Genomic DNA, 56,942 nt, shown 5'->3' with positions numbered 1-56,942 from the left:
GGCCGCCCGGCAGCGCGGTGCTGCGCGGGAACGACGGCCAGGACAGGGCGCGGGCGGCCAGCTCGGCGCGGGCCCCCTCGCCCAGGTCGGGCCCTGCCGAGGCGACCTCGCGGCCGGTGCTGGAGAGCACCCAGGCACCCAGGCGCGCCTGCTCGGCGGCCGTGGCGAACACGGCGGGGAAGTCGCCCCCGGCGGCGACCTCGGCCATCATCCGGCGGTGCCGGTCCCGGTTTTCGGCGATGGTGGTGAAGCGGCGCCGGTTGATCAGCCGCAGCACCTCCTCGGTGACCGCGCCGAAGGACGTCTCGGCGGGCACCTCCAGCAGCGGCATGCCGTGCCGGACGCAGGCCTCGACCAGGTCGTGCGGGACCTCGCCCAGGGCGGTACCGGCGCCCACGGCCGCCGCCCCGGCCTGGGCGGCCGAGGCCACGAACACCTCCGAGTCCTCCGGCCCGGTCCGCCACATCATGCCGGTGAGCACCAGCTCGCCGCCGGTCAGGTAGCGGGCGGGCCGCAGCAGGTCGGTGGTGTAGGCCCAGCGGATGGAGCGGTGGGCCTGGTCGGCTCCGCTGAGGAAGCGCAGCTTCAGCCGGGGGATGGAGAGCAGTTCGCCGAGCCGCATGGGGTCCCTTCGTCTCACGTCGCGGCGGGGCCGCGCAGCGGCCACGTTAACCCACGACGGGTTGTTGGAGGAAACAACAAAGCACCGCCCGCGACCAGCGCTCCGGTTCATGGGTTCACCGGGTGGTCGCGCGCCGTTTCCCAGTGTTGTACTTCACATACACACCCGGCGGAGACCACACGGCGAACGGCCCGACCGTCCGCCCGCGCAACGACGAGGACGAGTATGGACTTCCTGCGCCCTTCCACGTTGGAGGAAGCGCTTGCCGCCAAGAGCGCGCACCCCGACGCGGTCCCGATCATGGGCGGCACCGACGTCATGGTCGAGCTGAACTTCGACAAGCACCGGCCCGGGGCCCTGATCGACCTGACCCGCGTGCCCGAGCTGGCCCGGTGGGGGCCCGACGGCGACGGGGTCCGCCTCGGCGCGGGCGTGCCCTACACCCGGATCATCGCCGAGCTGGGCGAGCACGCCCCGGCGCTGGCGCAGGCCTCCCGGTCGGTGGCCTCGCCGCAGATCCGCAACCGCGGCACGGTCGGCGGCAACCTGGGCGGGGCCTCCCCGGCCGGGGAGTCGCACCCGGTGCTGCTGGCCACCGACGCGGAGGTCGAGCTGGCCTCGGTGCGCGGCACCCGGCGGGTCCCGGCGCGCGAGTTCTACCTGGGGCTGCGCCGCACCGCGCGGCAGGACGACGAGCTGATCACCGCGGTGCTGCTGCCCCGCCCGGCCGGCCCGCAGCACTTCTCCAAGATCGGCACCCGCAACGCCATGGTGATCGCGGTGGCCAACTTCAGCCTGGCCCTGGACGCCGACAAGCGCACCGTGGGCACCGGCCTGGGATCGGTGGCGCCCACCCCGATCCGCGCCGAGGAGGCCGAGGAGTTCCTGGCCGGGGAGTTCGACTGGGACGGCGGCGCGGTGCTGGACGAGGCCGTGGTGCGCCGCTTCGGCGAGCTGGTGTCCTCGGTCGCCCGCCCCATCGACGACCAGCGCGGGTCGGCCGACTACCGCCGCCACGCCGTGGGCGTGATGGCGCGCCGCGCCCTTTCCTGGTCGGTCACCGACTACCGCAAGAGCCTGCAGGACCCGAGGGGAGACGCCCGATGCGCGTGACGTTCACCGTGAACGGAGAGCAGGTCAGCGCCGACGACGTGTGGGCCGGAGAGAGCCTGCTGTACGTACTGCGCGAGCGCCTGGGCCTGCCGGGCAGCAAGAACGCCTGTGAGCAGGGCGAGTGCGGTTCGTGCACGGTCTACCTGGACGGGGTGACCGCCTGCTCGTGCATGGTCGCCGCCGGGCAGGCCGAGGGGTGCGAGGTGCGCACCGTCGAGGGCCTGGCCGACAACCGCGGCGAGGGCGACGAGAAGCGCCTGGGCACGGTCCAGGAGGCGTTCGTGGAGATGGGCGCGGTGCAGTGCGGCTTCTGCACCCCGGGCCTGCTGGTGCAGACCGACGACCTCATCTCGCGCACCGTGGGCGCGGGCAGGGGCGTGCCCGAGGACGCCGAGATCCGCGAGGCGCTGGCCGGGAACCTGTGCCGGTGCACCGGCTACGAGAAGATCATCGACGCGGTGCGCGTGGCCGCCGAGCGCGAGTCCGCCAAGGCGGGCGGTGCCGCATGACCGGGACGACCGACGGGGCCGCCGGCGGCGCCGGGACCGTCGTCATCGACGGCGCCTACATCGCCACGGTCGGCGGCGCCGAGTACGCCGCCGGGCACATCGTGGCCGAGAACGGGCGCATCACCCGCGTGGGGTCGGGCGCGGCGCCCGCGATCCCCGGTGCGCAGCGCATCGACGGCCGCGGCTGCGTGGCCACGCCCGGCCTGGTGAACACGCACAACCACCTGTACCAGTGGGCCACCCAGGGCCTGTTCGCCGACGGCACCCTGTTCGAGTGGCTGGTGGGCTCCTACGAGATCTGGCACCGGCTGGACGCCGAGGTGGTCTCCGGCACCACCACCGCCGGGACGGCCTGGCTGGCGCTGTCGGGCTGCACCACCGCCTCGGACCACCACTACATCTACCCGGCCGGGCGCGGCGACATCGCCGCCGCCGAGGTGGAGGCGGCCCGCCGGGTCGGCGTCCGCCTGGACCTGGCCCGCGGATCGATGGACCGGGGGCACACCCAGGGCGGGCTGCCGCCGGACGCGGTCGTCGAGACCCTCCAGGGGGCCCTGGAGGGCACCGCCGCGGCCATCGACGCCCACCACGACCCCTCGCCGGAGTCGATGACCCGGGTGGCGGTGGCGCCCTGCTCGCCGTTCTCGGTGAGCAGCGAGCTGATGCGCGGCGCCGCCGAGCTGGCCCGCGCCAAGGGAGTGCGGCTGCACACCCACCTCGCCGAGACCCTCGACGAGGAGGAGAAGTGCGCCGCCGAGTTCGGCTGCACCCCGGTGGAGTACGCCGAGAAGCTGGGCTGGCTGGGCGAGGACGTGTGGTTCGCCCACGCGGTGCACCTGTCGGACGCGGCCATCGCGCGCATCGCCGAGACCGGCACCGGTGTGGCCCACTGCCCCACCTCCAACGCCCGCCTGGGTGCGGGCATCTGCCGCACCACGGAGCTGCTGGCCGCCGGGGCTCCGGTGGGCCTGGGCGTGGACGGGCCCGCCTCCAGCGAGCTGACCCCGCTGGCCGGTGAGATGCACCAGGCGCTGCTGATGGCGCGCGCCCGCAAGGGGCCCCAGGCGCTCACCGCCCGGCAGGCCCTGCACATGGCCACCCTGGGCGGCGCCCGGGTGCTCGGCCGCCAGGACGAGCTGGGCTCGCTGGAGGAGGGCAAGCTCGCCGACATCGCGCTGTGGCGCATCGACGGCTTCGGCTACGACGTGATCGACGACCCGGTGGTGGCCCTGACCTTCNGCGCCCGGCCCCCGCCGCTGGAGCGGCTGCTGGTCGGCGGCCGCACCGTGGTCGAGCGCGGGGAACTGCGCACCGTCTCCCACGGCGAGGCCGCCGAGGCCGGCCGCGCCGCCCACCGACGACTGACCCAGGAGGTGAGCCGGTGATGTCCGGCACGACGACCCGGGCCCCGGGCGACCTGTCCAGCACCACCCGGGACGGTGTGGGGGCCAGCCCCCGCCGCCCCGACGGCACGCTCAAGGTCACCGGCGAGTTCGCCTACTCCTCCGACATGTGGATGGAGGACATGCTCTGGGGGATGACGCTGCGCAGCCCCCACCCGCACGCCCGCATCCTGGGCATCGACATCACCGAGGCGCTCAAGGTGCCGGGGGTGCACGCGGTCCTCACCCACGAGGACGTTCCCGGGCAGAAGCGCTACGGGCTGGAGTACGAGGACCAGCCGGTGCTCGCCTACGACAAGGTGCGCTACAAGGGCGAGGCGGTGGCGATCGTGGCCGCCGACCACCCCGAGACCGCGCGCCGCGCCCTGGAGCGCGTCAAGGTCGACTACGAGGTGCTGGACCCGGTCAGCGACTCGCGGCGGGCCGCCTTCGACCCCGAGTGCCCCCTGGTGCACGAGGAGGGGTCGCTGCCGGTGCACGAGGAGTACAACCAGCACGGCAACGTGGTGCGCCACCAGCCCATCCGCACCGGCGCCTTCACCGGCGGCGACGCCCTGGAGGAGCTGCGCTCCCGGGCGGCCGCGGTGGTGTCCACCGAGTACGAGGTGGGCATGCAGGACCAGGCCTTCCTGGGCCCCGAGTCGGGCATGGCCGTGCCCGCCGAGGACGGGGGCGTGGACCTGTACATCGCCACCCAGTGGCTGCACGTCGACCAGCGCCAGATCGCCCCGGCCCTGGGCCTGCCCCAGGACAAGGTGCGGCTGACCCTGGCCGGGGTGGGCGGGGCGTTCGGCGCCCGCGAGGACCTGTCCATGCAGATCCACGCGTGCATGCTGGCGCTGCACACCGGCCGCCCGGTGAAGATCGTGTACAACCGCGAGGAGTCGTTCTACGGCCACGTGCACCGGCACCCGGCCAAGATGCGCTTCGAGCACGGCGCCGAGGCGGACGGCACGCTGCTGTACGCCACCCTGGAGATCGTCGTGGACGGCGGCGCCTACGCCTCGGCGACCCCGGCGGTGGTGGGCGTGGCCTCCTCGCTGGGCATCGGCCCCTACGAGGTGCCCAACGTCAAGGTGGACGCCTACGGGGTGTACACCACCAACCCGCCGTGCGGGGCGATGCGCGGCTTCGGCGCGGTGCAGGCGTGCTTCGGCTACGAGTCGCAGATGGACAAGCTCGCCGCCGAGCTGGGCATGCACCCGGTGGACCTGCGCATCAAGAACGCCATGAGCCAGGGCTCGCGGATCATCACCGGCCAGCTCATGGACACGCCGCTGCCGATGGCCGAGATGCTGCAGCGCTCCAAGGACATGCCGCTGCCGCCCGCCCGCGAGCAGCTTCCCGACCCGTCCGACCTGCGCACCCTGCCGGGCGGGGTGGCCAACACCACCCACGGCGAGGGCGTGGTGCGCGGCGTCGGCTACGGGGTGGGGCTGAAGAACCTCTGCTTCTCGGAGGGCTTCGACGACTACTCCACCGCCCGGGTTCGCCTGGAGCTGATCGGCGGCGAGCCGGTCGCGCTGGTGCACACCGCCGCCGCCGAGGTCGGGCAGGGCCTGGTCACCGTCAAGGGCCAGATCGCCCGCACCGAGCTGGGGGTGGAGCGGGTGACCATCCACCCCTCCGACACCCAGGTCGGCTCGGCCGGGTCGTCGTCGGNGTCGCCGGCCCCCCGCCAGTCCTACATGACCGGCGGCGCCGTCAAGACGGCGTGCGAGGCGGTGCGGGCCCGCGTCTTCGAGATCGCCCGCGAGCGCGGCCTGGTCTCCCCCGGCCACCCGGACGCGGTGCTGTCGCTGCAGGGCGGCAAGCTGGTCTCGGAGACCGACGGGGTGCTGGCGCCGCTGGCCGACGTGCTGGAGGGCGGCGCGGTCGAGGAGACCCGCGAGTTCCACCACCGGCCCACGCACATGCTCGACCCCACCTTCGGCCAGGGCGACTCGCACACCCAGTTCGGGATGTGCGTGCACCGCGCGGTGGTCGACGTGGACGTGGAGCTGGGCCTGGTCAAGGTGGTGGCGCTGGACGCGGTGCAGGACGTCGGCAAGGTCATGCACCCCCAGCAGCTGGCCGGGCAGATCCAGGGCGGCTCCACCCAGGGGCTGGGCCTGGCGCTCATGGAGGAGATCCAGGTCAAGGACAGCCAGATCCGCAACCCGTCCTTCACCGACTACCTGATCCCCACCATTCTGGACACCCCGCCGATGCGGATCGACGTGCTGGAGCACGCCGACCCCAACGCGCCCTACGGGCTGCGCGGCGCGGGCGAGCCGCCGACGCTGTCGTCGACCCCGGCGATCGTGGCGGCGGTGCGGGACGCCACCGGGCGCGCGCTCACGCACGCCCCGGTGCGCCCTGAGGACATCGTGGGCATCGAGCTGTAGCGCCTTCGATCCTGCCCGTCCCGGTCCGCCGGCGCCCTCGGTGCCGGGACGGGCAGCCTCCGGACCCAGGAGGCTCGCGAGAAGAGGACCGGGGTCTGGGCCCACGCGGCGGTAACGTGGCCGCCCGCGGGCCGCGGGCCCCGCCCGACCCCCTGTGGACGCGCCTCGTCCGGGCGCACCCACAGGCGATCACACACAGTAATCAACCCCCCGCACGCGGTACCGGGCAGGGCAGGCCCGGACCCGACTCCCTCCAGGAGGGGACATGACTCGACTCGAAGCGAAGGGGCCCACGCCCGACCCGGCGGCGGCCCCCAAGACCGATCGATCCTGGCTCGACCGGTTCTTCTTCGTGACCGAACGCGGCTCCACCTACGGGCGCGAGATCCGCGGCGGCCTGACCACCTTCATGGCCATGGCCTACATCATCGTCCTGAACCCGATCGTGCTCAGCGGGGCCCAGGACATCAACGGGTACGCTCCCACCTTCGCGCAGCTCACCACGATGACCGCGCTGTCGGCGGGCATCGTGACCATCCTGATGGGCGTGCTGGGCCGGGCGCCCATCGCGCTGGCAGCCGCCTTGGGCGTGATGGCGGTGGTGGCCTACCAGGCGGTCCCCCAGATGACCTGGCCGCAGGCGATGGGCCTGGTGGTCTGGCAGGGAATCGCCATCATCCTGATGGTGGTCACCGGGGTGCGCACCGCGGTGATGAACGCGCTGCCGCACAACCTCAAGCTCGCCATCGGCGTGGGCATCGGCATGTTCGTCGCGCTGATCGGGCTGGCCAACGCCGGGTTCGTCAGCGCGGGCGAGGGCAGCCTGCTGCAGCTGGGCACCACCGGCCACCTGGCCGGGTGGCCGGTGGCGGTGTTCATCATCGGGCTGCTGGTCTCGGCGGTCCTGCTGGCCCGCAACGTGCCCGGGGCGATCTTCTACGGGATCGTCACCGCCACCGCCATCGCCGTGGTCGTCACCTACGTCTTCCAGCTCGGCGACGACACCTGGGGCGGCTCGGCGCCGCGGCTTCCCGAGACGCTGTTCACCGCCCCCGACTTCAGCCTGTTCTTCCAGGTCGACCTGTTCGGGGCGTGGACCCAGGCGGGCCCGGCCAGCGCGGCGGTCATCCTGTTCACGCTGATCCTGGCCGGGTTCTTCGACGCGCTGGGCACCGTGCTGGCGGTGGGCAACAAGGCGGGGCTGACCGACGAGAACGGGCAGATGCCGCGCACCAACCAGATCCTGGGCACCGACGGCGCCGGGGCCGTGGTCGGCGGCGTGACCAGCTCCTCGGCCACGCTGGTGTTCGTGGAGTCCACGGCAGGCGTCAGCGAGGGCGCCCGCACCGGCCTGGCGAGCCTGGTCACCGGCGGGCTGTTCCTGCTGGCGATCCTGTTCTCCCCGGTGTTCGGGATGGTCCCCGGCCAGGCGGCCTCGTGCGCCCTGGTGCTGGTGGGGGCCATGATGATGATGGGCGTGGGCGCCATCGACTGGAGCGACATCTCCGTCGCGATCCCGGCGTTCCTGACCATCGCCCTGATGCCGTTCACCTACGACATCGCCACCGGCATCGGGGCGGGCATCGTGGCCTACACGGTGATCAAGACCGCCGTCGGCAAGTACCGCGAGGTGGGCTGGCTGATGTGGATCCTGACCGCGGTGTTCGCCGCCGACTTCGGCATGGCGGGCATCGAGCACCTGCTGGGCCTGTAGCCCCCGGCCCCGGCTCCCCCCTCACGCGGCGCCCGTGCCCGGAGTCCCCTCCGGGCGCGGGCGCCGTCGCCGTCCGGGGCCGGAGGACGGTCCCGACACCGTCCGCACCCGATCCGGCCTCGGAACTTAATCGAGGATCGAAAGAGTTTGCCGTTGGGCGTGTGACGTCACTACCGTGCCGTTCGCCCTCTGCCCGAGGGCACACGATCCGACGACGAAGAACCCCCGCCACGCACGATCCCCACACGACTGCGAACCCGGCCCCCGTTCGCCCCTCCCCCCGCCGGGTCCCGCCTCGACGGCTGCCACGGACCGTCTCCGCCGTTGATCGGGGCCCATCACCGCAAGGACGCTCCTGCATGCCCCCGCCCTCTGCATGGGAACGCTCCCACTCGTGTCCTCGTCCCCACGGCGCGGTCTCCCCGCTCGGCCCGCCCCGAGGCGCGACCGACGCGGACGTTCGCGTCCGCGACGGACGGACCAGGGCGTGCGGACCGCCGCACAACAGAAACGGACAGGGACACACGAGTGCAGACCCACCCCTGGTCGCCCTACGCAGGCCCGCCGCTCTGCCCCGAAGCGGTCGAGGACCTGACCGAGCGCGAGCTCCAAGTCCTGCTGCTGGTCGCCTCCGGGTACTCCAACCGGGAGATCAGCAGGCGGATGACCGTGACCGAGCGGACGGTCAAGGCCCATATCACCCGGATCTTCGAGAAGCTCGGCGTGGAATCGCGCGTCCAGGCCGCCCTCACCTTCGTCGTGAGCCGGTGCCCGGCCTGCTCCGCCCTCGTCGCCCACGACAGGGCCGCGGCCGACACGGCGCGGGAGGCCTGATCCCCGATGCGCGTCTCCCTCCTGTTCCCCCACACCCCGCTGGACGCCGACGAGATCCGCCCCTTCGCCGACCTGGTCCGCCTCCGCGACGCCCACCGGCTCTGGATGGGGACCTCGCCGCAGGGCGGTCCCCTTCCGGCGCTGGCCTACCTCGCCGGGGCCGGGTACCGGATCCCCGTGGGGACATCGGTACAGCTCACACCGTTGTGCCACCCGTTCCAGGCGGCGGCGGACGCCCGGGCACTGTCCCTGCTGACCGGACGCCCGGTGGTGGCGGGGTTCGGCGCGGGCACGCCCGAGGTCGTCGCCCACCTTCTCGGCCACCGCTACGACCGCCCGGCGTCGGCGGTGCGCGACTACATCGCCGAGGTGCGTCGCCACCTGGAAGGCGCCGATGATCTCTTCCCGAAGGTCGACCACCCGCGCGTCGAGCTGGCCGCGGGGGTCCTGCGGCCCGGTATGGCGCGGGCCGCGGCCGGGGTCGCCGACGCGGCCGTGACCTGGATGACCCCGCCGGACTACCTTCGCGAGGCCATCGTCCCGGCCCTGGACGGTGGCGCGGTGCGGCCGCCCAGGCTCGTGGCCGTCGTCCACGCGGCCGTCCGGAGGCCGGGCCGCGACGCCCGTGCGCTTGCTTTCGAAGCGGCGCAGGGGCACCTGTCCGCCGGGCAGTACGTCGACATGCTGAACCGGGCGGGCCTGCGCGTCAGTGCCGCCGACCCGTGGGAGGGGGCCGGGCGGCTCGTCGACGCCGGCGTCTTCCTCTACGGCTCCGCTTCGGAGGTGGCCGAGGGGCTGAAGTCCTACGCCGCCGCCGGCGTCGACGACGTCGTCGTCAATCCCGCCGGTGTCACGGTCACCGAGAACGTCCGCTCAGGAGCCGAGGACGCGGCCGAGATTCTCGCCGAATTCAAAGACGAGCGGTGACAATCCGCGGACACCCTGTCACCTGCATCGGCTCCACCTCTCCCTGAAGTACACCTCCCGAAAGTACAGTTCCCCAAGGTCCACTGGAACACGCATTCCGGTTCCGACAGGATCATTCCCGTCGGAGCCGGGAGCAAAAGGCCCGGTCCGCACCGGAGCCGTCATCCCGATGGCACCGGAGTTCCGAATGGCGGCCGACCCTCCTTTCGGAACCCCGAACGGCCGTCGGCCCCTGCCCTCCGGAGCGGCACCGCGGTCCTCACGCTCCGCTATTCGACGTGAACATTTCTAGCGACCGGAGGGCCGTACCATGTCGAACCCGAACGCGGGAATCCTTGAGGAGATCGGTGAGCAGGGCCTGGCGCGGATCGCCTTCGGCGCCGACGCCCACCCCAACACCATCAGCAACGGCTGCACCATCGTCATCAGCGCGGTCATCGGCAACGAAGGACGCGTCTGCACGCTCACCGTGGAATGCCAGGACGGCTGCTGAGGGCCCCTGACTTCAGCTGAAAACGAAAAGGAGAAATCCATGGCGAACCCCAACGCCGGAATTCTGGCAGAGATCGACGACCAGAACCTCCAGAAGATCGCATTCGGGGCCGACACCTCCCCGAACACGATCACCGGCATGCCGTGCATCGGCATCAGCCAGGCCCTCGGAAACCCGGGGCAGGTCTGCACGCTCACCGTCGAGTGCCAGGACGGCTGCTGAAGCCCCGGAAAACGGCAAGGAGCAATCCATGGCGAACCCCAACGCCGGGATCCTCACGGAGATCGACGACCAGAACCTGAAGGGCATCACCTTCGGCGCCGACGCCGCACCGAACACCCTCAGCTTCACCTGCCAGAACCCGCTCACCATCCTCTGTACCCACACCACCGACATCTGTCGGCCCGTCGAGCCCTAGAACGACCGCTGAGGCCCCGACGGGACGTTCCATCCCGAAGGGCCCACCGCGGACCGTCCCGGGCGGCGCGTGCGAGGCGACCGGCCCCGCACTGGCCTCCCGGGCGGTCCGCGGCCACGATGCCCGGTTCCCGCCGGTCGGGACGATGCGAATCTGGAGTTGCCACGGTGGACGGTCACGGGGCGGAAGCCGCCCGCGTCGTCATCGACAAGTACCTGCCCGAACTCGACTCCGACGAGCTGCGCGAGGCCCTGGTGGAGCAGCTCTCCGCGGTGTCGGCCGATGCACCCGCCGGTGAGGGCGAGTTCCCTCCTCCGCCCGCCTACGATCCCGAGGCCGACGCCGAGGGCGGGATGCAGGATTACTTCGCCTACTGGACCCGGGCCTGGTCCGACGGGCTCGCGGCGCGGATCGCCGCCTCCCCGCAGGTCGCCCCCGACAGCGACATCGCCACCGGATTCATCGCCGACCAGACCGAGCGGACGGGCGCCGCCATGGTCCGCGTCCTGCTCGAAGAGCTGTACCGGCTGCGCAGCAGCGGCGGCTTGGAGGGCGCGACCGCCGAGGAGCGCTACCGGAGCTTCCGCCGCTGGACGAACAGCCCGGACGGCCACCGTCACCTGCTCGGCCGCTACCCCCACCTGTTCCACTCGTGCCGTGCCCAGGTGCGGGCGGCCGCGGACCACCTCCTCTCCATCATCGGCGAGGTCGGGCGCAACCGTGCGGCCCTCGACCGCGACATGCCCGGTGTGCGGGTGGGCAGCAGGATCACCTCGGTCCGGCTCGGGAGGGGCGACACCCACAACGGCGGCCTGTCGGTGGCCGAGGTCGCGTTCGACGACGGCGGCCGGATCCTCTACAAGCCGCGGCCGGTCCAGGCCGAACGCGGCTACAACGCCTTCGTGGACTGGGTGAACCGGCGCATGGGGAGCACCCTGCCGACCGTGCGCTACCTGCCCGCCGGAGCCGGAGGCTTCAGCGCGTTCGTCACCGCGGGGCCGTTCTCGGGCACCACCGAGGAGTACGACGCGGCCCTCGGACGGCTCGCGGGCGTTCTCTACCTGGTCAAAGGCGTCGACATCCACTTCGAGAACGTCCTCGCCTCCCCCGCGGGGCCGACCGTCATCGACGCCGAGACCCTCTTCGCCCCGCGCTGGCGGATGCCCGAGGCCGCCGACTCCGCTTGGACGGCCGCCCGGCGCCGCCTCATCGAATCGGTGGCCTGCATGGGCCTGCTGCCGATGGTGATGCGGCAGCCGGGCGCCGACAGCGGCATGCACGTCGGTGTCGTCGGCTACGAGGCCGGACAGCAGTCCCCCTACCGCGCCCTGCGGGTGCGCAACCACGGGCGCGACGACATGCACACCGAGCTCGTCACCGCCACCGCGCCCGGTTCCGACGGGGAGACCGCCGTGGGCGCCGACCGCGGTGCCGACAGGGCGACCCCGGAGGCCCAGCGCGACACCATCAAGCGCGAGCTGCGGCGTGTGCTGGAGTTCGCGGCCCGCCACCGCTCCGAGACGGCGGCCGCCGTCGAGGAGTACCTGGCCGACGCCCGGTTCCGCTACGTCGCCGAACCCACGGCCTTCTACGCGCAGCTGCTGCGCATGGCGCGCCACCCCGAGGCCGTGGCCGACCCCCTCGTCCGCGCGGCCCTGCTGCACCGGGTGGCGCTGACCAAGGGGGCCGTCGACGACCTGACCCGCGCCGAGGCCGCCCAGCTCGCCGCGGGCGACGTGCCCTACTTCTCCTACACCGGGCGTTCGACCGCTGTGGAGGCGGACGGGGCCGTCGTACGCGCCGACGCCTTCGAGGAGCCCCCGGCCGATACGGTCCGCGGCCGGATCCTCGCGTTGGACGAGGAGGAGATCGAGCGCCAGCTGCACATGGTCGACCTGGCGTTCGTCGCGCGGTTGCCCTTGGACAAGGAGACCACCGGGTTCGCACCGGCGGCGGCCGACGGCGGCCGCGCGCCCACCGCGCCCGTGGGCCGCTCCCGGCTGCTGGCCGAGGCCGTGCGCATCGGGGACGATCTGGTGTCCTCGGTCATCGGCGGCGACGACGCGGACTCGCCCGCCACGTGGCTCGCACCGCAGATCGCGACCCTCGACGACCTGCAGTGGAGCCCTGGCGTGCTCGGGGCCGACCTGTACAGCGGGACGAGCGGGGCGGCGCTGGTGCTGGCCGGGCTGGCGCGGGCGACCGGCCGCCAGGACTTCCGGGACACCGCACTGGCCGTGCTGGACCCTCTGGAGCGGGGGTTCGCCGACGACGGCCCCGGCGGCCTTCCCTCCCCGCCCGGCGCCTACGGCGGGATCGCCGGAGTGGCCTACGCACTGGCCACGGCCAAACGCCTGCTGGGCCACGACTCCGGCGCGGGCTCCGGTGACCTGGCCGAGGCCATCGCGCGAACGCTCGACGGGTGCACCGAGTCCGACCTCGTCGGCGGCGCCGCCGGGGCACTGGCCGTCCTCCTGTCGCTGCACCGGAACTGCGCGGACGCCCGCGAGCGGGAACGCATCGCCCGCGCCGCCCGCCTGGCCGCCGACACAGAGCTGCACCTGCTCGCCGACACCGGCCCGGACGGACGCGCCACCGGGCACACCGGATACGCCCACGGCACCATCGGGATCGCTCCTCACCTGCTGGAGTACGCGGCGGTCTTCGGCGATGAGCGCGCCCGCGGGATGGGCCTCCTCCTCGCGCACGGCATCGCCGGCGCCCAGGACCCCCGCGACCGCGACTGGCCCCGCGAATGGGACGGCGAGGAGCGTTCCTTCGCCTGGTGCCATGGGGCACCCGGACTGCTGCTGGGAGCGCTGCAGGTGAACGGCCACGCACCGGAGGCCGTCCCCGAACGCCAGATCGCCCGAATGGCGGAGCTGACGCTCGCCCACGGGTTCGGCAACAACCCCAGCTACTGCCACGGGGACCTCGGTACCGCCGAGGTCGTGCTCCTCGCCGCCCGGGAGCGGCCGGACCTGTTCCCGGCGGGAACCGTCGACGGGCTCTATGAGCGCCTGTTCGACGCGGTGCTGGAGCGCTATCCGGCCCGGTGGGACACGCGCTACGCCTACAGCCGCAGCCTGATGCTCGGCCGCCCGGGGACTGCCTGGTCCATCCTGCGCCACCTCGAACCGGAGGCCTTCCCCTCCCTCCTGCGGCTGGACTGACCGCCGCACCGGCGCACCGGCCCCTCCCGACAGCCCATGGGCCGCCTCGGTGCGCCGCCCACGATCGGGCCCCGGCACCCCGTCGGCGGCCTCTGCAGAGAACGACAAGAAGGGATACGGCCATGAGCAACCTGCCCATGGACAGGTCCACCGGGTACATCTCCGTGGACGAGCTGGTCGAGCTCGCCGAACCCCCGGCGGGCTTCGCCGGCGGCGACGCCCAGGCCCAAAGCACGCCCGCCATCAGCGCCACGGTGGCCTCGGCGACCGCCATCAGCGCCGCGATGGGCGACAACTGCCCCAGCACTGCCTGCACCAGCCGCTGCGCGGGCACCTGACCCGACCGGCACACCACTCGCGCCCCGGTGCGTCCGCGCCGGGGCGCCCTCCTCCGCCCGCCGGGGCGCCCACCGTGCCTCCGTCCGCCCCGGCGGGCGCCCCGGCCGCGCCGCGCCTCCACCGGCGCGGCCGCGCACCACGTCCCCTGGAGGTCTCCATGTCCGATGCCGCCGCCCGGCGCGCGCCCGCCGGGACCGCGCCCGCCGAGACGGAGCGCGTCATCGATGAGCTCATCGCCGCCAAGAGCGGCGTGTTCGGCCGTTTCCACCGGCCCGTCCTCGACGCGTGCGCGGAGCGGCTCGTGCTGTGCCGGGCGGCCGCCGACGGCCGCGTCGCACTCGTCCGTTCCGTCCTGGGCAGCGTGCTGGACGGCCTGCACTGGATCGGGATCCGCTCGCTGGTCACCGCCTTCCACGCGGCCCGCGCCGAGGAGGAACCGGCACCCGGCTACGTCGCGTTCCACGACCGGGTCGGCAGCGATGAGGGGCGCCGCCGCATCCTGGACGCCTTCCCCGAGCTGGAGCGGCTCCTGGAGCTGTTCGCCCGCAGGCGCATGGACCTGGCGGAGGCCGTGCTCGCGGCCGCCGACGAGGACGGCGGCCTGCTGCGCGAACGCTTCGGCACCGCCGGTCCGGTCGTCGCGGTGGAGCCGGGCGCGGGCGACAGCCACCGCCGAGGCGCCACCGTGTGCTTCGTGACGTGGGAGAACGGCACCACCCTGGTGTACAAGCCGCAGGCGCGCACCGCGCTGCGCATCCTGCAGGCCGTGCGCGGGGCCGCCGATCCCGGCGGGGACTTCTTCGGGCCGCTGTGCCCGGACACCCTGGAACGGGACGACCATCTGTGGCAGGCGCGGGCCGTCTACTCCGAACCGGCCGACGAGCGGCAGGCGGCCCTGTACTTCCGCAGGTTCGGCCGCTGCGCCGCGCTGCTGAGCATGTTCGGGACCGGGGACCTGCACCACGAGAACGTCATCGCCACCGCCGACGGCCCGGTCCTCATCGACCTGGAGACCCTGGTCGGCCTGCCGAACCCGTCCTCGGCCGCCGCGGACACCGAGGGTGCCCCGCAGGCCGCCGACGTCGAGGCCTCCGTCCTCAACACACTGATGTTCCCGGTGCGCTACACCGGCGAGATCCTCGACATCGACTTCTCCGCCCTCGGCAGCGTGCGCACCGACCATTCGAAGCGACTGGAGTCGTTCGCGATCGTCGACGCGGGCACCGACGACATCAGGTTCGACACGGCCCCGGTCGTCGCGGTGCGCGGCGACAACGTGGCCCGCATCGGCGGAGAACAGCTCGACCCCCGCCTCTGGGAGGACGAGCTGGTCACCGGTTTCGAGGAGGGGCGCGCCCGGCTGCGCACGGTCCGGGAGACGGCCGTGGAGGCGGTGCGCACCACGGACGGCTGGTCGGTACGCCAGCTCGTCCGGCCGACCTTCGTGTACTACCGCTTCCTGGAGGCCTCGACCCACCCCGCCCACCTGGCCGGGCGCGCCGACCGGCTGGACCTGCTCGACCGGCTGCCCAGGCGCCACCGCGGCCTGCGCCGCAGCGTCGCCGAGGAGGTCTGCTCCGAGGAGGCCCACGCCATGCTCGGCCTGGACACCCCCTTCTTCGAGGTGGAGTGCGACTCCACGGCGCTGCTGTGCAACGGCGGCGAGGAAGTGCCCGGCGCCGTGGTGCGCACGCCGCGGGAGGCCGCCCTCGACAACATCGAGGCGTTCTTCGCCCGCCCGGAGCGGCGGGACCCGAGCTACATCCGCTTCGGTTTGGCCACCTCCACCGATGATCCCTGGACCGACCGCCCTGCCCAGGCGCCCGCGGCCGGACCTGCCGCCGCACGGACGTCTCCGCTGACCGACCCCGGCGAGCTGGTCCGCACCATCGACGACCTCGCCCTCGGCGCCCCGGAGCGCCCGACCTGGCTGATGCCGCGCCTGCAGGGCAACGACCTGCGCCTCGACGTCCTCTACCCGTCCCTCTACGAGAGCGGCGGGCTCCTGCTCACCCTGGCCCGGCTGCGCGCCGCCGATGGCACCGAGAGGCCCGGCGGTGTCGACTCCGCGGCCGCCCTGCGCACGGCCCTGCCCCGAGAACTCCCCTCCGCCGCCGCGCCTCTGGGCCTGTCCCCGTTCACGGGGGCCCTGTCCATGCGGGCGGTGGCCCTGGACCTGGGCGGGACCGAGGACGCCGCGCCGGCGGTCACCCTGGAGGCGGAGACCTCCGCCGACCCCGAGGCGCTCACCGCCGACGACCTCGACTACCTCAACGGGCTCGGCGGCTACCTCGTCCACCTCGCCGAGTACGACGACCCTGGCGCTCCGCGCCTGCCCGGGTACGGCCCCGAGGACCTCGTCCGGCGCCTGGTCGAGGTCGACGGCCCACCCGGTGAGCACAGCGGCGAGCACCAAGGGGAGCTGGGCCTGGCGCACGGCCGGTTCGGCCGGGTGGCGGCGCTGAGCGCGGGCATCACCGCGGGCGCCGACCCCGACGGGCGCGCGCGGGAGCACCTGGAGGCGCTCACCGGCGCCTACCTGCGGTACCGCTGGCGCGACGACGTGCTGGACACCCCCGACGACGCGGCGGGGTGGTGCAAGGGCTACGCCGGTATCGCCTTCGCCCTGGCCAAGGCCCTGGCGGTGCTCGGCCGCACGCCGCGGGAGATCCACGACGCGATCGGCGAGGAGGCCGAGCGCGCGGCCCACGGGCCCATCACCGGTGACATCAGCATGTGCCACGGTGCGGCCGGACGGATCGCCGTGCTGGCCTGGCTCGCCGACCGCCTGGACTGGCCCGAGGCCCGCACCTGGGCCAAGGAGCTGGAATCGCGGTTCCTCGACCGCCACGCCGACGGCGGATGGCGCTGCGGCGTCGGGGCCACCACGGCCCTGCCCTCCTTCATGGTGGGCCTTTCCGGCTGGCACTACGCCCGGCTCATGCTGCAGGACCCGGCCGTCCGGCTGCCGCGCTGCCTGGGAGGGCGCTGATGGGGCGCGCTCGCCGGGTCCGGGAGGTCCAGCAATTCGCCCAGACCGAGTGCGGCCTGTGCTGTATCGCGATGGTGCTCTCGGCGCACGGCTCGCACGGCACGGTGGCGGCCCTGCGGCGCGCCTACGAGACCGGCCGCGACGGGTTGTCCATGCACGACGTCGTGGACATCCTGCGCGGGTACAGGATGCGGGTGCGCACGTTCCGGGCGGGGCGGGACCGGATGCCCGAGCTGGCCCTGCCGCTGATCGCCTACTGGGACGACAGCCACCTCGTCGTGGTCGAGCGCATCGGACGCCACGGCATCACCGTGGTCGACCCCGCTGGAGGCAGGCGCCGCTACTCCTTCGAGGAGTTCGACGAGCACTACAGCGGCGTCGTGCTGGAGGCCGTGCCCGCAGAGGGCTACGTCCCGGTCCGCCACCGCGAACCGAGCATGTGGTGGACGTTCCTGCGCACCGCCGCGGGCGCCAAGTGGCTGCTGTCCGGCGCGTTCGCGGTCTCGCTGGTGCTGTACGCGTTCACCCTCGCCGTGCCCCTCGCGGTGCAGTTCGCCATCAACAGCCGCGGCGCCTTCATCGAGCAGACCCCGGCGGCCCTGCTCGCGGTGGCGTTCCTGGTACCGATGGCGCTGCACTTCGCGTTCTCGGCGCTGCGGGCGCTGTGCCTGGCCTCGGTCATCCGCCGCCTGGGCGAGGCCATGATGGGGCAGACCTTCCGCAAGCTGCTGAGCCTGCCCTACAAGTACTTCTCCAGCCGCTCCCAGGGCGAGCTGGTGTACCGGCTGTCGAGCATCGCCGCGGTACGGGACATGATCTCCAACCAGGTGGCGGCGACGCTCCTGGACATCGGCAGCCTCGCCGTCGCCCTGACCTACATCTTCCTGCGGTCGCCGCTGCTGGGCGCGGTGGTGGTGGCGGTGATGGCACTGATGGCCGCCATCGCCGTGGCCTCCTACCGTCCGGTCCGCTCCACGACCGACCGCGAGATCGGCGCGACGGCCGAGTCCAGCGCGATCCAGATGGAGGCGATGGCGGCCATCGAGACGCTGAAGGTCTCCGGTATGTCCGACTCCTTCTTCGCCGACTGGCGCAAGGTGTACGCCGGGGCGATGCGCCACACCTGGCGCAGGATCGTGCTGCAGGGGATGGCGACCAGCGGCTACGCGGCCCTGCAGACCTTCGGGCCGCTGTTGGTGCTGGGGCTCGGGCTGTGGCTGGTGGCGGGCGGGCGCCTGGACATCGGCTCGGCCGTGGCCGTGCAGAGCCTGACCGCCACCGGGCTGGCGACGGTGATGTCGCTGACCTCGGTGTTCAACCAGCTCATCACGGCCAATGCCCAGGTGTCGCGGATCGGCGACATCGTGCACCAGCCCGACGGCGAGGCGGTGTTCGGGGACCGGCCGCACGAGGTTCGCGGGGACGTGTCGGTCCGGGACCTGCGGTTCACCTACCCGGGCGGGCGCACGCCGGTGCTGGAGGGCGTGTCGTTCGAGGCTCCCGCGGGCTCGTGCGTGGCCGTCGTCGGCGGGACCGGGTCGGGCAAGAGCACCCTCGGCAAGCTCCTGATGGGGCTCTACCCGGCCCAGAGCGGCGAGATCGCGTTCGACGGGGTGCCCATCGGCGCGATCTCCGCGGAGTCGTTCTACCGGGCCGTGGCCTACGTGCCCCAGGAGATCGTGCTGAGCAACCGCAGCATCGCCGACAACATCCGCTTCGGGCTGCCCGACCTGACCCTGGACGGGGTCCGGGCGGCGGCCGTCCGCGCCGACCTCGACGAGGACGTCCAGGCGATGTCTTTGGGCTACCACACCCAGGTCCGTGAGATGGGGAACACGCTCTCGGGCGGGCAGCGCCAGCGGATCGCGATCGCCCGGGCGCTGGCCCGCGACCCGCGGGTGCTGGTGCTGGACGAGGCCACCAACGCGCTGGACACGGTGACCGAGTCGCGGATCGCGTCCACCCTCGACGCCCTTCGGTGCACCCGGATCATCATCGCGCACCGCCTGTCGACCATCGCCGCCGCCGACCTCGTCGTGGTCCTGGACAAGGGGCGGGTCGTCCAGATCGGCGCCCACGAGGAGCTGATGGCCTCCTCCGGCAAGTACGCCGACCTGGTCCGCTCCCAGGAGGTGCTGGGCAGGGTGTGAGGTGCACCGGTCCGGCCGCCCCCCTGCCTCGGGGAGGCGGCCGGACCGGCCACCACCGCCTACCGTCCGACTCCGGTCGCGTGGTCGAGGCGCCAGAGGAGGTCGCCCTCCACGCGGGACAGGCGCCAGCCCTCAGGGGTGCGGACCGCCTCCATCCGGTACTCCTCGCCTACGGTGAATTCGGGGGCCTCCCCCTCCCGGCAGAACACCGCGATCTGCTGGGCGCCGAGCACGGCGCGGTCGCCTTCGACCTCCACCAGCGGGTTGGTCGTCAGGTGGTGCGTGCGCGCGAACGGGCCGTGGCTGCGCGCGGCCAGCCCGGCGACGCGGTCCGCGCCCTGCACCTCGCCGGAGCCGACGACGACCACGGCGTCCTCGGTGAAGACGCTCCGCACGTCGTCGAAGCGCTTGTCGTCCAGCCACCGGCCGTGCCGGGAGAGCAGGTCGGTGATCTCGGCGCGGTCCGCGAGGCGGGCCACGGTGTCCTCCGCGGCGTCCCCGCCGCCCTTTTCATTGGTCACACCAACGTTCATGGCGGCGACCGTACACGAATTCGTTGGTGCTGCCAACAGTCGGCTAGGATTCCCGCATGACCGCCCGACCCGCCGCACAGCCCCCCGAACGGCTGCGCCGCCTGCCCAGCCGCCTGCTCACCCGCACGGCCGCCCAGGTCCAGCGCCTGGTGGCCGAAGGGCTCGGGGAGTACCGCACCCACCACTACGCGCTGATGGCCGCCGCGGCCGAGCTCGGTCCGGCCAGCCAGGCCGCGCTGGGGCAGGCCTGCGGGATGGACCGCAGCGACGTCGTGGCGGCCCTGGACGACCTGACCGCGCGAGGGCTGGTGCGCCGCGCCCCCGACCCCGCCGACCGGCGCCGCAACACGGTCGTCCTCACCGGCGACGGCGAACGGGCCCTGCACGAGCTGGACGCGCGTGTGCAGGAGGTCCAACAGCGGGCGTTCTCGCCGCTCACCCCGGACGAGCGGGCCGTGCTGGCCGACCTCCTGGCCCGGGTGAACCGGCACCACGCCGAAGCGGAATGACGCCCTCTCGGGTCCCGTTCCGGAGCGCGCACCCCGGCCCACCAGGGGCCGGGACGCGCGGGGCCTCACTCCTCGGCGGTGCACCAGTACTGCAGGGTGGCCTCACCGCTGTGGACGTACGACAGGCCGGTGAACCCGTGGCCGCCGCTGAACGCGATGTCCTGCACGGCCGGGGTGCCGAGCTGGTACAGGTCGCGCGCGATGCGGTCCCCGGTGGCATCGGTGACGTCTACGGAGATCATGCGGCCTTCGGGCGCCTCGCCGATGTACCTCAGCGCGATGCTCATCTCCTCGAACTCGGCGGTGTCCTCGGCACCGGCCATATCGTCGGTGCGTTCGGCCTCCAGGGTGGCGTCCTCCTGCCCGGCGCCGGTGTCGCCGGCCCGGTAGTTCGCTTCGCACACCACCCGTGAGGGCAGGTCGGCGCCGTCCCCTTGGGCTCCCTGGTTCCCCGAGGCGCCTTGCGCCCCTTGTGCGGCGCCGCACCCCGCGGCGGCCGCCGCCAGGGCCCCGGCTCCCGCGAGGACGGCCGCCCCATGACCCTTCATCTCGATCTCCTCCCGACGCACGTGCGGTCACTGCGGTGGGATGGGGGCGTTACAGGCTACGCGGTACGCGCAGGGTGGCGATCTCGAAGGGGCGCAGCGACAGGTGCCACCCGTCGCCGTCGGGGACCGGTTCGGCGGCGCCCTCCAGCGGGCGTTCGAGCAGGTCGACCCGGGCGGGCCTGCCCGCGTCGAAGCCGAACCCCACCCGGGTGGACGCCCGCGCGCCCCGGGCTTCGTACAGGCGCACCACCACGTCGCCGGAGCGGTCGTCGGCGAGTTTGACCGCCTCCACGACCACGCCTTCATCCTCCACGCGCACCAGCGGCGCGACCGACCCGCCCCGCGCGGCGGTGCGCTCGGGGAGGTTGATGCGGTACCCCTCGCGGACCGCGTCGGCCACGGCCGCGCCGGGCACCAGCGCGTAGCCGAACCGGTGGACGCCGTGGTCGGTGCGCGGGTCGGGGAAGCGCGGCGCCCGCAGCAGCGACAGCCGCACCGCCGTGGTCGTGCCGCCGTCGCCGCGCACGTCCCGCGTCACGTCGTGGCCGTAGGTGGAGTCGTTGACCAGCGCGTGCCCGTAGTCGGGTTCGGCCACCCGGATCCACCGGTGCGCGCAGGTCTCGAACCGGGCCGCGTCCCAGGAGGTGTTGGTGTGCGCGGGGCGGCGCACGTGCCCGAACTGGATCTCCGAGGCCGCCTCGTCGGCGCGCACGTCCAGCGGGAAGGCCGCCTTGAGGAACTTCTCGGCCTCGCGCCAGTCCACCTCCGTCTCCATGTCCACCCGCGCCGCCCCCGGGCGCAGCACGGTGCGCTGGACGGCCGTGGACGAGCCGAAGCTCCGCCGGGCGGTCACCGCCCACGCCCCGCCGTCCAGCGGCTCGGCGGAAACGTCGTCGGCACCGTCCAGGTCGGTGACGGTGTTGCGGTAGAAGGAGTCCACGTCCCAGGCGTCCCACATGTTCGGGAAGTCGGGGTGGATCTGCAGCAGGTTGCCGCGCCCGCCCGGCGCCAGCGCCTCGCGCCCCCGCCCGCCGTCCGCGCCCAGGTCGACGACCGACCGCAGCAGCCCGTCCGGGCCGACGACGGCCCGCACCAGGCCGTTGTCGAGCACGTGCGCGTCCCCGTCGAGGGTGTGGCGCACGGCCCCGCCGGTGTCCTGGGCCCGGGTCGCCGGGCCCGCGCCCAAGGCGGGGACGCCGTCGCGCTCGTGCGGGCAGGCGTTGAAGACCGCGGGCGCCCCGGCCTCGGGGCCCCCGGGGCCGGGGGCGGCGTCGAGCAGGGCCGCCTGGGCGCCGCCGACGACCTCCTCCAGCTCGCGGGCGATCCCCTCGTAGGTCTCGGCCGCCTCCCGGTGCACCCAGGCGATGGAGGTGCCGGGCAGGATGTCGTGGAACTGGTGCAGCAGCACCCGCTTCCAGATCCCCTCCAGCCGCTCGTAGGGGTAGGCCGCCCCCGCGCGCACCGCCGCCGTGGCCGCCCACAGCTCGGCCTCGCGCAGCAGGTGCTCGCTGCGCCGGTTGCCCTGCTTGGTGCGGGCCTGGCTGGTGTAGGTGGCCCGGTGCAGCTCCAGGTNCGCCCCCCCAGCCACACCGGCGGGTCCGGGTAGTCCTCGCGGGCGGCGGCGAAGAAGGCGTCGGGCCGCTCCAGGCGCACCCGCGGCGAGCCCTCCAGGTCGGCCAGCCGGTCGGCGCGCCCCAGCATCTCCCGGGTGGGCCCGCCCCCGCCGTCGCCCCAGCCGAACGGCACCAGCGACCGGCTCGCCCCGCCCTTGTCGCGGAAGTTGCGCACCGCGTGCGCCAGCTCCCGGCCCGACAGGTCGGAGTTGTAGGTGTCCACCGGCGGGAAGTGGGTGAACACCCGGGTCCCGTCGATGCCCTCCCACTGGAAGGTGTGGTGCGGGAAGGGGTTGGTGCGGTTCCAGGAGATCTTCTGGGTCAGGAACCACTCGGCCCCGGCCAGGCGCACGATCTGCGGCAGCGCCGCCGAGTAGCCGAAGGAGTCGGGCAGCCACACCTCCTTGGTGTCCACCCCGAACTCCTCGGCGAAGAACCGCTTGCCGAACACGAACTGGCGGGCCATGGCCTCCCCTCCGGGCATGTTGGTGTCGGCCTCCACCCACATGCCGCCCACCGGGACGAACCTGCCCTCGGCCGCCTTCTCCTTGACCCTGGAGTACACCTCGGGCCGGTGCTCCTTGATCCAGGCGAGCTGCTGGGCCTGCGACATGGCGAACACCAGGCCCGGGTGGTCGTCCATGAGCGCGGTGACGTTGGCGGCGGTGCGCGCCACCTTGCGCACGGTCTCGCGCAGCGGCCACAGCCACGCCGAGTCGATGTGGGCGTGCCCGACCGCCGAGACGCGGTGCGCCCCCTCCCCGGCCGGGGAGGCCAGCACCGGGGCGAGCACCCGGCGGGCGCCCTGCGCGGTGCCCGGCACGTCCTGCAGGTCGACGGCGTCGAGCGCGCGCTCCAGGGCGCGCAGCACCTCCCAGCGGCGCGGGGCCCCCTCGGGCAGTTCGCGCATCATCTGGTCGAGCACCTCGATGTCGTGCACCAGGTGCCACACCTCGTGGTCCAGGACGGCCAGGTCGACCGATTCGACGCGGTACAGCGGGCGGCCGTGGGCGGTGAGCCGGTCGCCCAGCTCGGTGGGCCGGAACGGGGGCACCCCCAGCACGACGGGGTTGGCGGCGGCCTCCACGAAGTACTCCACCGGCTGCCCCGCCCGCGCCGAATCGGCCACGCGCAGCCACCGGTTGCGCGGGCTGAGCCCTTTCACCACCGCGCCGTCGGCGGTGTAGGCCAGGCCCTCGCACTGGAAGCCGGGCATGCGCTCGTCGAAGCCCAGGTCGACGACGGCCTCCACGGTGCGCCCGGCCCACTCCCCGGGCACCCGGCCGCGCAGCCGGAACCAGGTGGTCGCCCAGGGCGGGCCCCACGGCTCGCCCGTCTCGGCGGGGCGGTAGGGGGCGGCCAGGCCCTCGGCCACGGGGACGGGCTCGCCGGGGGCGTCCCAGCGGGCGACCTCCATGGGTGCCCGCTCCGGGTACACGGCGGGGCGGATGCGCTCTTCGAGGACGCGCGCGACGCGGTCCTCCACCAGTTGCCGGTCGTCGTGCATTCTGCCTCTCTCTCGGGCCGGGGCCGGTCAGGGGGCGCGGCGGGTGCGCCGGTCACCACCGGTGGCGGAGCACCGCGGCGGCCGACCGCCCGTAGTCATGCCCGACGGCGGTGATCTCCAGCCGTGCGTACCTCTCGCCGCCGCGCCGCCGCAGCTCACGGACGTGGAAGGCGGGGGTGGCGGTGGCGCCGAGCAGCACGGGGCCCTCCGGGGCGGCGTGGAGGAGCTCGTAGTGGCGGGCGCCGCGCGCCGGGTTCCAGCGCAGCCGCAGTTCGGCCGCGTCCTCGCCGGTGGCCCGGGCGTCCTCCACGCGCGCGTCCGTGGGCGGAGGCGGCGGGGCGGCGCCGTCGCCGGTGATGCACAGCAGGCCCAGCCGCCACACCGCGCCGTCGTCCGGGGTGTCCGCGTTCCCGGGGTCCTCGGCGCGCAGGCGGAGGGTGAGCGTGCCCGGCCCAGTGCCCTCGGGGATGCGGACCCGGGTGCGCCGCCACGGGCCTCCGGCGCCCTCGCCCCCTCGGGCGTCGGGCCACCGCCCGCCGATGCCCGCGTCGACGGCCACGCCCGCGCCCCGGTAGACCAGCTCCACCGTTACCGGTCCGGTGTCGGGCAGCGCCAGCGGGTACAGCTCGACGTCGGTCGGCTCGGTGCCGATGCCGCTCACTTTCAGACACGATCCGCCGTGGTAGGGCTCGGCGAAGTCGAACTCCACCCGGGCCGTGTCTCCGCCTGTCGGCCAGCGCCGGGGCGGAAGCACGTCCTGCACGCCCAAGTGGCTCCACTCCCCTTCGGACAGCACGCTCCCCTCGACGGCGTAGCGCAGCCCGTGGCCGGTGTTGAAGGCCGTGGCGAACGGCGGCGCGATCTCGGGCGCCCGCGTGTCCACGTGGGCGGACACGCCCGGCCAGACCCCCTCGCCCGTGTGCCACATCCGCTGCTCGCGGCGGTGGAACTCCTCCGGCCCGGCGTCCTCGGGCAGGGAGGTGTGCGTCCATTCGGGCCGGTAGAAGCCGATGGACACCTTCCCGTCCGGGTCGGCCCCGAACAGCGCGTCCCAGTCGACGCGGGTGCCGGTGCCGTTCGCCTCCAGGTCCACTCCGGCCCACAGCTCATAGGGGTCGCGCCCCAGACCCCGCGCGCGCTCGGCGGAATCGGCGAGCCCCCGGGCAGTCCAGTCGAAGTTGAGGAACATCGTGTGGGCGACGGGCCCGTCGGCGTCGTGGAAGAACGGTTCGTTGGCGTCGTCCAGGCGGTTGCGCCAGTCGATGCCGCCGTCGACCGTCATGGAGTCGTACCAGGTGATGCGCAGCGGCGCGGCCGCCCTCAGGTGCTTGAGGAACCCCCGCATGTCCTCGGCCAGCGCGCGGTCGCCGCCTCCGGTCTCGGCGTTAATGAACCAGCCGTCGAATCCGTAGGCGGTGGCGACCTCGGCGAGCTTGTCGGCGACGGGATATCCGCCCATGGCGTCGCGCTGGACCAGCTCCCTGGTCCAGCGCAGGTCGCCGCCGTAGGCGGCGGGCGGGAGGAACACCGTGCCCAGCACGGGCACGCCGTTGCGGTGCGCCGCATCGACGACGGGGGCGTTGGGCGCCAGGATCAGCCCCTCGAACGAGGAGCCGCCCCAGAACACCAGCTCCTCCACCAGGGCCCAGTCGGTGAAGGCGTAGTAGCGCGCGTCGGGCGCGCCCTGGCTGGGGTTGCCGGAGGTGGGGGTGAAGGAGACGAGCGACTGCACGCGCGCGCCGGTGGACGGCGGCCGGTCGGCCAGGGGGACAGTGGAGGTGTTATAGGGCAGGTCGGGGTCGTCCTCGGGCACATAGTCCAGCAGGCTCCGCCAGACCACGCCCGGGTCGGGCTCGCCGTCGGGGACCGACTCGGGGAACCAGTAGGCCGCCTGCGGGCCGAAGGCGTCGGTCCGCTCGGCCCTCTCGGTCGGCGCGGTCGGTATGGGCGCCGCCGAAGCGGCGCGGCCGGGGACGGCGGTCGCCAGGGCGGCCGCCGGTACGCCCGCCAGCACCGCGCGGCGGGATGGAGGGATCGGAGGGATGGGGCGGGGGATCATCGGGTTCCTCCACGGACCTCGTCGGGGTCGACGACCTCGGTGATGCCGCGTTCGCTCAGGTAGGCCGCGTCGTCGGCGCGGTCCTCGCGCACCAGCGCCGCCCGCACCCCCTCCCCCGCCAGACGGGCCCAGGCCTCGAACACGCTCCCCCCGGGCGCGAACTGGGCCCGGCGCGGCGCATCCTGCGGGTCGGGTCCGGGGTCGAAGCGCACCGCGGTACGGCGTACGGGCGGCTCGGGCGGGTGCTCCCGCAGCTCGCCGACCACCCGGGCCAGGCGGCGGCCGAGCGGCTTGGCCTCGCGGTCGGCGGTCATCAGCCCCAGGCCGTACTCGTGCTTGGGGAAGTCGGCCAGGGACCGGTCCACGTCGTGCGAGCACCACCAGGTGACGCCCCACGTCGCGGCGGAGGAGACGGCGTTGCGCACGGTGGCCTCGGCGAAGTCGGGCGCGCGGTCGGCGGGCACGTACGGGGCGGGCGCGCCGACCTCCTGCACCCACACCGGGCGGCGCGGGTCGGCGGCCCAGGCGGTGGCCAACTCCACCATGTACTCGGCGTGGTGTCCGGAGGCCGCCCCGTCCGGGCCGTGCCGCTGGGCGGTGCCGTTGAACACCCACGAGTGCACGGTGGTGGCCGGGCCCAGGCCGACCGCGTGGGCGGGGGTGAAGGGGTGGTGGTCGCGGTACCAGGCGGCGTCGTACTCGGAGTGCAGGTGCATGCGCCCGGGGGCGGCGTCCTCGCAGGCCTTGAGCAGGCGCTCGATCCAGGCGCCCGCGCCCGCCGGGTCGACCCGGTCGGGGTCGGGGTGCGGGTCGCCGGAGAACTGGTCGAACTCGTTGCCCAGGGTCATGCCCAGGAAGTTGGGGCACTGGTGCAGGGCGGCGGCCAGGGTGCGCAGGTAGGCCTCGGTGCCCTCGGCCACCTCGGGATCGGTGAACAGGTTGCGGCGGTGCCAGGTGCGCGTCCAGGCGGGCAGGAAGTCGAAGCTGGACAGGTGGCCCTGCAGCGCGTCGGCGGCCACGTCCAGACCGCACTCCCCGGCGATCTCGGCCAGGCGCACGAGCTGTTCGACGGCGCGCGGGCGGATGAGCGCCCGGTTGGGCTGGAAGAGCGGCCACAGGGCGAACACGCGTACGTGGTCCAGGCCCAGGGCGGCGACGGACTCCAGGTCGGCGCGGACCTGGTCCTCGTCGAAGTCGAGCCAGTGGTGGAACCAGCCGCGGGTGGGGGTGTAGTTGGCTCCGAACCTGAGTCGGGTCATCCTTTGACGGCCCCTTCGTTGACGCCTCGGAAGAAGTAGCGCTGCAGGGAGAAGAAGAGGGCGATCAGCGGTGCGACGGCGATGATCGTCCCGGCGGCGATGAGCCGCTGGTCCCCCACGAAGGTCCCGCGCAGGTACTCCAGCCCCACGTTGAAGGCTCCCCCGTCTGAAAGCAGGAAACTCCCGCCTCCATGGCGTTCACGGGGATTCACGGCTCAGGCAGCCGCCCGGGCCGGCGGCCCGGACGGTCTTAGGCCCTCGACACCGTCCGGGGTCCAACCCGCCCGGACCAGCATCACACGCGCGGAGTTCTTGCCCCTGGGGGACACCGCCCCGCACGCGGTGCAGGCATAAGTTCGCTCGGAAAGGGGGAGTGCGTGCTTGGTTCTCGCTCCGCACGAGGCACACTCCATCGTGGTGTGCCCGGGGTGCACCAGGCGCACCTCGCGCCCGTGCTTGCGGCCCATCTCCACCAGCGCCGCCCTGGTCGCGCCGATCGCGGCGTCGGCCGCCTTGCGGGCCACGGTCGACCTCGCCAGGAACTTCGGCTTGAAGTCCTCCACCGCGATCCGGTCGTGGTCGGCCGCGACGCGCTTGGCCCACTTGCGGCCGGTGTCCTGGCGCTGGCGCGCGACCTTCTTGTGCAGTTTCGCGGCCAGGCGGGCGGCCTTGCGGTAGCCCCTGGACTGGGCTCTGCCTTTGGGTCGGCGGCGTCGGGCCATCATCCGCTGGTACTTGCCGAGTCTGGCCGCCGATCTCCTGCCGTGCTGGGGGTGGGGCAGGTCGTGGGCGTCGCTGGTGGTGGTCGCGACCTCTTTGACACCCCAGTCGACGCCGATCGTCCGGCCGGTGTCCGGGAGCGGCTCCACGGCCGCGGGCACGACGAACGAGGCGTACCAGTGCCCCAATGCATCGCGGTAGATCCGAACCGACGACGAGTCGCCGGGCAGGTCGCGCGACCACACCACCCGGACCGTAATACCCCCGGCCAGGTGCAACCTGCCGCCCTTGAGCCGGAAGCCTTGGCGCGTGTAGTTCAGCGTCGGATCGGCATGGTCACGCTTTTTGAACCGGGGCATGCCCGCACGCCGGTGCACGGGCAGCCGGGCCCTGATGTCCTTGAGGGCCTTGGCCCGCGACTTGGCGAAGTCACGGACGGTCTGCTGCTGCGGCACCGAGGCGCCCTTGCGCAGCCACTGCTTCGCCCGGCGCCAGCCGGTCAGCATCCTGTCCAGCCGCGCCGGGCCGCACTCCTCACGGGCCCTGTGCGCGGCCTTGGAGGCGGCCACGCACTGGTTCCACACCCAACGGCACCGCCCCCACTCTTCGAGAAGGGAGCGCCGCGCGGTGTTCGACACGCGCAGACGGTAGGTGTACCGGACGTGACCGGCACCTTCGGCAGCCTTCGCCGTCGCCTGCTCTTCCATGGCCGCCAACCTAACGGGCAGGTACGACATTCGCGGGAGCAGCACCAGCGGCGGCACCACGCCCAGCACGTACAGGCCGCCGTTGCGCAGGGCGAGCCAGAAGCGGTGGTCCTCGACCATGCGGGCGAAGTTGTCGGTGCCGGTGAAGGTGCCCGGGGTCAGGGTGCGGGCGTCGGTGAAGGCCAGCAGGACGGTGTTGGCGAAGGGGTAGAGGGAGAAGGCGACGGCGGCGGCGAGCGCGGGCGCCAGGAACAGCCACGGGGTGGCCGCCCCCTGCATGCGCGGCGCCCGCCGCCGGGCGGCGGGCGCCAGGGTGCTCACCCCTCCTCCAGCAGGGCGTTGCAGCGTTCGACCGCGTCGTCCAGGGCCTATTGCGGGCTCTTGTCCCCGCGCATGGCCAGGGCGATCTCGTCGCGCAGCAGGTTCTGCATCTGGTCGCCGAAGACGACCGGGGTGTAGCTGGTGGCCGACTCCAGCTGCGCGGCGGCGGCCACCCGCACCCGGCCCTCGTCGGTGCCGTCCTCCTCGGTGAAGTAGGGGTCGTCCAGGGAGCCCTGGGTGCTGGGGAAGATCTGCACCTCGTGGGCGAAGGCCTCCTGGTTGGGGGCGTTGGTGACGAACTCGGCGAAGGCGGCGGCGGTGGCGGGCTCCTCGCTCTTCGCCGAGACCGCGAGCCCTTGCAGGTACATGTGGGCGCGGCCGGTGTTGGTGATGACCTCGGTGATGCCGACGTTCTCGTACAGGTCGGGGGCGTTGGTGCGGAAGTTCTCCAGGTCGTAGGCGCTGCCGGGGGCCCAGGCGATGGCGCCGCTCATGAACTGCTCCCCGGCCCCGGTGTAGTCCTGCGTGAGGGACTCTGGCACCAGCGCGCCGGCGTCGTAGAGCTCTTTGTACCGCTCGACCATCACCACGCCGGCGACGTCGTTGAAAGTGAAGCGGGTGCCGTCCTCGTTCATGGCCTGCGAGCCGTACAGGCCCAGGTCGATGATGCCGGGGGTCTGGCCGAGCATGGCGGTCTCGCCGCCGGTGGCCTCGGCCATCTCCAATGCCTGGTCGAACAGCTCGTCGTAGGTGGTGGGCGGGGAGTCGGGGTCGAGCCCGGCCTCCTCGAAGAGGGCGCGGTTGTAGAACACCGGGCCGGTATTGAGGTACCAGGGGTAGGCGTAGGTGCCGTCGCGGCCGGGGATGGTGAAGCCCTCCCAGGCGTCGGCGGTGTAGGCGTCGGCCGCGCCGGGGCGGGCCTCGTCCAGGTCGAGCACCATGTCGGCCTCGGCCAGGGGGTGGACCAGGTCGGGGGCGACGTTGACGACGTCGGGCAGGGTCCCGGCGGCGGCGTCGGCGCTGAGCTTGTCGGCGTAGCCCTCGGCGGGCTGGTCGAGCCAGCGGACCCGCGCGCCGGGGTTGGCCTGCTCGAACTCCTCGATGACGCCGGTGAAGAACTCTTCGTATTCGGCCTTGAGGTTCCAGGTCTGGAAGGTGATGGCGCCGTCGGCGGGCCCGTCGACCGGGCCGCCCTGTGCGGCGCCGCCGGTGCCGGGTGCGGCCAGTCCGCATCCGGAGGCGGTGAGCGCCACGGCGGCCAGGGCCGCCGCCGCGCGTGCGGCAGGGGTGCGCATGGAACGGTCTCCTCGGCTTTATAAACCGCTTTAGTTCCTCGCTGCCGATGAGCGTCCCCCACGGCGTGATCCGCGTCAATACCACCTGCGGCGGTTTTTCCAGGCGCTGCGCGTGTAGGATCACCGGAAGTCGCTGAACCGGTTCATAAACCCGCCCGCCGCCGGGCGGGAAAGGAGGGCGGGGTGCGACGCCCCACCATCGCCGACATCGCCCGCAGGGCCGGGGTGTCCCAGGCCGCGGTCTCCTTCGCGCTCAACGGCCGCCCCGGCGTCTCGGAGGCCACCCGGGAGCGCATCCTGGCCGCCGCCGACGCCCTGGGCTGGCAGCCCAACACCGCCGCCCGGTCGCTGTCGGCCGCCGCCGCCGGGGCGGTGGGGCTGGCCGTGGCGCGCCCCGCCCGCACCCTGGGGGTCGAGCCGTTCTTCATGCAGCTGATCTCCGGGATCCAGGCCGAACTGAGCGAGCGCGGCCACGCCCTTCTGCTGGACCTGGTCGAGGACGTGCACGCCGAGGCGGCGGTGCACCGCCGCTGGTGGGCCGAGCGGCGGGTGGACGGGGTGCTGCTGGTGGACCTGCGCACCGGCGACCCCCGCCCGGAGGTGCTGCGCGAGATCGGCATGCCCGCGGTGCTGGCGGGCGGGCCCGACCCCACCGGCGCGGTGCCGGGGGTGTGGGTCGACGACGCGCGCGCGATGACCGCGGTCGTGGAGCACCTGCACGGCCTTGGGCACGAGCGCCTGGCGCACGTGTCGGGGCCGCCGGGGATGGCGCACAGCGCCCACCGCGCCGAGGCGTTCGCGGCGGCGGCGGGGACCGGTGCGGCGCGCGCGGCCACCGACTTCAGCGACGCCGAGGGGGCGGTGGCCACCCGGGGGCTGCTGCGGCGGCGCCCGCGGCCCACCGCGATCGTCTACGACAACGACGTGATGGCGGTGGCGGGGCTGTCGGCCGCCCGGCAGGCGGGGCTGTCGGTGCCCGGAGACCTGTCGGTGGTGGCGTGGGAGGATTCGGCCCTGTGCCGCCTGACCCACCCGACGCTGACCGCGCTGTCCCGGGACGCCTTCCGCTTCGGCGCGGCGGCCGCCGCCCGCCTGCTGGACCTGGTCCGGCACGGCCCGGGCGGCGCTGCCGTCGGCGACACCGAGTTCGAGCTGCCCGAGCTGGTGGTGCGCGAGAGCACCGCGCCACCCCGCCCGAACGGAGGATGATGGACCCCACCCCCGAACACACCTCCCCCGCCGTCCCCGGCGCCGACCCCGCCTGGCTGGCGGCCGAGGAGGGGCGCGTGGCCGACTTCGCCCGCCCGGCGGCCCTGCCCGAGGGGGGCTTCGGCTGGCTGGACGAGGCCGGGCGCCCCGTGCCCGGAGGCACCGCCCACACCTGGATCACCTGCCGGATGACGCACGTGTTCTCCCTGGCGCACCTGCGCGGGGACGGCGGGGCCGCCGCGCTCGCCGACCACGGTGTGGCGGCGCTGCGCGGGCGGCTGCGCGACGCCGGGCACGGCGGCTGGTTCGCCTCCTCGGAGCCGGGCGAGGGCGCCAAGGGCGCCTATGAGCACGCGTTCGTCGTGCTGGCCGCCTCCAGCGCCGCGCAGGCGGGCCGCCCCGGCGCCGACGACCTCCTGGCCGAGGCGCTGGGGGTGGTCGAGGACCGCTTCTTCGACCCGGCCGAGGGCCTGTGCGTGGAGGGCTGGGACCGGGCCTGGCGGGAGTGCGAGGCCTACCGGGGCGCCAACAGCAACATGCACATGGTGGAGGCGTTCCTGGCGGCGGCCGACGCCACCGGGGGCCGGGTGTGGCGCGAGCGGGCGCTGGGCATCGCCGACCGGCTGATCCGGGGCGAGACCGCCGCGAACGGGTGGCGACTGCCCGAGCACTTCACCCCGGAGTGGGCGCGGGACCTGGACTACAACCGGGATACGCCGGGCGACCCGTTCCGGCCCTACGGCACGACGGTGGGCCACTGGCTGGAGTGGGCGCGCCTGCTGGTGAACCTGGAGTCGGCGCTGGGCCCGCAGGCCCCGGCGTGGCTGCTGGAGGACGCCCGGCGCCTGTTCGGGCTGGCCTGCGAGCACGGGTGGGCGGTCGACGGCTCCGACGGGTTCGTCTACACCCTGGACTGGCAGGACCGGCCGGTGGTGCGCGAGCGGATGCACTGGGTGGCGGCCGAGGCGACGGCGGCGGCCGCGGTGCTGTGGGCGCGCACCGGCGAGGAGGGGTACGCCGAGCGGTACGGCAGGTGGTGGGGCTTCATCCGGGAGCACCACCTGGACGGGGTGCACGGCGGGTGGCACCACGAGCTGGCGCCGGACGGGTCCCCGTCCTCGACGGTGTGGCGGGGCAAGCCGGACGCCTACCACGCCTACCAGGCGGTGCTCATCCCCCGTCTTGCGCTGTCGGGATCGGTGGCCGGCGCGGTGGCGGCCGAGGCGGGCGCGTCCCCGGCAGGCGGCTGACGCCGCCTCCCCCGGGACGGGCGCCCTTGCGCAGGACGTAGGGGATCACCTCGGGTGGCGTCCACTGGAGTGGGGGGACTTCCGGCTGTGGCGGCCGCCTCGGGCGAGGGCCGAAGGCGGCCGGTCGCGTCCACTGGGGTGGTGTCGCTCCTGTCCGCCCGGGGCGGCGCGGCATCCGCGCCGACGGGCGGGCCTCGTCGGCCGCCGGGCGCGCCGAGCAGCCCGGGCCCTGCGCCGGACGGTCGAAGGCCGCCCGGCGCAGGACGTTCGCGGCCGCGAAAGGCTCCACCGCTCCAGCGGACGCGGCCAGGCGGTCGGCCGAGGGACGGGGCGCCGGTCCGGACGCCGACGCAGCGGCACGGCCAACCCGGCCCCGCGACGACCGTACCGGCCTGGACGGAGGAATCTCCGCGGACATGGACCGGCCCCCCGGGCCGCTCGGGTCCCCGCCCCGGTGCGGTCGGGGCGGGGACCTCGGGACGGCGCCCGAGGCGCCGGGGCCGCACCGCGGCTCAGGACGTGAAGTCGAGGACGAAGTCGAAGGCGGCGGCCTTGCCCGCCCCGTCGGCGCGGACGTCCATCAGCAGGCGGGGGTCGAAGATGAGGTCGGTGCCGTTGCGGGGCTCGCCCGGAAAGTAGAGCTGGGTGGTCAGCACCGGCCGGGACGGTGCCTGCACCTTCACGTGGATGTGCCGGGTGCGGCCCGGGTAGAGGCCGGGGACGATGGTGGACAGCGTGTACGCGCCGTCGGCACCGGTGTACTGGTGGCCCCGGTACCGGTACCCGACGTTGTCGTAGGCGCCGTAGTAGTCGGCCTGCCAGAAGTCGAGCAGGGCCCCGGCCACGGGGCGGCAGTCGCGGGTGAAGACGAACCCGGCCGCGGCCAGTGCCATGCCGGGGGCGCCGGGCACGGTCAGGTCACCGGTGCGCGGCGAGTTCGGCTTGAAGTAGGGGCCCTCGGTCTGCGGTGGCGTGGGGTCGTCGCCGTCGTCGCAGGCCGGGGTGGGGGCGAGCATGCGGTCGCCGACCCGGTCGCGGGCCAGGGCGGGCGCGGCCCCGGCGGCGCCGAGCACGGCGCCGGTGGCCAGGGCGGCCTTGAGCATCGTCTTGCGGGTGGGGGTGCTGTCGGCCACGGTGGGCTCCTCCTGCGGGTGGGGAGGGGGACGGAAGAGGGGTCCGGGGTCCGGCCGGAGGCCCCTCGGGAGCCCCGAGACTACGCCGCGTCACCTCCCGTGTGCGATGGACGTTCCGCGGGCGGCGTTGTGCTTGCCGCGGGGCCCGTGCCGGCGCGGGCCGCGTCGCGGAAGGCGCCGGGGGTGGTGCCGGTCTCGCGGCGGAAGAAGCGGCAGAAGTAGGCGGGGTCGGCGAACCCGGAGGCGCGGGCCACGGCGGCGACGGTGAGGCGGGTGCAGGCCAGCAGGCGTTTGGCCTCCAGCAGGCGGGCCTGGCGCAGCAGGGCACCGGGGGTGCGGCCGGTGGCGCGTTTGACGGCCTCGCCCAGGTGGCCGGGGGTGACGCCGAGGGTGTCGGCGATGCGCCCGACGGTGGCGCGCGGGTCCAGCGCGGTGGGCCCCTCCAGCGCGTCGAGGTAGCGCCCGGCCAGGCCGGTGGCGGACTCGGGCGCGTCCTCACCGGCCGCGTCGGAGGCGGGCGGCCGGGTTCGGGGCCCGGCTCCGGGCAGCCGGGCGGCGCGTACCAGCAGGACGTGCAGCAGCGCGCGCACGACCGTGGCCATGCCGGGACGGCGTTCGACGAACTCGCGGGCGATCTCGGTGACGACGGCGGCGGCCTCGGTGTGCTCGCGGGGCCCGAGCGCGGTCCAGGTGTGCTCGGCTGCCAGGCGGCGCAGCAGGTCGCGGTCGTCGGGGCGGTCGAGCAGGAAGGCGTCCTCCAGCAGGAGCACGTACCCGTCCAGGCCATGGGCGCCCTGCCAGTGGTGGACCTGCCCGGCGGCCAGGACCCCCAGGTTGGGCGGGGTGATGGGCAGCGGACGGGTGTCGACGACGTGCAGGCCGGTTCCGGAGGTGACGAGCACGATCTCATGGAAGGTGTGCCGGTGGGGGTAGTCGGCCCGGGAGAGGGGGCCGATGGTGTCGAAGGTCCCCACGGCGAAGGGCAGCAGGTGGGGCGAGGGGACCTCCAGCCGGTGCAGTTCCAGTGCGGGGTGGGCGGCCATGGGGGCGCCTCCTGGGGGGAGGGGGCTGCGGGAGGGGAAAGCCTAGTCCGCGCGGCTCCGGGCCGACACGGGGAGGACACATTGCCCGCCGCGGTTCCCGGCGGGAAGGCCGCCCAATGGTCGGTACAGGACTCGACGGCACGGCCGTCCTGGTCGCTGAGGGGGCGCGAGGTGGCAAGGCACCGACGAGAAGAGGACGACGGCCCAATCCGCAGCGTGGTCGACAGCCCGGCGTGTGCGTGGTCGCCCTTGACGGCGGCGACGGCAAGAGCGGGGCGGTCTCCCCGCCCTACCGGCCGTCCGGCGGGCCCCTCGCGGTCCGGGTGGGTGGCGCGGCCAGGGTGGCGGGTGGTCCTGTGTGTTCGTGGCGTCCGCCAGGCCGGTGCGCCCTTGTCGGTGTTGATCTCGACGGAAGTGCTGTCATTCCGGCGCCGGTATCGACAGCACGCTCGTCGAGACCATCGCAAAGGAGCCTGCATTCCGGGGCATACCGGACAGAGGTAAGGGCATCGGCAATCCTGCGTAGCGGAATCGACGCCTTGAGGCGGATCGGGTGTCGAATCCGCCACGCAGGATGACCCGGGGGGTACCCGAGGGAGCGGAAGGCGGGGTCCGGGTCCGCCACTACCGGCCCGATGCCCGGTCCGCCCGGTCTCCCGGCGGCCGAGGCGCCTCCCGCGCCCTGCTCGGAACTCCGAACGCCGGTGCCCGTGCCTGGCACCCGCGCCCATCGGGAACCTAGGACCAGGGGTCGAGGGCGTGCTTGCCGCTGGTCCGGCCCTCCTCCAGCTTGCGCAGCACCTGCGGGCCCTCTGACAGGGGATGGACGGCGGGCGAGCCGGGCGGGTACGCGCCGATGGCGATGAGGGCCTCCAGTTCGGCGATCAGCGACCGGTACACCTCCGGGGCCGCCTCCGCCAGTGTGCCGATGTGCAGGCCCTTGACCTGCACCGGATGGGTGAAGACGAGGTCGTGCGTGCTGATGCGGGCCTCCCCCGAGGCCGCACCGAACACGACGACGCGCCCGGTGAGGGGCCGGGCGACCGACAGGCTGCCTTCGAGGGTGTCCCGCCCCACCGACTCCAGGACCAGGTCGACCCCACCGGTCCGGCGGGTGATCTCGGCGGCCAGGTCCCGGCGGCGGCGGTCCATGACCGCCTCGGCGCCGAGCGCGGTGACGGCCGCGTGCTTGGCCGGGGACGCCGTGGCGACGACCCGCGCTCCGTAGTGGCGGGCCAGGCGGACGGCGGCCTGCCCGACGCCTCCGGCCGCGGCGTGCACGAGTACCGTCTCCCCCGCCTTCACCTCCCCCAGCGGACGCAGCGCCGCCAGGGCGGTCGCCCAGTTCAGCACCATTCCGAGGGCCTGGGCATCGCTCCAGCCGGAGGGAACGGGCAGCACCCCCGCGGCCGGCATGGTCATGTACTGCGCGAACGCGCCCGGCCCGGTGCCCACGACGCGGGTGCCGACCGGGAACGGGCGCTCGACGCCCGCGCCGACGGCCGCGATCCGCCCGGCCGCCTCGAAGCCCGCCGCGTAGGGCGGCCGCGGCCCCCCTCCGTACCTGCCGCGGCTCTGCATGGTGTCGGCGAAGTTGACCCCGGCCGCGCCGACGCGGACCAGGTACTCGCCGGGGCCGGGGACCGGGCGCGGATGGTCCGTGGTGAGGACCAGGTCCTCCGGTCCCCGGCGGGACCGCTGGACCAGTGCTCGGACCGTCTGTTCGGGCGCGTGGCGCCGCTCGCCGCTGTGCGTGTGGCTCTGCATGCGCCGAACGTAGGACCCTCACACTTGCGGCAGGGTCAAGCCGGGCGCCCGGGGGCGGGGCCCCCGTCGTCCCGCGGCGGATGGCGCCGACGGGCCTCGCGCAGGTAGGCGTCGAGGCTGTCGCGCTGCCCGCTGAGGAGGGCGATGCGGGCGTCGAGCCGGTCGCGGTGGTCCTGGACCGCGCGGAGGAACTCCGCGCGGTGGGCGTCCGCCCCGGCACCGCCTCCGTCCTCCGGATCGGGCAGGAGCTCCCGGATCAGCCGCACGGGCAGCCCGGACTCCAGCAGGGAGCGGATGACGCCCACCCGGTCGAGGGTGGACGGGCAGTAGTCGCGGAACCCGTTGCCGCACCGGCCGGGGACGATCAGCCCCTCGTCCTCATAGTGGCGCAGCGACCGGGCGCTGACGCCGCTGGCTCTGGCGGCCTCGCCGATCCTCATGTCCGGCGCCAACGCCCGGCCGTCCCCGATGCTTCCCGCCGGATCAGTAGCCGACGGTGAAGCGCTCGCCGACGTGGGCCGGGGTCTCGACCTCGTCGATCAGGGCCACGGCGTAGTCCTCGGCGCTGATGCGGCTCTCGCCCTCGCCGTCGGCCACCAGGGTCTCGGTGGCGGTGCGGTAGGCGCCGGTGCGCTCGCCGGGGGCGATGTGGGCGGCGGGGCTCAGGCTGGTCCAGCGCACGTCGGACACGGTGCGCAGGAAGTCCAGGGCGTCGCCGTGGGCGTGCATGATGTCCAGCAGCCAGTCCGGCAGACCGGGGGCGTCCCAGACCTGGGAGCCGTCGGCGGTGCGGAGGCTGCCCGCGCCGCCGACCATGATCAGTCGGGGCGCCCGGTCGCCGAGCGAGCGCAGGGCCTCGACCAGGGCGCGGGCGGAGGGCTCGATGAGCGCCTTGTGGCCGGCCCCGTCGCCGCCGCCGATGGCGCTGACCAGGACGTCCTTGCCCTTGGCGGCCTCGGCGACCGCGGCGGTGTCGAGGACCTCGCCGGTGGCGACGGTGAGCCCGTCGTCCGTGCGGTCGATCTTGGCGGGGTCGCGCACGACGGCGGTGACGGTGTGCCCGCGGCGCAGCGCCTCGTCGACGATGCGCGATCCGATGGTGCCGTTGGCTCCGATGACGGCGATGTCGGCCATGGTCGGCCTCCTTGGAGGTGGTTCCGGTCGGTGTCCGCCGCCAACACTAACCATCGGTTAGCACTTACGAAAGTGCAGTACGTGCGATCTGGGTCACGGCGATGCGCGCGAAGGGGAGGTATCGTGCTCGGGTGAGTTTCGAGGACCTGGCCTACGACGTGTTCCAGCGGCGCTGCCCGTCGCGCTCGGCACTGGAGCACATCACCGGCAAGTGGGCGGTGCTGATCCTGGGCGCGCTGGCCCAGGGACCGGCGCGCTTCGGTGCGCTGCGCAGGCGTGTGGACGGGGTGAGCGAGAAGATGCTCTCCCAGACCCTGCAGACGCTGGAGCGCGACGGCTTCGTCCACCGCGAGGTGCACCGCCAGATCCCCCCGCACGTGGAGTACTCCCTGACCGCGCTGGGGCGGGACACCGCCGCACACCTGATGACGCTGGTGGAATTCCTGGAAGACCGGATGGACGAGGTCGAACAGGCGCGCACGGCCCACGACGCGCGCACGCCGCAAGAGTGAGGCACCGGTCGTGCCGCGCGTCAGGCTCCTCCGCGCCCGACACGACCGGAAGCGTCAGTCGTCGAACAGCTCGGAGGCGGAGTCCACCGTCAGCGCACGGTCCAGCCAGCAGCGCAGAACCTCGGCATCCGTGCACGCCAAAACGCGCTCCCGATCGGCCCCGGACACCTTGACGCCACGCGCCGCCAACACCTGGAGCAGCGCCTCAGCCTTGCCCTCAGCCTTGCCCTTGGCCTCACCCTGCTTGACATAGCGGTCGGTGTATGCGCTCTGGTACCGGAACGTGCGCGTGGCCATGGTCTCCTCCACCTCGTCGCGGGAATCCTCATCCAGCAGGGTCAGGGTGTACTCAGTGTATTGGGCCGCCACCTCGGGATCGATGCCTTCGAACCCTTCGAGGAGCGCCTTCAGTACNGCAGGCCGCCGCCAGCACCGCCAGCTCAGGGGAACGGGCGACCTGGGCGGGATCGGTGATCTTCGGCAGCGTGTCGGGCCCGACGACGAGCGGCTTGTACCAGTGCTCGGGCCCGACGCGGAACCGCGTGTCGTACTTGTCGGCGACGGCCTGGTCGGGGCAGACCGCGAGGAGGGCGGCGTCGCAGTCGTACCGCTCTCCGGCGACCACGGAGTACTCCGCCCACCGGCGGAACTTCTGCCGCACGAACCGGTGCTGCACCTCCACGACGATGACCATCTCGGTCCGGCCGTGGTTCTCCAATTGAGTGATCAGCAGATTGTTGAGGAGCGCCACCACCGAGTCCGCGCGGCGCTCGACCGCGACGGCCTCACCGAGGTCGGCGCACTGCAGCACCGCCTGGTCGTAGTCGGGCAGGTGCACGCCCAGGCATTCGGAGAGCAGCTGGGGGGCGAAGTCCGGGCAGTCGAGGAAGAGCTGAACCCGGGCTTGGTGCTCAGGGGAGACGGACATGGGTGGAGGCTACAAGGGGCGATGGCGCCGCCACCGAGGGTTCGCGAAATCTCGGTATATCCCCCTCTCCATTCCTGCGTTCACCGCCCGGTTCAGGTGTCGTAGCGGGACAGGTCCACATCGGCACCCGGCCCCCGGGGAGGCCGCACTCCCAGGCGGAAGGCGAGGCGCGCCGCCTCCATCCCAGCGGCGAGAGCCGCACCCCGCGCCGCCATCCCGATCCTGCCGGTGCGCGGGGCCACGAACCCCGTGGAGTACCCGCCCACGCTCTGGGAGCTCTCCACGAAACCGCGCATCGCCGCCTCGTAGGCCGCGAACGCACGCGCGTGGTCACCGTCGGCGGCGGCCAGCTCCCCGGCCAGGACCACCGCGCCGACCAGGCCCAGCACGCTGCCCTGGCCGGTCATCGGATCGGGGCAGAAGGCGGCGTCACCGATCAGCGCCACCCTCCCGGCGCTCCATCGGTCCATCTTGATCTGCAGCGACGGTGCGAAGTGGACGTCCTTGGCGTCGCGCATGGCCTCCACCAGCCACGGCACCCGCCACCCGAGGCCGTCGAAGAGCCGCTCGACGAAGGCGTCGCGCTCCTCCGGGCCGAACGCGCGCGTGTCCATGGGGCGCTCGCTGCGGAACAGGAACAACCCTTCGAGGATCCCGTTGCCGGGGAAGGCGGTGATGCCGCACCCCCGGTAGGGCCCCGGCCGGAACATCACCGTGTCGCGCACGCCGAGCGTGTTGGGGGTACTGAAGATGACCAGGTGGGTGCCGAGGTAGTGGGAGTGGTCGGCCGTGGTTCCGCCGAAGGCCAGGGAGCGCACGTTGGAGTGCAGCCCGTCGGCCCCGACGACCAGGCCGAAGCGGCGGGCCGGGCCGCGCTCGAACTCCACGTCGACTCCGCCGGGGTCCTCGTGCAGGGCGGTGACGGAGTCGCCGTAGATGCACTCGGCGTCGTCGCGCGCCCGGTCCAGCAGTGTCGCGCACAGCTCGCCGCGCCGGATCGCCAGCCCGGCGCCGTCGGCCGGGACGCTCATCCTCAGGGCGCGCTCTCCGCCGAAGGGGTAGACCTCGACATTGGGCAGGGTGCCGCCGAGGTCGCGTACACGGTCGAGCACACCGGTCCGCCGCAGGGCCTCGATCGCCGGATCGGACAGCTCGATGCGGTGGCCCCCCGCCCGCGGTTCGGGGGCGCGCTCGACGATGGTCGGCGCGAATCCCTTGCGGCGCAGCCAGTGGGCGAGGGTGGGGCCCACGACTCCGCAGCCGGAGATGAGGACGGTGGTCTCCATGGTCGCTCCCAGGGGGTGAGGGCTTTTCCCCATGGTCGGCGCCGGTGCTTACGAAGGGCTGACAGCGCTGACCGGACGCTGAGAGCGCCGTCACAGCGCGGGCTCGGCCTCCCCGGTGACACCGTCGGCCATCTCCTCGACCACGCGCAGCGCGGCGTAGTGGTTGGAGGCGCCCCAGTGGTCGTAGTCGGCGGCGTAGACCCGCTCGTCCCGCACCGCGCGCAGGTCGGCCCACACGCCCGAGCCGTAGGAGGCGGGGGCGTCCTCATAGCCGCTGCCGGAGAGCACGAACAGCACGTCGGCGTCGGCGCGTTCCAGGTTCTCGTAGCTCTCGGAGATGAAGTCGCGGTCGGCGTCGGGCTCGTCGTGGCCCTCGGGACGGGCCAGCCCCAGGTCGTCGGCGATCTGCCCCGGGAAGGAGGCCGGGGTCTCGATGCGGATCTCCTGGGGGCTCTGCAGGCGCAGCAGGGACACCTCGACGGAGGCGGGATCGCCGACCTCGTCCTCGATGCGCGCGCGGGCCTGCTCGACGGCGAGCCGGTACTCCTGCTCGGCGGCGTCGGCCTCGTCGGGGACCCCCAGGACCTCGGCGACCTCGGCCAGGTGTCCGCGCCAGGACTCGGTGCCGGTCCACTCCAGCAGGACGGTGGGGGCGATCGCCTCCAGTTCGGGGAGGGTGTCGGCTTGGGCGCCGAGGTCGGTGGAGACGCCGATGATGAGGTCGGGGGCGGCTTCGGCCAGGCGTTCCAGGTCGACGTCGCCTTCGGCGGGTGAGCCGGAGACGACGGGAGGGGCGTCGGCGCCGTCGGGCAGGAAGGGGGCGAGCCCGCCGTCGTCGGCGGAGGGGTCGCCCAGGGTGCCGACGACGTCGGTCCCCAGGCGGGTGGCGGCCGCGAGGGTGGGGCGCCACAGCACGGCGACCCGCTCGGGGTCGGCGGGCACCTCGACGGAGCCGGTGGCGCTGTCGACGGTGCGGGTATCCCCCGCCGGGGCCGGATCGGCCCCCGAGGTACACCCGGCGAGGGCGAGGACGAGGGCGGCCAGCGAGGCGGCGACGGCGGGGGACACGCGCATAGGGGTGATGCTATTCGGTTAGGCTAACCTCATCAATAGGTCAGGAGCGGTCGGCCTTCACCTCACGGAGGAGCGCGGCCCACTCGGCGCACGGGAAGGACAGGTGGCCCAGACCCCGGTTCTGCGTGTCCCTGACATGGACGGCCCCCTCCGCCTTCGCGACCTCCACACGGCCGGACTCGCGACCACTGTGCGCCGACTTGGCCCACGGCCAGCGCTCAACGTCGTTCATGCCCGCCCCCCGTCGCCATCACCGGCCGTCGCGCTTGAGCTCGCGAAGCAGGGAGACCCACTCTGCGTGGGGGAACGACATATGCCCCAGCTCTCTGTACCGGGTGTCCCGAACGAGGACTCTGGACGAGGACTCGGCGACCTCGACGCAGGTCGTCTTTCCCTGGCTGTAGCTCGATTTACGCCAGCCGTTGCGCCACTCGGTCAAAGCGACTCCCTAATCCGCACCATCATCTCGACTGAATCGACCGGCGACTGCGACCAGACCTGGAGCCGGCCGAAGGCCCGCTCAAGCTGCTGGATGAGCGACTTGTCCCGGCTCAGAGTCTCCCCGCCCGCGTGCTCGGTGCAGAGCATGAACGGCTTGTACTGCCTGTACATCAGCCGGAACGCCCCGACCGTCCAGGAGAAGTCCGGGACGCCGACAGGAAGCACCTGGATGGTAGCGGACGCATCGGCCGCCTCCCGCACCAAGCGATCCAACTGCGGACGCATCACCTCAGAGCCGCCTACGTCCGCCCGCAACACCTGCTCAGGGATGACGACCTCCAGATGGGCACCCCTCAGCGTCTCGCGCCACCCCTGGCGGGCGTCCGCAACGCCTTCGACCGCCCGGGTATCGGCCGATGGGTCGGCGTGCGAGACCAGAATCCGCGCATATTCGGGCTCCTGAAAGAACCCCGGCAGCACGAACGGGTGGAAGAAGCAGATGCGCGTCGCCTGCTTCTCGTATTCCGCGGCCTGCTCGAACCAGAAGGGTTCGTTCCGTGCCCGGTCGGCGTCCTTCCAGGCTTGGAGAAGCTCGCCGTTCGTACCGAGGGCGCTGTCGAGGGCCTGCACAATGTCCTGGTTCGGGGACCGCACTCCGCGTTCGATCTTGCTGATGAGGGAGGCCGAATACGGAACGCGGGCACCCAGTCCGTCCAGAGAGAGGTCGGCTTCACGTCGGGCTTCCCGCAGGTACTTACCGAACTGTGCCCACGCCGGCACAGGATTCTCAGGCATGTGCCGATTTTCCCATGTCCTCGTGCACCCGTCAGGACTTTCGAGTTCTCCCCCAGCACCGTTCAGTGCGATGTCTTCAGCTCTGTTCTTCCAGGTGACAGCCTCGATCACATGCGAGAGACGATCCGGGACATGCACGAGTCCGTCCGTGCCGCCGAGCGCCGACGGCAGTGGGGCCGCCTTCAGGAGCTCCAGTCCGCCCTCAAGCGGCGGGGCCTGCGCACCTGGGTCCACGGCTGGGAGGACGCCATCCGCCGCGGCCGCGACGACTACGTGTGGCACGACGGCCCACAGCCCTATCTCGCCCTCCCCGTCCGGGACGGCACCCCCGACGTCCTCGTGATCGTCGACGGCCGCACGTTCGCCTGGCTCCACTCCGACGGCCGCCTCCGCCGCGTCGACGCCGACCGCCTGGACCTGGCCGTGGACCGGGTCATCGGGACCCTCATCACGAGCTGACCCGCTCCGCCTCCTCCGGGGACGAGCGGACCAACCGCACCAGCTCCTCCAGTGCCGCCTTCAGCTCCCCCTCGCCCGGGGCTACCAGGGCCAGGCGCACCGCCGCCGGTGACCGTCCCCGCCCGACCGCGAACGCCGATGCCGGGGTCACCGCGATCCCCCGGCGCGCCGCGGCCGCCGTGAACGNCAGGTGGAACGCCCCAGGATCGGCCGTGACCGCCTCCCCCTCCAGGCACGCCGCAGCGATGCGCTGACGCCGCTCCGCCGCCTGCCGCTTGCCCTCGACCAGCCCCGCCACCGTCCCGTCGGCGACCAGCCCGGCCGCGGCCTCCAGCGCGAACCCCGTCGCCGCCCACGTCCCCGACCGCAGCGCCCCGGCCACCCGCTCCCGCAGGCGCGGCGGCGCACACGCGAACCCCAGCGTCAGCCCCGGGGCGACCCGCTTGGACAGGCTGTCGGTGACCACGGTCCGCTCCGGCGCGTGCGCGGCCAGCGGTTCGGGCCCCGGCTTGAGGAACGCGTACACCGCGTCCTCCACGGCCACCAGGTCCAGCTCCTCCACGATCCGGGCGATCCCGCGCTTGCGGCGCCCGGACATGGTCGCCCCCAGCGGGTTGTGCAGGGTCGGCTGCAGGTACACCGCCCGCAGCGGCGCCGCCCGGTGCGCCTCGCGCAGCGCTTCGGGCACCATCCCCTCCCCGTCCATGGCCACGGGCACCGGCACCACGCCCAGCCGCGCCGCGATGCCCTTGACCACCGGGTAGGTGAACTCCTCCACCGCGAACCGCTCCCCCGTCGGCACCAGCGCGGCCAGCGCCGCCGCGATCGCCTGGCGCCCGTTCCCCGCGAACAGCACGCCGTCCGGATCCGGGGTCCAGCCGCCCCTCCCGAGCAGGTCCGCGACCGCGCTCCGCAGTCCGGGGCCGCCCCCGACCTGGGCGGGACGCAGGGCGCCGCCGAGCGCCCCCGGGCGGAGCAGCCGCCGCAGCGAGGCGGCGAGCGCCTCCTCCTGCCCGTCGAGCACCAGGTAGTTCAGCTCCAGGTCGACCAGTGCCGCGCCGGGCTCGGCCAGCGCGGTGTCGGCGGGCGGCGGCCCGGCGCGCACATAGGTGCCCCGGCCGACCTCGCCCACGGCCAGGCCGCGCCGCACCAGTTCGCCGTAGACGCGGGCGGCGGTGGAGGGGGCGATGCCCCGCTGCCGGGCGAAGCGCCGCTGGGGCGGTAGGCGCTGCCCCGGCCGCAGCCTCCCCCGGGCGATGTCCTCGGCGATCGTGTCGGCGACCACCCGGTAGTCCTCCGCGCCCACTGCCCCTCGCCTCCGTCCTCGCCGCCCCGGTCTCGGAGCGGTTGCGCATTGCTCCGAGAGCATTCCAGATCATTGCTCCGAGATCGAGCGCGGGCCTAGCGTCTGCTCCGCGGGCCCACACGCCCTCCACCGCTCACCGCCCCACCGGGAGGTCCCCGCCCATGCCCACAGCGCCCGAACGCGGCGTCCCCTCCGCCACCGCCGTCCCCGCCACCGGCGGCGAGCCCGCCCTTGACGACCTCGGCCCGGAGGACGGCCCGCCCGTCCTCCTCTTCCACGGCCACCCCTTCGACCGCTCCATGTGGCGCCCCCAGGCCGAACGCCTCGCCGCCGCGGGCCACCGCGCCCTCGTCCCCGACCTGCGCGGCTACGGCCAGGCCCCGTCCGAGGCCCACACCACCCCCTTCGAGGAATTCGCCCGCGACGGCGCCGCCCTGCTCGACCGCCTCGGCCTGGGCTCGGCCGTCGTCGGCGGGCTGTCCATGGGCGGGCAGATCGCCATGGAGTTCCACCGCCTCTTCCCCGACCGGGTGCGCGGGCTGCTGCTCGCGGCCACCTCCGCCCCGCCGGAGACCCCCGAGGGCCGCGACCGGCGCGACGCCGCCGCCGACCGTGTCCTGGCCGAGGGGATGGACGCCTACGCCCGGGAGCTGCTCTCCGGCATGCTCGCCCCCGCCACCGCCGAGCGCGACCCCGGCCTGGCCCGGTACGTGCTGGAGATGATGCGCGCCGCCCCACCACACGGCGCCGCCGCCGGGCTCCGGGGACGCGCCCGGCGCGCCGACCCGCGTCCCTCCCTGGCCCGCGCGGCCGTGCCGGCCATGGTCGTCGTCGGCACCGAGGACCCCTTCACACCGGTGGAGGAGGCGCGCGCCATCCGCGAACTCGTCCCCGGCGCCCGCCGCGAGGTGCTGCCCGGCACCGCCCACCTGCCCAACCTTGAGGACCCCGAGGGGTTCGGCCGGGCCCTCGACTCCCTGTTGGAGACAATCGCCCCATGAGCACCGACAAGCACACCGTCTTCATCACCGGCGCCAGCTCCGGATTCGGCGCCGCCATCGCCCGCATGTTCGCCGGTGAGGGCCACCGGGTGGTGGCCGCCGCGCGCCGCGCCGACCGGCTCGCCGCACTGGAGAAGGAGCTGGCGCCGCTGCTCCACCCCGTCACCGTGGACGTGCGCGAGCGGGACTCGGTCGTGCGTGCGGCCTCTTCGCTGCCCGCCGACTTCGCCGCCGTCGACGTGCTGGTCAACAACGCGGGGCTGGCCCTGGGCCTGGGACCTGCGCACGAGGCCGACCCGGACGAGTGGCAGCGCATGGTCGACACGAACTGCGCGGGGCTGATGAACTGCACCCGCGCGCTGCTGCCGGGCATGGTCGACCGGGGGCGGGGCCACGTGGTCAACATCGGCTCGGTCGCGGCCCACTACCCCTACCCGGGCGGGAACGTGTACGGGGCGACCAAGGCGTTCGTCAGCCAGTTCAGCCGCAACCTGCGGGCCGACCTGCACGGCACAGGCGTGCGGGTGACCTGCGTGGAGCCCGGCCTGACCGGCGGCACCGAGTTCTCCGAGGTGCGCTTCTCCGGCGACACCGAACGCGCGGCCGCGCCGTACGCCGGGACCGACCCGCTCACCCCGGAGGACGTGGCCGAGGCGGTGCACTGGGCGGTGTCCCAGCCCGCGCGGGTCAACATCAACACCGTGGAGATGATGCCGGTGGTGCAGAGCGCGGGCCCACTGCGCATCCACCGCGAGGGGTGAGGGGGCGGTCCCGGCCTTGGTCCGGGCGCCTGCGCCCCCGGACCGAGGAAGGTCGCCGGTAGGGCGTCCCCGGTCGCCCGGCCTGCCCGGCTCCGGATCCGCACACCGCAGGCGACCTCGGAGCCCCCCCGCCCAACGGCCGCTACAAACGCGCACGACCACCCGCCCGGACCGATCTCGCCGCACGCCAGAAAGCCGCCGGACGGCAGGCAGGCCCGGGGCGCCCCCGGACACGGCGAGGTCACGGCCGGGAGCGATGCCGCGCGCCGATGTGGGCATCGACCTGCGCGCGAACGGCCTGCGCGGCTACCGGGAGGCGCTGGGCGGCGTCGACGCGGTGGTGAACGCCGCCGGTGCCGAGGATCCCGCCCTCGGCGCCGCCTCCACCGAGCGGGACGCGGTCTTCATCGACGCCACCGCCACCGCGTCCTACGCCGGGCCCCGTCGGCACGTGCCGACGGGGCCGCCTTCGCGTATAGTATTCGGAAACGAATAGTCGGTTCCGAATACGGAGGTCTCCGCATGCCCGCCCGAAGCGCGGCCGCCAACCCGCTCTCCCTCGCCGTCATGGGCCTGCTCCTCGAAAAGCCCATGCACCCCTACGAGATGATGTCCACCCTGCGCGAGCGCGGCCTCGACTCGGCCTTCCGGCTCAGCACCGGCACCCTCTACGACACCGTCCGCGCCCTGCTGAAGAACGGCCTGATCCGCGACGCGGGCACCGTCAGCGACGGCAACCGCCCCCAGCGCACCGTCTACGCGCTCACCGACACCGGCCGCACCGCCTTCACCGAGCGCTTGGACGCGCTCATCCGCGTCCCCGCCGACGACGAGTACCCCAAGTTCGTCTCGGCCGTCGCCTACATCGGCGCCCTGGGCACCGATGCCGCCGCCGACGCCCTCACCGAGCGCGCGTCCCGCCTCGCCGAGCGCGCCGAACGGCTCGAAAGCGGCCTCGCCTCCGCCCTCGGCGACTCCGGCCTGCCCCGCCTGCACATGATCGAGGCCGAGTACGCCCTGCACATGATCGCCGCCGAACGCCAGTGGGCGCTGGCCACCGCCGAAGAGCTCCGCTCCGGCAGCCTGTCCGCCGACGGACCCGGCGCTGCGTCCGACACCATGTCCGACACCGCGTCCGACACCGCCTCCGGCGCCGCGTCCACCGATACGGGGAACCTGTCCGACCGCCCGGAGGCCCACCGATGACCCGCTCCCTGACCGCCGACGTCCTCATCGCCGGGGCCGGTCCCGCCGGACTGCTCCTGGCCGCCGAACTCGCCGCCGAGGGCGTGGACACCCTCATCGTCGAGCGCGACCCGCAGCGGCCCCGCCGCTCGCGCGGCTTCTCCCTCAACGCCCGCAGCCTCGACCTGCTCGCCCGCCGCGGCCTGGCCGCGCCGTTCCTCGCCGAAGGCCACCCCGTCCCCCACGCCCCCTCGGTCGGCCTCCCGGTCACCGCCGACCTGCACGGCGCCGCCACCGACCACCCCTTCACCCTGGGCATCCCCCAGTCGCGCGTCGAGGAGATCCTGGAGGAGCACGCCCTGGCCCAAGGCGCCCGCCTGCTGCGCGGCCACCGCCTGCACGCCCTGCGCCACGACGCCGAGGGCACCACCGCCCTCGCCACCGCCGCCGACGGGTCCGCCGACTCCCCCTCCCCCGTCGAGGTCTCCGCCGCCTACACCGTCGGCTGCGACGGCGGCCGCAGCACCGTCCGCAAGCAGACCGGAATCGGCTTCCCGGGAACCCCCGCCACCACCTGGCACCTCCTCGGCGACATCGTCCCCGCCGACCCCGGCGACCTTCCGCCCGGCCCGCACACCGGCCCCGGCGGCACCGTCCTCGTGCTCCCCCGCCCCGGCTACGTGCGCGCCATGCTCACCGACCCCGCCCCGCCCCACGACCCGCACTCCCCCGTCTCCCCGGCGCTCTTCGCCGACGCCCTGGAACACGCCCTGGGCCGCCCCGTCCGCATGGCCGACCACATCTGGCTCACCCGCTTCGGCGACGCCGCCCGCCTGGCCGAGCGCTACCGCGACGGCCGCGTGCTGCTCGCCGGGGACGCCGCCCACATCCACCCGCCCGCCGGGGCCGTCGGCGTCAACGTCGCCCTCGAAGACGCCCACAACCTCGGGTGGAAGCTCGCCCGCACCGTCCTGGGCACCGCCCCCGACGGCCTCCTCGACACCTACGGGGCCGAACGCCGCCCCGCCGCCGAGCGGGTCCTGGCCCACACCCGCGCCCAGGCGCTCCTGGGCCGCGACGACCCGGACCTGCGCCCCCTCGCGGACCTGCTCGAAGACCTGCTGTCCCGCCCCGGGGCCCCGGCCGCGCTCGCCGAGACCCTCCTCGGCCTGGACACCCGCCACCCCATGGGCGCCGAGGACCCCGGAGCCCACCCCTGGCTCGGCCGCCTGGCCCCCGACCTGGACCTGGTCGCCGAGGGGCGCCGCGTCCGCCTGTCCGAGCTGGTCTCCCGGCGGCGCCCGCTCCTGGTGACCCTCAACGGCGCCGACGCCCCCGACGGCGCCCGGCAGGCCGGGGTCCGCACCGTCGACGCCCACTGCGCCGCCGCCCACGGCGCGGCCGCGCTGCTGCTGCGCCCGGACGGCCACACCGCGTGGGTGCGCACCGCCGACGGCCGCCAGACCGGCGACCTGCGGAACGCCGTCGCCCGCTGGTGCGGAGAATCCGATGGCGGCGCCCCCGAGCCCACTGCCAGACTGCGCGCGTGACCGACACCGACACCGAACCCCGCGTGAAACTCCTCCTCGGGCAGCTCGACATCGCCTGGGCGCTCTTCGAGCACCACCTGGAGGGCATCGACGACCGTGCCGCGCTCTGGGAGCCCGCCCCCGGCGCCTGGAGCGTCCGGCCCGGGCCCGGCGGCGCATGGGCGCCCGACTGGCAGGCCCCCGAACCCGACCCGGCCCCGCCCGTCACCATCGCCTGGACCATGTGGCACATCGCTTACTGGTGGACCACCGTGCACGAGGTCTGCTTCGGCGGCGGCGAACCGCCCGAGCGCACCTCCATCACCTGGCCCGGGAGTGCGGAGGCGGCCGCCGGGGAACTGCGCGGGCTGCACGCCGCCTGGCGCACGGCGCTGGAGGGGGCCACCGCCGCCGACCTCGACTCGGCCGACCGGACCGCCGCCCTGCCCTGGGAGGTCGAGATGCCCCTCGGCGACGCGGCGGGCTGGGTCACCGTGGAGCTGGCCAAGAACGTGTCCGAGATCGGCCTGCTGCACCACCTGTACCTCAACCGCCCCGAAGCGCGGCCCCGGGACTCATAGGGCGCCGGTGGAGAACGCCCACAGGGGCAGCAGCAGGTCGAAGACCGTGACGGCCAGGAACAGGACGTAGACCACGGCCCGGGAGACCCGGTGCACCACCCGGTCGAACCGCTCGACCGGGCCGTGGGCCCCGTCCTCCATGCCGTCCTCGTCCCCGTGCGCGCGCACCACCCAGAACGCGGCGGCCGCGGTGGCGGCGACGGCGGCCACCAGGATCGCCCACAGGTCCCACGCCCCCAGGCCGACGGCCCGCTCGACGGGCGCCCGGAAGAAGAGGAGGAGCGGGAGCGACGCGACGGCGACGGTCCCCGCGCCCGCGACGACCGCGGTGGCCGCCAGGCCCGTGACGAACCCGAGGACGGGGAACCGCACCGCGAACCGACGGGGAAGGGGCGTGCGGGGCGCGGGCGCGTTCTTCTGCGGTTCACCACACATGGCGGCCTCCCAGGGGTATGGGGTCCCACAGTATTGCGCCGCGCTCTGACACCGGGGGTCCCCCGAGGCACAGGGGCCACTTGGCCGCTGGTGGTCACGCTCGGCGGCTCCACCGTCAAACGGTGCGCAGGCTCCGCCCGGTCACGCCCGCAGGCCGTCGATCGCGGCGTCGACCGCGGCCAGGGCCGCCTCCTTGTCGGGACCCGCCCTCGACACGAGCGAGAGGCCTTGGACGACGTACAGCAGCAGCCGGGCCTGGGCCTCGGGGGCGGCGCTGTCGGTGACCTCCCCGGCGGCCTGGGCACGGCGCAGTGCGTCGGTGACGATGTCGGTGAACCGGCGGTAGGAGCGCGTGACGATCTCCGTGGCCTCTCCGTCGTACGGAACGAGTTCGGCGGTGGTGTTGCCGACGAGGCAGCCGTGCGGCATGCCGGCGTCGGAGACCAGCTCGTCCAGCCGCGCCGGGTGGGTCAGGATCTCGCGGAGCGCCGGCACCGTGCTCCGCGTCGACGGCGGCATCGGAGAGCTCGCCTACTAGGGCGTGTCCGCCCCCGAACGTCGGCCTCCGATGGTAGGGGTGGGCCGAGTTCGCCGCCCGGCCCCGACGCCCAGGAGGACCCCCGATGCGCAAGGTCACCTATTCGCTGACGGTCTCGCTCGACGGCTACATCGTCGGGCCGGACGGGGGCTTCGACTGGGCGGCGCCCGACGAGGAGCTGTTCCGGTTCGCCACCGACGAGGTCCGGGCGCTCGGCGTCCACCTGCTGGGGCGGCGGCTCTACGAGACGATGCTCTACTGGGAGGACGCCGAGTGGCGGACCCCCGGCCGGGACCGCGCGCTCGACCCGCCGCTGCTGGAGTTCGCCTCGGTGTGGAACCCGCTCCCGAAGGTGGTCTTCTCCACCACCCTGTCGGAGGTGCGGGGCAGCGCGCGCCTGGCCTCGGGCACCGTGGCCGAGGAGATCCGGCGGCTGCGGGCCGAGCCGGGCGGGGGCGACATCGCGATCGGCGGCGCCACCCTCGCCGCCGAGGCCGCCGCGGCGGACCTGATCGACGAGTACCGGGTTCGGGTCTGCCCGGTCCTCGTCGGCGGCGGCATCCCGTACTTCCCCAGGAACGAGCGCCATGTGAACCTCGAACTCGTCGAGTCCCGCACCTTCGACTCGGGGGTCGTCTTCCTCCACCACCGCGTGGTGCGCTAGGAGGACGCCGAGGGCAGGTGCCGCCCGAACCAGTCCGACGCCAGCTCCGCCACCCGGTCCAAGGCCCCCGGCTCCTCGAACAGGTGGCCCGCGCCGGACACGACCTCCAGGGCGCTCTCGCAGGCCAGCTCCTCCCGTGCCCGCCGGTTCAGGTCCAGCACCGCCGTGTCCTCCCCGCCGACGATCAGCAGGGTCGGCGCCCGCACCGCCGCCAGCCGGGCACCGGCCAGGTCGGGGCGGCCCCCGCGGGACACCACGGCGCCGATCCCCGACGGCGCGTCGGCCGCCGCGACCAGCGCGGCCGCCGCCCCGGTGCTGGCACCGAAGTACCCCGTCGGCAGGTGCGCCGCCTCCGGCCGGGCTCCCAGCCAGTCGGCGGCCCCGCGCAGCCGCTCGGCCAGCAGCCGGATGTCGAACACCAGGTCCCGATCCTCCCCCTCCTCCTCGGTGAGCAGGTCGACCAGCAGGGTGCCCAGCCCGGCGCCGTTCAACAGCCCGGCCACCCGCACGTTGCGGGGGCTGTGCCGACCGCTGCCGCTTCCGTGCGCGAAGACCACCGCTCCCCGCGCCCCCTCGGGCACGGTCAGGCGCCCGCCCAGGCGCACCCCGGCCGCCTCGGCCTCCACCTCGGCGTCCACGGCCTGCGCTGCGGACGGCCCGCGCTCCCGCAGCAGCTCGGTGACCTCCTCGTCGGTGGTCTGGGCGAAGTCGGCGTACCACTCGCCCACCGCCTGGAACCACGTCGGCGCCGACAGGAACACCACCTCGTCGGCCTCCCGGGCCAGGGCCTCCAGGGCGGCGGGCGCGCCGACCGGCACCGCCAGCACCACCCGCACCGCCCCCTGTGCGCGGGCCACCCGGCACGCGGCTCGGGCGGTGGAGCCGGTGGCCACCCCGTCGTCGACCACCACGGCGGTGCGCCCGGCCGGGGAGGAGCGCGGCCGCCCCTGGCGGAACAGCGCCGCCCGCCGCTCCAGCTCGGCGCGCTCGGCCCGCTCGACCTCCTCCAGCGCGTCCTCGGTGACGCCGTGTTCCCGTACGACCCCCTCGTTGAGGATGCGCACGCCGCCCTCGCCGATGGCGCCCATGGCCAGCTCCTCGTGGCCGGGCAGGCCGAGCTTGCGGACGGCGATGATGTCCAGCGGGGCGCCGATCTCCTCGGCGACCCTGTAGCCCACGGGGACGCCGCCGCGCGGCAGCGCCAGCACGATGGGCTCCTTGTCCGCCTCGCCGCCGCGCGCGAGCCGCTGCCCCAGGCGGCGGCCGGCGTCGTCGCGGTCGTCGAAGGCGCGCTGTGTGAAGGTCATGGCCGCATCCCCCTTCACCGGGAGTCCTGCCCGACCAGGCGGAGCGAATGCCCGATTTCACTACCTTTACAATGAAGATTCGGCATCTGCCCGCGTGGCCCCGGTGCCATGGCGAGCGCTCCCGGACCACTCCCCCGGGGCACCGCGTTGATGGTGGCGGGCTGGCCCCCCACCTGCACGGCGCCCGCCGGTGCCCCCGTGGAGATCTCCGGCGCGGCCGCCGACGTGCTCCGCCGGGGCGCCGACGGGCGGCGGCGGTCCAGGGCGCCCCCTACGGCACCGCCCTCTCCCCCTCCCCTGCGCCCGGTCCCGATCCGGGCTCCGCGCCCGGCGGGAAGGCGTAGCGCAGCAGCGCCACACCGTTGCCGAACACCCGCTGCTCGACCAGGTCCAGCGCCCTGAGCCCGTCCCCGCCCGGGAAGAGGAGGCGCCCGCCGCCCACGAGCACCGGGTGCACGTACAGCCGGATCTCGTCGACCAGGCCCAGCCGGAGGAAGGCGCCGCTCAGGTCGGCACCGCCCAGGTACAGGTCGCCGTGGCGCTCCTTGAGCCCCTGGACGTGCTCCGGGTCCACCTCGCGCACGACGGTGGTGTTCCACCCGGCCCCGGTCAGCGTCCGGGAGAAGACGTACTTGGGCTTCTGGCGCCACATGCGGGCGAATTCGACCATCGGCCCGGTGCTCTCGGGGTCGGCGTCGGCCCCGGGCCACACCCGGGCCTCCAGCTCGTACCCGACCCGGCCGGAGATGAACGCCCCGGCGGTGCGCAGGACGCCGTTGAAGTGCGTGTGGAGTTCGTCGTCGACCATGTGCCAGGCCAGGCTGCGCCCCGGCCCCTCCATGTACCCGTCGACCGACACCGATGACATCAGAACGGCCTTTCCCATGCACCGACGCTAATGCGCACGGGTGACGTTCGCGGGGACCCACCCGGTGGCGGGGCGTCGGCGCCGGGGCCTGAGCTCCGGGCCCAGCTCCCGCCGGGCCCGGAGCTCAGGGCAGGAAGTCCAGGAAGGCCTCGCGGCCCGCGATCCGGCCCAGCATCGGCAGCCCGGTCGTGCGGGTCCACCGGAGCCGGTCCACGACCCGGTAGGCGACCCCGGCGATCTCGGCGGGCGCCGTCGGCGGCACCCGCAGCACCACCGCGTCACCGCGCGCCGGGCGCTCGGCGGCGAGGTAGGTGACCGCCTCGCCCGCCCGGCCGCCGCCGGTGCGCACCTCGATGCGCAGCAGCCCGAACCGCTCCCCCTCGCGCGCCGACCAGGCCTGCGACGACCCGCTCAGCTCCTCCAGCAGCAGCGCGTGGCGGACCGTGGCGGGCGCGTCCGGCCCGGGTTCGCCGAAGGGCTCCCCTTCGCCGTCGGGGGGCGGCACCACGGGGCCGCCCGGTCGCAGCGCCTCCACCAGCGCCGCCGCCCCGGTCCCGGCGTCGACGCGGACCCGCCGCTCCCGGCCGCCGGGCCAGGAGGCGATGAGCGCGGGGCGCTCCCCGGTGAGGTCGACGGTGTGGACCAGGAGCCCGTGCGCGGCGCCGGCCCGCTGCACGTTCGCCAGCCGGTACAGCAGCGGGGCCCACCACTCGCCGCCCGACCAGGACNGGGGGGGGCCGCCCGCCGGGGCCGCCGAACGGCCCGCCCCGTCGGCGCCGCCCGGACCGCGATCGGTGCCGCCGGGACCGCGGTCCGCACCGCCGCCGCCTCCGGCGGCGCCGTGGCCGTCGCCCGTCGTGCCCATGGCCTCCTCCTCGGCCGCCGTGGAGGGATCGGAGAGGGCGGTCTCCCGTCTGAGCCCTTTGAGGAGCCCTCCCAAGGCGCCGTTCCGGGCGGCCCGGTGCCGTCCGGCGGGGCGGTCCTTCGCACCTGCTCCCCTTGTCGTCTCTGCGTTCATCGGCCCTGTCGTCATCGATTCCGGCTTTCATGGTCGAATCGCATGGACAATGCCCCGCGACCGTAAACAGGGGGCCGCGGGGTGGACAGGGTCGAGAGTCCATGGACCGTTACCCCGAGTAGTCCCGGCTGCGCCCACCTGCCGGGGTGAGGCGGAAGGAGGGGGTCCTGGCCGACTCCGGCCACCGATGCGTATGTCCTTTCATGTGCAGCCTCATACGGCGGCCCCGAGCCAGAGGGAGACCGCGACGGGGGCCAGGTAGAGGAGCGGCGCGGGGATGTGGGCGTAGCTGCGGGCGCGCAGGACGGTGATCTCGGCACCGATGAAGTACAGGACCAGCCCGACCGCCGCGGCCGTGCCGACGGCGGGGACCAGGAGGCCGACAAGCAGGCCCAGGGCCCCGGCGCCCTTGGCGGCGCTCAGCCACGGCCACCAGGTGCGGGGGACGCCGTAGAGCTCCATGGCCCGGACGATCCAGTCGGCCTCACGGAAGAGGACGACGGCGGAGAAGCCCACCATGGCGGCGGCGAGCACGGTCACGGCGGTGTAGGCGATGGTCATCCCGGACGCTCCTCGGGTACCGGCGGCCGCCCTTCTGCGGCCGTCCCTCTCACCGGCTTGACGGAACGCACCGGACGGACGTGACCGGACGCGCTGCAACGCGATTTCCTCGCCCGCGGCCCGGTGGGCGTGGGACCGTTCCACTTCGCCGAGCGCGTGGGCCACGACCGCATCGTGCTGGCGAAGAGCCCGGATTGCTACGCCGCCGACGAGGTACGACCGGGCCCACGGCCCCAACCGGGCCGCTGACTCAGAGCGCGCTCTGCCCGGCGCCCGTGGAAACTGCTGCGGCGCCGCGTCCGCGGACCGTCAGGGGGTCCGCCCCGCCCCGCCTGTCCTCGCGGCGTCGCCGAAGGTTCGCACCATCGCGTCCCAGCCCGCCATGGCGGCGTCGATGACCGCCTGCACGCGTTCGGGGTCCGCGCCGTCGCGCGCCTGGACCGACAGGCCGTGGAGCACGGTCAGCGCGTAGTCGGCCAGGACATCGGCGTCGGCCCCGGCGGGCAGGTCGCCGTCCTCGGCCCCCCGGACGATGCGGGCGCGCACCTTCGCGCGGTCCTGGCCTCTGAGTTCGGCCAGGTGGCGGCCGACGTCCTCGTGCCCTTCGGACAGGTTGATGCCGGAGAGCACCACCATGCAGCCCGGCGGCGTGCCGGGATCGACGTAGGCGTCGGCGTTGGCGCGCAGCATCTCCTCGACGGCCTCGCGGGCCGTGGGACGCAGCATCGCGCGGTCGGTGGGCGAGTTCTCGGGCGCGTTGTAGGCCGCCACGGCCTCGCGGAAGAGGGCGTCCTTGGACCCGAACGCGGCATAGAGGCTGGTCGGGGTGATGCCCATCGCTGAGGTGAGCATCGCCAGCGAGGTGCCCTCGTAGCCGTGCTCCCAGAAGAGCCGCATGGCCGTCCGGAGCGCGGCGTCCCGGTCGAAGCGGCGTGGCCGTCCGCGTCCCGCCACCGCCCTCACCGCCTTCCTTGACACCCGAGGCCGATGCTAGCAATTATGTAGTGATCACTACATAAAAAAGCCCGGAAGGACCCCCCGATGAATGTCGCAACCGGAACGCTCGACGGACGGACCGCCCTGGTCACGGGCGGAAGCAGGGGAATCGGGGCGGCCACCGCCGCCCGGCTCGCCGCCGAGGGGTGCGCCGTCGCCCTGACCTACTCCGCCTCCCCCGACCGCGCCGGGAAGGTGGTACGCGGCATCGAGGAGGCGGGCGGCACGGCGGTGGCGCTGCGCGCCGACGCAGCCGACCCCGGGGCCGTGACCGCCGCCGTCGACGACGCGGCCGCCGCACTGGGCTCCCTGGACGTGCTGGTGAACAACGCCGGTGTCTTCCCCTACGGCGACATCTCCGAACTCACCCTTGAGGACTACGAGGCCACGATGGCCGTGCACGTGCGCGCGGTGTTCGTCGCCAGCCGGGCCGCATTGCGGCACATGGGCGAGGGCGGCCGCATCATCAGCATCGGCAGCAGCCTGGTCGAGCGGGTCCCGGCGCCCGGCATCAGCCTCTACGCGATGAGCAAGGCGGCGCTGGTCGGGTTCACGAAGGGGCTGGCGCGGGACGTGGGGCCGCGCGGGATCACGGTGTCGGTCGTGCACCCCGGCTCGACCGACACCGAGATGAACCCGGCGACGGGTGAGCACGCCGACGAGGAGCGGGCGCTGACCGCGCTCGGCCGCTACGGCAGGGCCGAGGAGATCGCCGCGACCGTCGCTCATCTGGCGGGGCCCGGGGGTGCGTACATCACCGGCACCTCGATCACGGTCGACGGCGGTGTGACGGCATGAGCCGGGGAGTCGGCGCCGGACCGGGTAGTGAGGCGGGCATGGACAGCGGCACCAGCGCCGACGCGGGCACCGGTGAAGGCGTCGCGTCCGAGCGGCGGAGGCCCGGCCGCCGTCACCGCTCGACGGGGTGGTCCTGGGCGGTGCTGGTGGCCGCCGGTCTCCTGGAGATCGTGTGGTCGCTCGCCCTGAAGAAGGCCGGGGGACTGAGCCGCCCCGGG

The 56,942-nt window shown here is 74.1% G+C and carries 53 protein-coding genes and 2 pseudogenes (1 of these 55 running past the window's edge); 28 read left to right on the top strand and 27 right to left on the bottom strand.

From position 1 onward, the window contains the following. Positions 1-622, bottom strand: partial view of a PucR family transcriptional regulator gene (locus D476_RS0125415; protein WP_017626732.1) — the beginning only. 956 nt of this gene lie to the left of the window's left edge; only the first 622 of its 1,578 coding nucleotides appear in the window; its start codon is at positions 620-622; its stop codon lies off the left edge, out of view. A gap of 225 nt (positions 623-847) precedes the next feature. Here D476_RS0125415 and D476_RS0125410 point away from each other — a divergent pair, with 225 nt between their 5' ends. The 14 genes from D476_RS0125410 (at position 848) to D476_RS0125345 (ending at position 19,074) form a co-directional block, all read left to right on the top strand. Continuing rightward, positions 848-1,735 carry an FAD binding domain-containing protein gene (locus D476_RS0125410; protein ID WP_017626731.1) on the top strand — a complete coding sequence of 296 codons (888 nt, stop codon included), beginning with the start codon at positions 848-850 and terminating at the stop codon, positions 1,733-1,735. After that, positions 1,726-2,244, top strand: coding sequence for a (2Fe-2S)-binding protein (locus tag D476_RS0125405; protein ID WP_017626730.1), 519 nt, complete (start codon positions 1,726-1,728; stop codon positions 2,242-2,244). Before D476_RS0125410 ends, D476_RS0125405 begins: the two co-directional genes overlap by 10 nt. After that, positions 2,241-3,629, top strand: a complete 1,389-nt coding sequence (locus D476_RS0125400; RefSeq protein WP_017626729.1) for an 8-oxoguanine deaminase — start codon at positions 2,241-2,243, stop codon at positions 3,627-3,629. Before D476_RS0125405 ends, D476_RS0125400 begins: the two co-directional genes overlap by 4 nt. Next, entirely contained in the window at positions 3,629-6,034 is a 2,406-nt protein-coding gene (gene pucD, locus D476_RS0125395; protein ID WP_017626728.1) for a xanthine dehydrogenase subunit D, read from the top strand. The genes D476_RS0125400 and pucD overlap by 1 nt, the downstream gene beginning before the upstream one ends. A 265-nt stretch (positions 6,035-6,299) precedes the next feature. Continuing rightward, positions 6,300-7,748, top strand: coding sequence for an NCS2 family permease (locus D476_RS0125390; protein ID WP_017626727.1), 1,449 nt, complete (start codon positions 6,300-6,302; stop codon positions 7,746-7,748). 528 nt (positions 7,749-8,276) lie between these two features. Beyond that, a complete protein-coding gene (locus D476_RS38580) occupies positions 8,277-8,582 on the top strand; it encodes a response regulator transcription factor (RefSeq protein ID WP_017626726.1) in 306 nt (101 codons plus the stop codon). 6 nt (positions 8,583-8,588) lie between these two features. Next, positions 8,589-9,509, top strand: coding sequence for an LLM class flavin-dependent oxidoreductase (locus tag D476_RS0125380; RefSeq protein WP_017626725.1), 921 nt, complete (start codon positions 8,589-8,591; stop codon positions 9,507-9,509). Between the two features lie 310 nt (positions 9,510-9,819). Further along, entirely contained in the window at positions 9,820-10,002 is a 183-nt protein-coding gene (locus tag D476_RS34515; RefSeq protein ID WP_017626724.1) for a plantaricin C family lantibiotic, read from the top strand. Positions 10,003-10,041: 39 nt separating this feature from the next. Beyond that, the gene (locus D476_RS0125370) at positions 10,042-10,224 is read left to right on the top strand and encodes a plantaricin C family lantibiotic (protein WP_017626723.1); all 183 of its coding nucleotides are present in this window, start codon (positions 10,042-10,044) and stop codon (positions 10,222-10,224) included. A gap of 28 nt (positions 10,225-10,252) precedes the next feature. Further along, positions 10,253-10,420: a hypothetical protein gene (locus tag D476_RS38290; protein WP_017626722.1), complete on the top strand. Its 168-nt coding sequence runs from the start codon at positions 10,253-10,255 to the stop codon at positions 10,418-10,420. 167 nt (positions 10,421-10,587) lie between these two features. Next, on the top strand, positions 10,588-13,593 hold the full coding sequence (locus D476_RS0125360) for a type 2 lanthipeptide synthetase LanM family protein (RefSeq protein ID WP_017626721.1): 3,006 nt from the start codon (positions 10,588-10,590) through the stop codon (positions 13,591-13,593). Positions 13,594-13,715: 122 nt separating this feature from the next. Beyond that, on the top strand, positions 13,716-13,931 hold the full coding sequence (locus D476_RS0125355) for a class II lanthipeptide, LchA2/BrtA2 family (RefSeq protein WP_017626720.1): 216 nt from the start codon (positions 13,716-13,718) through the stop codon (positions 13,929-13,931). A 158-nt stretch (positions 13,932-14,089) separates the two neighbouring features. Next, the gene (lanM, locus tag D476_RS0125350) at positions 14,090-16,924 is read left to right on the top strand and encodes a type 2 lanthipeptide synthetase LanM (RefSeq protein ID WP_017626719.1); all 2,835 of its coding nucleotides are present in this window, start codon (positions 14,090-14,092) and stop codon (positions 16,922-16,924) included. Continuing rightward, positions 16,924-19,074 carry a peptidase domain-containing ABC transporter gene (locus tag D476_RS0125345; protein ID WP_017626718.1) on the top strand — a complete coding sequence of 717 codons (2,151 nt, stop codon included), beginning with the start codon at positions 16,924-16,926 and terminating at the stop codon, positions 19,072-19,074. The genes lanM and D476_RS0125345 overlap by 1 nt, the downstream gene beginning before the upstream one ends. A gap of 59 nt (positions 19,075-19,133) precedes the next feature. Here the strand turns inward: D476_RS0125345 and D476_RS0125340 are convergent, their stop codons facing one another. Beyond that, positions 19,134-19,607, bottom strand: coding sequence for a nuclear transport factor 2 family protein (locus tag D476_RS0125340; RefSeq protein WP_239648824.1), 474 nt, complete (start codon positions 19,605-19,607; stop codon positions 19,134-19,136). Positions 19,608-19,663: 56 nt separating this feature from the next. Here D476_RS0125340 and D476_RS0125335 point away from each other — a divergent pair, with 56 nt between their 5' ends. Beyond that, positions 19,664-20,116, top strand: a complete 453-nt coding sequence (locus D476_RS0125335) for a MarR family winged helix-turn-helix transcriptional regulator (protein WP_017626716.1) — start codon at positions 19,664-19,666, stop codon at positions 20,114-20,116. 65 nt (positions 20,117-20,181) lie between these two features. Here the strand turns inward: D476_RS0125335 and D476_RS0125330 are convergent, their stop codons facing one another. The 7 genes and pseudogenes from D476_RS0125330 to D476_RS34505 form a co-directional block, all read right to left on the bottom strand. Then, positions 20,182-20,664 carry a hypothetical protein gene (locus D476_RS0125330; RefSeq protein ID WP_017626715.1) on the bottom strand — a complete coding sequence of 161 codons (483 nt, stop codon included), beginning with the start codon at positions 20,662-20,664 and terminating at the stop codon, positions 20,182-20,184. 49 nt (positions 20,665-20,713) lie between these two features. Then, positions 20,714-23,784: pseudogene (locus D476_RS34510) on the bottom strand (alpha-mannosidase). Between the two features lie 52 nt (positions 23,785-23,836). Beyond that, positions 23,837-25,843 carry an endo-beta-N-acetylglucosaminidase gene (locus tag D476_RS0125320; RefSeq protein ID WP_017626711.1) on the bottom strand — a complete coding sequence of 669 codons (2,007 nt, stop codon included), beginning with the start codon at positions 25,841-25,843 and terminating at the stop codon, positions 23,837-23,839. Further along, complete coding sequence (locus tag D476_RS0125315) at positions 25,840-27,102, bottom strand: glycoside hydrolase 5 family protein (protein WP_017626710.1); 1,263 nt, start codon at positions 27,100-27,102, stop codon at positions 25,840-25,842. Before D476_RS0125315 ends, D476_RS0125320 begins: the two co-directional genes overlap by 4 nt. After that, the gene (locus D476_RS38285; protein WP_017626709.1) at positions 27,099-27,251 is read right to left on the bottom strand and encodes a hypothetical protein; all 153 of its coding nucleotides are present in this window, start codon (positions 27,249-27,251) and stop codon (positions 27,099-27,101) included. The genes D476_RS0125315 and D476_RS38285 overlap by 4 nt, the downstream gene beginning before the upstream one ends. 66 nt (positions 27,252-27,317) lie before the next feature. Next, complete coding sequence (locus tag D476_RS0125305; protein WP_017626708.1) at positions 27,318-28,850, bottom strand: RNA-guided endonuclease TnpB family protein; 1,533 nt, start codon at positions 28,848-28,850, stop codon at positions 27,318-27,320. Positions 28,851-28,897: 47 nt separating this feature from the next. Continuing rightward, positions 28,898-30,145: an ABC transporter substrate-binding protein gene (locus D476_RS34505; protein WP_017626707.1), complete on the bottom strand. Its 1,248-nt coding sequence runs from the start codon at positions 30,143-30,145 to the stop codon at positions 28,898-28,900. A gap of 183 nt (positions 30,146-30,328) precedes the next feature. On the opposite strand from D476_RS34505, the gene D476_RS0125295 reads away from it, so the two are divergent. Beyond that, positions 30,329-31,354, top strand: a complete 1,026-nt coding sequence (locus D476_RS0125295; RefSeq protein WP_017626706.1) for a LacI family DNA-binding transcriptional regulator — start codon at positions 30,329-30,331, stop codon at positions 31,352-31,354. Continuing rightward, on the top strand, positions 31,354-32,604 hold the full coding sequence (locus D476_RS0125290; RefSeq protein ID WP_017626705.1) for an AGE family epimerase/isomerase: 1,251 nt from the start codon (positions 31,354-31,356) through the stop codon (positions 32,602-32,604). The genes D476_RS0125295 and D476_RS0125290 overlap by 1 nt, the downstream gene beginning before the upstream one ends. Positions 32,605-33,116: 512 nt before the next feature. On the opposite strand, the gene D476_RS0125285 is transcribed toward D476_RS0125290, so the two are convergent. From D476_RS0125285 to D476_RS0125265, 5 genes are all read right to left on the bottom strand, one after another. Continuing rightward, entirely contained in the window at positions 33,117-33,737 is a 621-nt protein-coding gene (locus D476_RS0125285) for a dioxygenase family protein (protein WP_017626704.1), read from the bottom strand. Between the two features lie 80 nt (positions 33,738-33,817). Beyond that, on the bottom strand, positions 33,818-34,780 hold the full coding sequence (locus tag D476_RS0125280; protein ID WP_017626703.1) for an AraC family transcriptional regulator: 963 nt from the start codon (positions 34,778-34,780) through the stop codon (positions 33,818-33,820). Between the two features lie 738 nt (positions 34,781-35,518). After that, positions 35,519-36,547: an NADPH:quinone oxidoreductase family protein gene (locus D476_RS0125275; RefSeq protein WP_017626702.1), complete on the bottom strand. Its 1,029-nt coding sequence runs from the start codon at positions 36,545-36,547 to the stop codon at positions 35,519-35,521. A 35-nt stretch (positions 36,548-36,582) separates the two neighbouring features. Then, a complete protein-coding gene (locus D476_RS0125270) occupies positions 36,583-36,987 on the bottom strand; it encodes a MerR family transcriptional regulator (RefSeq protein ID WP_017626701.1) in 405 nt (134 codons plus the stop codon). Positions 36,988-37,030: 43 nt separating this feature from the next. Further along, positions 37,031-37,681 (bottom strand): NAD(P)-dependent oxidoreductase, encoded by a 651-nt coding sequence (locus tag D476_RS0125265; protein WP_017626700.1) that lies wholly within the window; start codon positions 37,679-37,681, stop codon positions 37,031-37,033. 131 nt (positions 37,682-37,812) lie between these two features. Between D476_RS0125265 and D476_RS0125260 the strand changes: the two genes are divergently transcribed. Next, a complete protein-coding gene (locus D476_RS0125260) occupies positions 37,813-38,193 on the top strand; it encodes a winged helix-turn-helix transcriptional regulator (RefSeq protein WP_017626699.1) in 381 nt (126 codons plus the stop codon). A gap of 54 nt (positions 38,194-38,247) precedes the next feature. On the opposite strand, the gene D476_RS39390 is transcribed toward D476_RS0125260, so the two are convergent. The 6 genes from D476_RS39390 to D476_RS0125230 all read right to left on the bottom strand — a co-directional run bounded on the left by D476_RS39390 (position 38,248) and on the right by D476_RS0125230 (position 42,828). Then, entirely contained in the window at positions 38,248-38,562 is a 315-nt protein-coding gene (locus D476_RS39390) for a hypothetical protein (protein WP_239648823.1), read from the bottom strand. A 651-nt stretch (positions 38,563-39,213) separates the two neighbouring features. Continuing rightward, positions 39,214-40,407, bottom strand: coding sequence for an FAD-dependent monooxygenase (locus D476_RS34495; protein WP_017626698.1), 1,194 nt, complete (start codon positions 40,405-40,407; stop codon positions 39,214-39,216). Positions 40,408-40,497: 90 nt separating this feature from the next. Beyond that, positions 40,498-41,481 carry an ABC transporter substrate-binding protein gene (locus D476_RS0125245; protein ID WP_017626697.1) on the bottom strand — a complete coding sequence of 328 codons (984 nt, stop codon included), beginning with the start codon at positions 41,479-41,481 and terminating at the stop codon, positions 40,498-40,500. 40 nt (positions 41,482-41,521) lie between these two features. Further along, complete coding sequence (locus tag D476_RS0125240) at positions 41,522-41,713, bottom strand: DUF397 domain-containing protein (protein WP_017626696.1); 192 nt, start codon at positions 41,711-41,713, stop codon at positions 41,522-41,524. Between the two features lie 18 nt (positions 41,714-41,731). After that, entirely contained in the window at positions 41,732-41,920 is a 189-nt protein-coding gene (locus D476_RS0125235; RefSeq protein ID WP_017626695.1) for a DUF397 domain-containing protein, read from the bottom strand. Further along, a complete protein-coding gene (locus D476_RS0125230; protein WP_152529428.1) occupies positions 41,917-42,828 on the bottom strand; it encodes a helix-turn-helix domain-containing protein in 912 nt (303 codons plus the stop codon). The genes D476_RS0125235 and D476_RS0125230 overlap by 4 nt, the downstream gene beginning before the upstream one ends. Here D476_RS0125230 and D476_RS0125225 point away from each other — a divergent pair, their 5' ends adjacent. Next, positions 42,829-43,176, top strand: a complete 348-nt coding sequence (locus D476_RS0125225; protein WP_152529427.1) for a hypothetical protein — start codon at positions 42,829-42,831, stop codon at positions 43,174-43,176. It begins immediately after the preceding gene. On the opposite strand, the gene D476_RS0125220 is transcribed toward D476_RS0125225, so the two are convergent. Next, on the bottom strand, positions 43,166-44,545 hold the full coding sequence (locus D476_RS0125220) for an aminotransferase-like domain-containing protein (RefSeq protein ID WP_449289416.1): 1,380 nt from the start codon (positions 44,543-44,545) through the stop codon (positions 43,166-43,168). The two genes, D476_RS0125225 and D476_RS0125220, sit on opposite strands and share 11 nt — an antisense overlap. A gap of 98 nt (positions 44,546-44,643) precedes the next feature. Here D476_RS0125220 and D476_RS0125215 point away from each other — a divergent pair, with 98 nt between their 5' ends. From D476_RS0125215 to D476_RS0125190, 6 genes are all read left to right on the top strand, one after another. Beyond that, the gene (locus D476_RS0125215) at positions 44,644-45,483 is read left to right on the top strand and encodes an alpha/beta fold hydrolase (RefSeq protein ID WP_017626691.1); all 840 of its coding nucleotides are present in this window, start codon (positions 44,644-44,646) and stop codon (positions 45,481-45,483) included. Continuing rightward, positions 45,480-46,244: an SDR family NAD(P)-dependent oxidoreductase gene (locus D476_RS0125210; RefSeq protein ID WP_017626690.1), complete on the top strand. Its 765-nt coding sequence runs from the start codon at positions 45,480-45,482 to the stop codon at positions 46,242-46,244. Before D476_RS0125215 ends, D476_RS0125210 begins: the two co-directional genes overlap by 4 nt. Before the next feature lie 256 nt (positions 46,245-46,500). Beyond that, positions 46,501-46,740 (top strand): hypothetical protein, encoded by a 240-nt coding sequence (locus D476_RS0125205; protein ID WP_017626689.1) that lies wholly within the window; start codon positions 46,501-46,503, stop codon positions 46,738-46,740. 26 nt (positions 46,741-46,766) lie between these two features. Beyond that, positions 46,767-47,450, top strand: a complete 684-nt coding sequence (locus D476_RS0125200) for a PadR family transcriptional regulator (protein ID WP_017626688.1) — start codon at positions 46,767-46,769, stop codon at positions 47,448-47,450. Beyond that, on the top strand, positions 47,447-48,979 hold the full coding sequence (locus D476_RS0125195) for an FAD-dependent monooxygenase (protein ID WP_017626687.1): 1,533 nt from the start codon (positions 47,447-47,449) through the stop codon (positions 48,977-48,979). The genes D476_RS0125200 and D476_RS0125195 overlap by 4 nt, the downstream gene beginning before the upstream one ends. Then, entirely contained in the window at positions 48,976-49,539 is a 564-nt protein-coding gene (locus D476_RS0125190) for a DinB family protein (protein WP_017626686.1), read from the top strand. The genes D476_RS0125195 and D476_RS0125190 overlap by 4 nt, the downstream gene beginning before the upstream one ends. On the opposite strand, the gene D476_RS0125185 is transcribed toward D476_RS0125190, so the two are convergent. Both D476_RS0125185 and D476_RS34490 read right to left on the bottom strand, forming a co-directional pair. Further along, positions 49,534-49,974, bottom strand: a complete 441-nt coding sequence (locus D476_RS0125185; protein WP_152529426.1) for a hypothetical protein — start codon at positions 49,972-49,974, stop codon at positions 49,534-49,536. The two genes, D476_RS0125190 and D476_RS0125185, sit on opposite strands and share 6 nt — an antisense overlap. A 141-nt stretch (positions 49,975-50,115) precedes the next feature. Continuing rightward, positions 50,116-50,469, bottom strand: a complete 354-nt coding sequence (locus tag D476_RS34490) for a TetR family transcriptional regulator C-terminal domain-containing protein (protein WP_017626684.1) — start codon at positions 50,467-50,469, stop codon at positions 50,116-50,118. A 128-nt stretch (positions 50,470-50,597) separates the two neighbouring features. On the opposite strand from D476_RS34490, the gene D476_RS0125175 reads away from it, so the two are divergent. Beyond that, positions 50,598-51,176, top strand: a complete 579-nt coding sequence (locus D476_RS0125175) for a dihydrofolate reductase family protein (RefSeq protein WP_017626683.1) — start codon at positions 50,598-50,600, stop codon at positions 51,174-51,176. Here D476_RS0125175 and D476_RS0125170 read toward each other — a convergent pair. The 4 genes from D476_RS0125170 to D476_RS0125150 form a co-directional block, all read right to left on the bottom strand. Next, positions 51,173-52,483 carry a phosphoribosyltransferase family protein gene (locus tag D476_RS0125170; protein ID WP_017626682.1) on the bottom strand — a complete coding sequence of 437 codons (1,311 nt, stop codon included), beginning with the start codon at positions 52,481-52,483 and terminating at the stop codon, positions 51,173-51,175. The genes D476_RS0125175 and D476_RS0125170 overlap by 4 nt on opposite strands. Positions 52,484-52,754: 271 nt before the next feature. Beyond that, positions 52,755-53,369 carry a dihydrofolate reductase family protein gene (locus D476_RS34485; protein ID WP_051061839.1) on the bottom strand — a complete coding sequence of 205 codons (615 nt, stop codon included), beginning with the start codon at positions 53,367-53,369 and terminating at the stop codon, positions 52,755-52,757. Positions 53,370-54,582: 1,213 nt separating this feature from the next. Then, complete coding sequence (locus D476_RS0125155) at positions 54,583-54,930, bottom strand: DoxX family protein (protein WP_017626680.1); 348 nt, start codon at positions 54,928-54,930, stop codon at positions 54,583-54,585. 309 nt (positions 54,931-55,239) lie between these two features. Next, a complete protein-coding gene (locus D476_RS0125150; RefSeq protein ID WP_040727064.1) occupies positions 55,240-55,884 on the bottom strand; it encodes a TetR/AcrR family transcriptional regulator in 645 nt (214 codons plus the stop codon). Between the two features lie 87 nt (positions 55,885-55,971). Between D476_RS0125150 and D476_RS0125145 the strand changes: the two genes are divergently transcribed. Continuing rightward, entirely contained in the window at positions 55,972-56,724 is a 753-nt protein-coding gene (locus D476_RS0125145; protein WP_017626678.1) for an SDR family oxidoreductase, read from the top strand. A gap of 38 nt (positions 56,725-56,762) precedes the next feature. After that, positions 56,763-56,942: pseudogene (locus D476_RS39385) on the top strand (hypothetical protein); the annotation flags it as partial.

Origin of the sequence: Nocardiopsis chromatogenes YIM 90109 (assembly GCF_000341185.1) — a bacterium.
Taxonomy (GTDB): domain Bacteria; phylum Actinomycetota; class Actinomycetes; order Streptosporangiales; family Streptosporangiaceae; genus Nocardiopsis_A; species Nocardiopsis_A chromatogenes.
Note: the sequence above shows the minus strand (reverse complement) of the source record. Positions and strands in the feature narration are given on the sequence as shown.

Coding starts and splice junctions, on each gene's coding strand:
- D476_RS0125170 (WP_017626682.1), bottom strand. CDS start 52,483: ATGACCTTCACACAGCGCGCCTTCGACGACCGCGACGACGCCGGCCGC.
- D476_RS0125320 (WP_017626711.1), bottom strand. CDS start 25,843: ATGATCCCCCGCCCCATCCCTCCGATCCCTCCATCCCGCCGCGCGGTG.
- D476_RS0125405 (WP_017626730.1), top strand. CDS start 1,726: ATGCGCGTGACGTTCACCGTGAACGGAGAGCAGGTCAGCGCCGACGAC.
- D476_RS0125265 (WP_017626700.1), bottom strand. CDS start 37,681: ATGGCCGACATCGCCGTCATCGGAGCCAACGGCACCATCGGATCGCGC.
- D476_RS0125345 (WP_017626718.1), top strand. CDS start 16,924: ATGGGGCGCGCTCGCCGGGTCCGGGAGGTCCAGCAATTCGCCCAGACC.
- D476_RS34515 (WP_017626724.1), top strand. CDS start 9,820: ATGTCGAACCCGAACGCGGGAATCCTTGAGGAGATCGGTGAGCAGGGC.
- D476_RS0125240 (WP_017626696.1), bottom strand. CDS start 41,713: ATGAACGACGTTGAGCGCTGGCCGTGGGCCAAGTCGGCGCACAGTGGT.
- D476_RS34505 (WP_017626707.1), bottom strand. CDS start 30,145: ATGCGCACCCCTGCCGCACGCGCGGCGGCGGCCCTGGCCGCCGTGGCG.
- D476_RS0125195 (WP_017626687.1), top strand. CDS start 47,447: ATGACCCGCTCCCTGACCGCCGACGTCCTCATCGCCGGGGCCGGTCCC.
- D476_RS0125340 (WP_239648824.1), bottom strand. CDS start 19,607: ATGAACGTTGGTGTGACCAATGAAAAGGGCGGCGGGGACGCCGCGGAG.
- D476_RS0125380 (WP_017626725.1), top strand. CDS start 8,589: ATGCGCGTCTCCCTCCTGTTCCCCCACACCCCGCTGGACGCCGACGAG.
- D476_RS0125210 (WP_017626690.1), top strand. CDS start 45,480: ATGAGCACCGACAAGCACACCGTCTTCATCACCGGCGCCAGCTCCGGA.
- D476_RS0125200 (WP_017626688.1), top strand. CDS start 46,767: ATGCCCGCCCGAAGCGCGGCCGCCAACCCGCTCTCCCTCGCCGTCATG.
- D476_RS0125145 (WP_017626678.1), top strand. CDS start 55,972: ATGAATGTCGCAACCGGAACGCTCGACGGACGGACCGCCCTGGTCACG.
- D476_RS34485 (WP_051061839.1), bottom strand. CDS start 53,369: ATGGGAAAGGCCGTTCTGATGTCATCGGTGTCGGTCGACGGGTACATG.
- D476_RS0125175 (WP_017626683.1), top strand. CDS start 50,598: ATGCGCAAGGTCACCTATTCGCTGACGGTCTCGCTCGACGGCTACATC.
- D476_RS0125370 (WP_017626723.1), top strand. CDS start 10,042: ATGGCGAACCCCAACGCCGGAATTCTGGCAGAGATCGACGACCAGAAC.
- D476_RS0125355 (WP_017626720.1), top strand. CDS start 13,716: ATGAGCAACCTGCCCATGGACAGGTCCACCGGGTACATCTCCGTGGAC.
- D476_RS0125335 (WP_017626716.1), top strand. CDS start 19,664: ATGACCGCCCGACCCGCCGCACAGCCCCCCGAACGGCTGCGCCGCCTG.
- D476_RS0125270 (WP_017626701.1), bottom strand. CDS start 36,987: ATGAGGATCGGCGAGGCCGCCAGAGCCAGCGGCGTCAGCGCCCGGTCG.
- D476_RS38290 (WP_017626722.1), top strand. CDS start 10,253: ATGGCGAACCCCAACGCCGGGATCCTCACGGAGATCGACGACCAGAAC.
- D476_RS0125275 (WP_017626702.1), bottom strand. CDS start 36,547: ATGCAGAGCCACACGCACAGCGGCGAGCGGCGCCACGCGCCCGAACAG.
- D476_RS0125390 (WP_017626727.1), top strand. CDS start 6,300: ATGACTCGACTCGAAGCGAAGGGGCCCACGCCCGACCCGGCGGCGGCC.
- D476_RS0125280 (WP_017626703.1), bottom strand. CDS start 34,780: ATGGCCGCCCACCCCGCACTGGAACTGCACCGGCTGGAGGTCCCCTCG.
- lanM (WP_017626719.1), top strand. CDS start 14,090: ATGTCCGATGCCGCCGCCCGGCGCGCGCCCGCCGGGACCGCGCCCGCC.
- D476_RS0125245 (WP_017626697.1), bottom strand. CDS start 41,481: ATGCGCGTGTCCCCCGCCGTCGCCGCCTCGCTGGCCGCCCTCGTCCTC.
- D476_RS0125290 (WP_017626705.1), top strand. CDS start 31,354: ATGGACCCCACCCCCGAACACACCTCCCCCGCCGTCCCCGGCGCCGAC.
- D476_RS0125205 (WP_017626689.1), top strand. CDS start 46,501: ATGCCGCGCGCCGATGTGGGCATCGACCTGCGCGCGAACGGCCTGCGC.
- D476_RS0125185 (WP_152529426.1), bottom strand. CDS start 49,974: ATGTGTGGTGAACCGCAGAAGAACGCGCCCGCGCCCCGCACGCCCCTT.
- D476_RS0125315 (WP_017626710.1), bottom strand. CDS start 27,102: ATGACCCGACTCAGGTTCGGAGCCAACTACACCCCCACCCGCGGCTGG.
- D476_RS0125410 (WP_017626731.1), top strand. CDS start 848: ATGGACTTCCTGCGCCCTTCCACGTTGGAGGAAGCGCTTGCCGCCAAG.
- D476_RS0125225 (WP_152529427.1), top strand. CDS start 42,829: ATGCGAGAGACGATCCGGGACATGCACGAGTCCGTCCGTGCCGCCGAG.
- D476_RS0125215 (WP_017626691.1), top strand. CDS start 44,644: ATGCCCACAGCGCCCGAACGCGGCGTCCCCTCCGCCACCGCCGTCCCC.
- D476_RS0125330 (WP_017626715.1), bottom strand. CDS start 20,664: ATGAAGGGTCATGGGGCGGCCGTCCTCGCGGGAGCCGGGGCCCTGGCG.
- D476_RS0125155 (WP_017626680.1), bottom strand. CDS start 54,930: ATGACCATCGCCTACACCGCCGTGACCGTGCTCGCCGCCGCCATGGTG.
- D476_RS34495 (WP_017626698.1), bottom strand. CDS start 40,407: ATGGAGACCACCGTCCTCATCTCCGGCTGCGGAGTCGTGGGCCCCACC.